Origin of the sequence: Exiguobacterium undae DSM 14481 (assembly GCF_000620805.1) — a bacterium.
Taxonomy (GTDB): domain Bacteria; phylum Bacillota; class Bacilli; order Exiguobacteriales; family Exiguobacteriaceae; genus Exiguobacterium_A; species Exiguobacterium_A undae.
In genome coordinates, this window is record NZ_KK211187.1 from 1,149,736 (window position 1) to 1,207,406 (window position 57,671).

61 protein-coding genes and 1 other annotated feature (1 of these 62 running past the window's edge) are annotated in these 57,671 nt (G+C 47.1%); of the genes, 53 read left to right on the forward strand and 8 right to left on the reverse strand.

Going from position 1 to position 57,671, the window contains the following annotated elements:
- The first annotated feature begins 94 nt into the window (after window positions 1-94).
- From pdhA to P397_RS0106465, 5 genes are all read left to right on the forward strand, one after another.
- Window positions 95-1,177, forward strand: a complete 1,083-nt coding sequence (gene pdhA, locus P397_RS0106445) for a pyruvate dehydrogenase (acetyl-transferring) E1 component subunit alpha (protein ID WP_012370881.1) — start codon at window positions 95-97, stop codon at window positions 1,175-1,177.
- Window positions 1,178-1,180: 3 nt separating this feature from the next.
- Window positions 1,181-2,158 carry an alpha-ketoacid dehydrogenase subunit beta gene (locus P397_RS0106450; RefSeq protein ID WP_028105964.1) on the forward strand — a complete coding sequence of 326 codons (978 nt, stop codon included), beginning with the start codon at window positions 1,181-1,183 and terminating at the stop codon, window positions 2,156-2,158.
- Window positions 2,159-2,279: 121 nt separating this feature from the next.
- On the forward strand, window positions 2,280-3,584 hold the full coding sequence (locus P397_RS0106455) for a dihydrolipoamide acetyltransferase family protein (protein ID WP_026832512.1): 1,305 nt from the start codon (window positions 2,280-2,282) through the stop codon (window positions 3,582-3,584).
- 3 nt (window positions 3,585-3,587) lie between these two features.
- Window positions 3,588-5,000 (forward strand): dihydrolipoyl dehydrogenase, encoded by a 1,413-nt coding sequence (gene lpdA / locus P397_RS0106460; protein WP_026832513.1) that lies wholly within the window; start codon window positions 3,588-3,590, stop codon window positions 4,998-5,000.
- Window positions 5,001-5,108: 108 nt separating this feature from the next.
- On the forward strand, window positions 5,109-5,417 hold the full coding sequence (locus tag P397_RS0106465) for an SAV0927 family protein (RefSeq protein ID WP_028105965.1): 309 nt from the start codon (window positions 5,109-5,111) through the stop codon (window positions 5,415-5,417).
- A 52-nt stretch (window positions 5,418-5,469) separates the two neighbouring features.
- Here the strand turns inward: P397_RS0106465 and P397_RS0106470 are convergent, their stop codons facing one another.
- Window positions 5,470-6,957 carry an aminotransferase class I/II-fold pyridoxal phosphate-dependent enzyme gene (locus tag P397_RS0106470; protein WP_028105966.1) on the reverse strand — a complete coding sequence of 496 codons (1,488 nt, stop codon included), beginning with the start codon at window positions 6,955-6,957 and terminating at the stop codon, window positions 5,470-5,472.
- A gap of 132 nt (window positions 6,958-7,089) precedes the next feature.
- On the opposite strand from P397_RS0106470, the gene P397_RS0106475 reads away from it, so the two are divergent.
- The 3 genes from P397_RS0106475 to P397_RS0106485 all read left to right on the forward strand — a co-directional run bounded on the left by P397_RS0106475 (window position 7,090) and on the right by P397_RS0106485 (window position 8,747).
- A complete protein-coding gene (locus P397_RS0106475; RefSeq protein ID WP_028105967.1) occupies window positions 7,090-7,362 on the forward strand; it encodes a UPF0223 family protein in 273 nt (90 codons plus the stop codon).
- 277 nt (window positions 7,363-7,639) lie between these two features.
- Complete coding sequence (locus tag P397_RS0106480) at window positions 7,640-7,828, forward strand: hypothetical protein (protein ID WP_026832517.1); 189 nt, start codon at window positions 7,640-7,642, stop codon at window positions 7,826-7,828.
- Between the two features lie 139 nt (window positions 7,829-7,967).
- Window positions 7,968-8,747, forward strand: coding sequence for an inositol monophosphatase family protein (locus P397_RS0106485; protein WP_028105968.1), 780 nt, complete (start codon window positions 7,968-7,970; stop codon window positions 8,745-8,747).
- An 18-nt stretch (window positions 8,748-8,765) separates the two neighbouring features.
- Here the strand turns inward: P397_RS0106485 and P397_RS17920 are convergent, their stop codons facing one another.
- Window positions 8,766-8,936 (reverse strand): DUF5325 family protein, encoded by a 171-nt coding sequence (locus P397_RS17920; RefSeq protein ID WP_160168498.1) that lies wholly within the window; start codon window positions 8,934-8,936, stop codon window positions 8,766-8,768.
- 187 nt (window positions 8,937-9,123) lie between these two features.
- Between P397_RS17920 and typA the strand changes: the two genes are divergently transcribed.
- The 3 genes from typA to P397_RS0106505 all read left to right on the forward strand — a co-directional run bounded on the left by typA (window position 9,124) and on the right by P397_RS0106505 (window position 12,550).
- Complete coding sequence (gene typA, locus P397_RS0106495) at window positions 9,124-10,971, forward strand: translational GTPase TypA (protein WP_026832519.1); 1,848 nt, start codon at window positions 9,124-9,126, stop codon at window positions 10,969-10,971.
- A gap of 27 nt (window positions 10,972-10,998) precedes the next feature.
- Window positions 10,999-11,352 carry a YlaH-like family protein gene (locus tag P397_RS0106500; RefSeq protein WP_026832520.1) on the forward strand — a complete coding sequence of 118 codons (354 nt, stop codon included), beginning with the start codon at window positions 10,999-11,001 and terminating at the stop codon, window positions 11,350-11,352.
- Between the two features lie 136 nt (window positions 11,353-11,488).
- Window positions 11,489-12,550, forward strand: coding sequence for a PQQ-dependent sugar dehydrogenase (locus P397_RS0106505; protein ID WP_028105969.1), 1,062 nt, complete (start codon window positions 11,489-11,491; stop codon window positions 12,548-12,550).
- A gap of 27 nt (window positions 12,551-12,577) precedes the next feature.
- Here P397_RS0106505 and P397_RS0106510 read toward each other — a convergent pair whose 3' ends face one another.
- Window positions 12,578-12,781, reverse strand: coding sequence for a YlaI family protein (locus P397_RS0106510; RefSeq protein WP_026832522.1), 204 nt, complete (start codon window positions 12,779-12,781; stop codon window positions 12,578-12,580).
- A 116-nt stretch (window positions 12,782-12,897) separates the two neighbouring features.
- Between P397_RS0106510 and P397_RS0106515 the strand changes: the two genes are divergently transcribed.
- Together P397_RS0106515 and P397_RS0106520 are read left to right on the forward strand one after the other, a co-directional pair.
- Complete coding sequence (locus P397_RS0106515; RefSeq protein WP_028105970.1) at window positions 12,898-13,350, forward strand: PNPOx family protein; 453 nt, start codon at window positions 12,898-12,900, stop codon at window positions 13,348-13,350.
- A 39-nt stretch (window positions 13,351-13,389) separates the two neighbouring features.
- Complete coding sequence (locus tag P397_RS0106520; RefSeq protein ID WP_026832524.1) at window positions 13,390-14,706, forward strand: PhoH family protein; 1,317 nt, start codon at window positions 13,390-13,392, stop codon at window positions 14,704-14,706.
- Between the two features lie 72 nt (window positions 14,707-14,778).
- Here P397_RS0106520 and P397_RS0106525 read toward each other — a convergent pair whose 3' ends face one another.
- A complete protein-coding gene (locus P397_RS0106525; protein ID WP_028105971.1) occupies window positions 14,779-15,240 on the reverse strand; it encodes a hypothetical protein in 462 nt (153 codons plus the stop codon).
- Window positions 15,241-15,362: 122 nt separating this feature from the next.
- On the opposite strand from P397_RS0106525, the gene P397_RS0106530 reads away from it, so the two are divergent.
- The 4 genes from P397_RS0106530 (at window position 15,363) to P397_RS0106545 (ending at window position 21,872) form a co-directional block, all read left to right on the forward strand.
- Complete coding sequence (locus P397_RS0106530; RefSeq protein ID WP_014970798.1) at window positions 15,363-15,641, forward strand: YlaN family protein; 279 nt, start codon at window positions 15,363-15,365, stop codon at window positions 15,639-15,641.
- Between the two features lie 70 nt (window positions 15,642-15,711).
- Window positions 15,712-16,983, forward strand: coding sequence for an FtsW/RodA/SpoVE family cell cycle protein (locus tag P397_RS0106535; protein WP_026832527.1), 1,272 nt, complete (start codon window positions 15,712-15,714; stop codon window positions 16,981-16,983).
- Window positions 16,976-20,410, forward strand: coding sequence for a pyruvate carboxylase (locus P397_RS0106540; RefSeq protein ID WP_028105972.1), 3,435 nt, complete (start codon window positions 16,976-16,978; stop codon window positions 20,408-20,410). Before P397_RS0106535 ends, P397_RS0106540 begins: the two co-directional genes overlap by 8 nt.
- Window positions 20,411-20,513: 103 nt before the next feature.
- Complete coding sequence (locus P397_RS0106545) at window positions 20,514-21,872, forward strand: cryptochrome/photolyase family protein (RefSeq protein ID WP_028105973.1); 1,359 nt, start codon at window positions 20,514-20,516, stop codon at window positions 21,870-21,872.
- Window positions 21,873-21,975: 103 nt separating this feature from the next.
- Here P397_RS0106545 and P397_RS0106550 read toward each other — a convergent pair whose 3' ends face one another.
- Window positions 21,976-22,869 carry a COX15/CtaA family protein gene (locus tag P397_RS0106550; RefSeq protein WP_026832530.1) on the reverse strand — a complete coding sequence of 298 codons (894 nt, stop codon included), beginning with the start codon at window positions 22,867-22,869 and terminating at the stop codon, window positions 21,976-21,978.
- A gap of 324 nt (window positions 22,870-23,193) precedes the next feature.
- On the opposite strand from P397_RS0106550, the gene cyoE reads away from it, so the two are divergent.
- The 9 genes from cyoE (at window position 23,194) to P397_RS0106595 (ending at window position 30,484) form a co-directional block, all read left to right on the forward strand.
- Entirely contained in the window at window positions 23,194-24,126 is a 933-nt protein-coding gene (gene cyoE / locus P397_RS0106555) for a heme o synthase (RefSeq protein ID WP_026832531.1), read from the forward strand.
- A gap of 63 nt (window positions 24,127-24,189) precedes the next feature.
- Window positions 24,190-25,221, forward strand: coding sequence for a cytochrome c oxidase subunit II (coxB, locus tag P397_RS0106560; RefSeq protein WP_051524081.1), 1,032 nt, complete (start codon window positions 24,190-24,192; stop codon window positions 25,219-25,221).
- 34 nt (window positions 25,222-25,255) lie between these two features.
- Window positions 25,256-27,124 carry a cytochrome c oxidase subunit I gene (gene ctaD / locus P397_RS0106565; RefSeq protein WP_026832533.1) on the forward strand — a complete coding sequence of 623 codons (1,869 nt, stop codon included), beginning with the start codon at window positions 25,256-25,258 and terminating at the stop codon, window positions 27,122-27,124.
- Window position 27,125: 1 nt separating this feature from the next.
- Window positions 27,126-27,755 carry a cytochrome (ubi)quinol oxidase subunit III gene (locus P397_RS0106570; protein ID WP_035387592.1) on the forward strand — a complete coding sequence of 210 codons (630 nt, stop codon included), beginning with the start codon at window positions 27,126-27,128 and terminating at the stop codon, window positions 27,753-27,755.
- Between the two features lies 1 nt (window position 27,756).
- Complete coding sequence (locus tag P397_RS0106575; RefSeq protein ID WP_026832535.1) at window positions 27,757-28,086, forward strand: cytochrome C oxidase subunit IV family protein; 330 nt, start codon at window positions 27,757-27,759, stop codon at window positions 28,084-28,086.
- Between the two features lie 122 nt (window positions 28,087-28,208).
- Window positions 28,209-29,123, forward strand: coding sequence for a cytochrome c oxidase assembly factor CtaG (ctaG, locus tag P397_RS0106580; RefSeq protein WP_026832536.1), 915 nt, complete (start codon window positions 28,209-28,211; stop codon window positions 29,121-29,123).
- An 18-nt stretch (window positions 29,124-29,141) separates the two neighbouring features.
- Window positions 29,142-29,603, forward strand: coding sequence for a DUF420 domain-containing protein (locus tag P397_RS0106585; protein ID WP_026832537.1), 462 nt, complete (start codon window positions 29,142-29,144; stop codon window positions 29,601-29,603).
- A gap of 12 nt (window positions 29,604-29,615) precedes the next feature.
- Complete coding sequence (locus P397_RS0106590) at window positions 29,616-30,221, forward strand: SCO family protein (RefSeq protein WP_026832538.1); 606 nt, start codon at window positions 29,616-29,618, stop codon at window positions 30,219-30,221.
- 5 nt (window positions 30,222-30,226) lie between these two features.
- Window positions 30,227-30,484, forward strand: coding sequence for a hypothetical protein (locus P397_RS0106595; protein ID WP_026832539.1), 258 nt, complete (start codon window positions 30,227-30,229; stop codon window positions 30,482-30,484).
- Between the two features lie 144 nt (window positions 30,485-30,628).
- Here the strand turns inward: P397_RS0106595 and P397_RS0106600 are convergent, their stop codons facing one another.
- Both P397_RS0106600 and P397_RS0106605 read right to left on the reverse strand, forming a co-directional pair.
- Entirely contained in the window at window positions 30,629-30,979 is a 351-nt protein-coding gene (locus P397_RS0106600; RefSeq protein WP_026832540.1) for a YugN family protein, read from the reverse strand.
- A 110-nt stretch (window positions 30,980-31,089) separates the two neighbouring features.
- The gene (locus P397_RS0106605) at window positions 31,090-31,857 is read right to left on the reverse strand and encodes an ATP-grasp domain-containing protein (protein ID WP_235183949.1); all 768 of its coding nucleotides are present in this window, start codon (window positions 31,855-31,857) and stop codon (window positions 31,090-31,092) included.
- A 101-nt stretch (window positions 31,858-31,958) separates the two neighbouring features.
- On the opposite strand from P397_RS0106605, the gene P397_RS0106610 reads away from it, so the two are divergent.
- The 5 genes from P397_RS0106610 to P397_RS0106630 are packed head-to-tail and all read left to right on the forward strand — an operon-like array spanning window position 31,959 to window position 34,793.
- Complete coding sequence (locus P397_RS0106610) at window positions 31,959-32,399, forward strand: YlbF family regulator (RefSeq protein WP_026832542.1); 441 nt, start codon at window positions 31,959-31,961, stop codon at window positions 32,397-32,399.
- Window positions 32,400-32,425: 26 nt separating this feature from the next.
- A complete protein-coding gene (locus P397_RS0106615) occupies window positions 32,426-32,683 on the forward strand; it encodes a YlbG family protein (protein ID WP_026832543.1) in 258 nt (85 codons plus the stop codon).
- Window positions 32,684-32,719: 36 nt separating this feature from the next.
- Entirely contained in the window at window positions 32,720-33,307 is a 588-nt protein-coding gene (gene rsmD / locus P397_RS0106620) for a 16S rRNA (guanine(966)-N(2))-methyltransferase RsmD (protein WP_255415515.1), read from the forward strand.
- A complete protein-coding gene (gene coaD / locus P397_RS0106625; RefSeq protein ID WP_026832545.1) occupies window positions 33,304-33,798 on the forward strand; it encodes a pantetheine-phosphate adenylyltransferase in 495 nt (164 codons plus the stop codon). The genes rsmD and coaD overlap by 4 nt, the downstream gene beginning before the upstream one ends.
- Window positions 33,795-34,793 (forward strand): SepM family pheromone-processing serine protease, encoded by a 999-nt coding sequence (locus P397_RS0106630; protein ID WP_026832546.1) that lies wholly within the window; start codon window positions 33,795-33,797, stop codon window positions 34,791-34,793. The genes coaD and P397_RS0106630 overlap by 4 nt, the downstream gene beginning before the upstream one ends.
- Here P397_RS0106630 and P397_RS0106635 read toward each other — a convergent pair.
- Window positions 34,766-35,917, reverse strand: a complete 1,152-nt coding sequence (locus P397_RS0106635) for a tRNA(Met) cytidine acetate ligase (protein ID WP_026832547.1) — start codon at window positions 35,915-35,917, stop codon at window positions 34,766-34,768. The genes P397_RS0106630 and P397_RS0106635 overlap by 28 nt on opposite strands.
- Window positions 35,918-36,072: 155 nt before the next feature.
- On the opposite strand from P397_RS0106635, the gene P397_RS0106640 reads away from it, so the two are divergent.
- From P397_RS0106640 to ileS, 22 genes are all read left to right on the forward strand, one after another.
- Window positions 36,073-36,597: a YceD family protein gene (locus P397_RS0106640; RefSeq protein WP_026832548.1), complete on the forward strand. Its 525-nt coding sequence runs from the start codon at window positions 36,073-36,075 to the stop codon at window positions 36,595-36,597.
- Between the two features lie 45 nt (window positions 36,598-36,642).
- Window positions 36,643-36,816 carry a 50S ribosomal protein L32 gene (rpmF, locus tag P397_RS17755; protein ID WP_012370841.1) on the forward strand — a complete coding sequence of 58 codons (174 nt, stop codon included), beginning with the start codon at window positions 36,643-36,645 and terminating at the stop codon, window positions 36,814-36,816.
- 87 nt (window positions 36,817-36,903) lie between these two features.
- A complete protein-coding gene (locus P397_RS0106645) occupies window positions 36,904-37,725 on the forward strand; it encodes a ketopantoate reductase family protein (protein ID WP_028105974.1) in 822 nt (273 codons plus the stop codon).
- On the forward strand, window positions 37,722-38,078 hold the full coding sequence (locus tag P397_RS0106650) for a DUF3397 family protein (protein ID WP_026832550.1): 357 nt from the start codon (window positions 37,722-37,724) through the stop codon (window positions 38,076-38,078). The genes P397_RS0106645 and P397_RS0106650 overlap by 4 nt, the downstream gene beginning before the upstream one ends.
- Before the next feature lie 70 nt (window positions 38,079-38,148).
- Entirely contained in the window at window positions 38,149-39,663 is a 1,515-nt protein-coding gene (gene bshC, locus P397_RS0106655) for a bacillithiol biosynthesis cysteine-adding enzyme BshC (protein WP_235183950.1), read from the forward strand.
- Between the two features lie 159 nt (window positions 39,664-39,822).
- A complete protein-coding gene (rsmH, locus tag P397_RS0106660) occupies window positions 39,823-40,761 on the forward strand; it encodes a 16S rRNA (cytosine(1402)-N(4))-methyltransferase RsmH (protein WP_026832552.1) in 939 nt (312 codons plus the stop codon).
- A 13-nt stretch (window positions 40,762-40,774) separates the two neighbouring features.
- Window positions 40,775-41,161 (forward strand): cell division protein FtsL, encoded by a 387-nt coding sequence (ftsL, locus tag P397_RS0106665; protein WP_026832553.1) that lies wholly within the window; start codon window positions 40,775-40,777, stop codon window positions 41,159-41,161.
- Window positions 41,158-43,296 (forward strand): penicillin-binding protein, encoded by a 2,139-nt coding sequence (locus P397_RS0106670; protein ID WP_026832554.1) that lies wholly within the window; start codon window positions 41,158-41,160, stop codon window positions 43,294-43,296. Before ftsL ends, P397_RS0106670 begins: the two co-directional genes overlap by 4 nt.
- A gap of 103 nt (window positions 43,297-43,399) precedes the next feature.
- Entirely contained in the window at window positions 43,400-44,719 is a 1,320-nt protein-coding gene (locus P397_RS0106675) for a UDP-N-acetylmuramoyl-tripeptide--D-alanyl-D-alanine ligase (protein ID WP_051523904.1), read from the forward strand.
- Between the two features lie 22 nt (window positions 44,720-44,741).
- The gene (gene mraY, locus P397_RS0106680) at window positions 44,742-45,704 is read left to right on the forward strand and encodes a phospho-N-acetylmuramoyl-pentapeptide-transferase (RefSeq protein WP_026832556.1); all 963 of its coding nucleotides are present in this window, start codon (window positions 44,742-44,744) and stop codon (window positions 45,702-45,704) included.
- A 36-nt stretch (window positions 45,705-45,740) separates the two neighbouring features.
- Entirely contained in the window at window positions 45,741-47,087 is a 1,347-nt protein-coding gene (gene murD, locus P397_RS0106685; protein ID WP_026832557.1) for a UDP-N-acetylmuramoyl-L-alanine--D-glutamate ligase, read from the forward strand.
- Complete coding sequence (murG, locus tag P397_RS0106690; RefSeq protein WP_028105977.1) at window positions 47,084-48,178, forward strand: undecaprenyldiphospho-muramoylpentapeptide beta-N-acetylglucosaminyltransferase; 1,095 nt, start codon at window positions 47,084-47,086, stop codon at window positions 48,176-48,178. Before murD ends, murG begins: the two co-directional genes overlap by 4 nt.
- Before the next feature lie 61 nt (window positions 48,179-48,239).
- Window positions 48,240-49,019, forward strand: coding sequence for a cell division protein FtsQ/DivIB (locus P397_RS0106695; RefSeq protein WP_026832559.1), 780 nt, complete (start codon window positions 48,240-48,242; stop codon window positions 49,017-49,019).
- Between the two features lie 230 nt (window positions 49,020-49,249).
- Window positions 49,250-50,554: a cell division protein FtsA gene (gene ftsA, locus P397_RS0106700; protein WP_028105978.1), complete on the forward strand. Its 1,305-nt coding sequence runs from the start codon at window positions 49,250-49,252 to the stop codon at window positions 50,552-50,554.
- A 39-nt stretch (window positions 50,555-50,593) separates the two neighbouring features.
- Window positions 50,594-51,751 carry a cell division protein FtsZ gene (gene ftsZ, locus P397_RS0106705; protein ID WP_028105979.1) on the forward strand — a complete coding sequence of 386 codons (1,158 nt, stop codon included), beginning with the start codon at window positions 50,594-50,596 and terminating at the stop codon, window positions 51,749-51,751.
- 82 nt (window positions 51,752-51,833) lie between these two features.
- Window positions 51,834-52,610 (forward strand): peptidoglycan editing factor PgeF, encoded by a 777-nt coding sequence (gene pgeF, locus P397_RS0106710; RefSeq protein WP_028105980.1) that lies wholly within the window; start codon window positions 51,834-51,836, stop codon window positions 52,608-52,610.
- Window positions 52,597-53,268: a YggS family pyridoxal phosphate-dependent enzyme gene (locus P397_RS0106715; RefSeq protein WP_026832563.1), complete on the forward strand. Its 672-nt coding sequence runs from the start codon at window positions 52,597-52,599 to the stop codon at window positions 53,266-53,268. The genes pgeF and P397_RS0106715 overlap by 14 nt, the downstream gene beginning before the upstream one ends.
- Before the next feature lie 201 nt (window positions 53,269-53,469).
- A complete protein-coding gene (locus P397_RS0106720; RefSeq protein ID WP_233550664.1) occupies window positions 53,470-53,793 on the forward strand; it encodes a cell division protein SepF in 324 nt (107 codons plus the stop codon).
- Window positions 53,794-53,795: 2 nt separating this feature from the next.
- On the forward strand, window positions 53,796-54,068 hold the full coding sequence (locus tag P397_RS0106725) for a YggT family protein (RefSeq protein ID WP_028105981.1): 273 nt from the start codon (window positions 53,796-53,798) through the stop codon (window positions 54,066-54,068).
- Window positions 54,068-54,841, forward strand: a complete 774-nt coding sequence (locus P397_RS0106730) for a YlmH family RNA-binding protein (RefSeq protein WP_026832566.1) — start codon at window positions 54,068-54,070, stop codon at window positions 54,839-54,841. Before P397_RS0106725 ends, P397_RS0106730 begins: the two co-directional genes overlap by 1 nt.
- A gap of 24 nt (window positions 54,842-54,865) precedes the next feature.
- On the forward strand, window positions 54,866-55,387 hold the full coding sequence (locus P397_RS0106735; protein ID WP_026827944.1) for a DivIVA domain-containing protein: 522 nt from the start codon (window positions 54,866-54,868) through the stop codon (window positions 55,385-55,387).
- Window positions 55,388-55,616, forward strand: a binding site (T-box leader).
- A gap of 59 nt (window positions 55,617-55,675) precedes the next feature.
- A protein-coding gene (ileS, locus tag P397_RS0106740; protein ID WP_028105982.1) for an isoleucine--tRNA ligase crosses the window boundary here: on the forward strand, window positions 55,676-57,671 show its 5' portion. It continues 740 nt past the right edge of the window; only the first 1,996 of its 2,736 coding nucleotides appear in the window; its start codon is at window positions 55,676-55,678; the stop codon falls past the right edge of the window.

Below are 57,671 nucleotides of genomic sequence, written 5' to 3' on the forward strand. Positions count from 1 at the left end.
CATACGGGACTTCATTTTTTGAACACTATTCGTATGTGAGCAAATCAGTCAGAGGAATATTTCGCTGAGCACAGTGAAAGGATGAGGTGAAAAGATGAACTTAAACATGTTTAAAAACGTGGAAGAAAACTTTGAAACATTCCGCATTCTGGATGAGAAAGGTGAAGTCGTCAACAAAGACGCTATGCCGGATCTCTCAGATGAAGAGCTTACGGAATTAATGCGTCGTCTCGTCTACACACGTATTTGGGACCAACGCGCAATCTCACTCAACCGTCAAGGACGTCTTGGTTTCTATGCGCCAGTCGCAGGACAAGAAGCGTCAATGATCGGTTCACAATTCGCTTTAGATAAAGATGACTGGATCCTTCCAGGTTACCGTGATATCCCCCAAATGGTCTTCCACGGTTTCCCGCTTTATAAAGCATTCTTGTTCTCACGTGGACACATCACAGGCGGTAAGATTCCTGAAGGTGTAAACGTCTTAATGCCACAGATCATCATCGGTGCACAAATCGTGCAAGCTGCCGGTGTCGCACTCGGTCTTAAGAAAAGTGGAAAAGAACAAGTCGCAATCACTTACACAGGTGATGGCGGATCATCACAAGGTGACTTCTACGAAGGTATGAACTTTGCCGGAGCATTCAAAGCACCTGCGATCTTCGTTGTCCAAAACAACCGTTTTGCGATTTCAACACCGGTTGAAAAACAATCGATGGCGAAAACAATCGCGCAAAAAGCTGTTGCAGCGGGTATCAACGGAATTCAAGTTGACGGAATGGATGTTCTTGCCGTCTACGCAGCAACAAAACAAGCTCGTGTTGAAGCACTGAACGGTGTACCGACATTGATCGAAACACTCACATATCGTTACGGACCACATACACTTGCTGGAGATGACCCAACACGTTACCGTACAAAAGATATGGACGATGAGTACCAAGCACAAGATCCACTCGTTCGTTTCCGTGCGTTCATGGAAACAAAAGGTCTTTGGAACGAAGACAAAGAGAACGAAGTGATTGAACAAGCAAAAGCGGATGTTAAAGAAGCACTCGCTCAAGCAGATAAAGAACCAAAACAAAAAGTAACAGACTTCATCAACGTGATGGCTGAAAAGTTACCACAAAACCTGCAAGAGCAGCTTGATGAGTATACAGCAAAGGAGTCGAAATAACCCATGGCACAAATGACGATGATCCAAGCGATCACTGACGCAATGCGCGTCGAGATGAAACGCGACGAGCAAGTTCTCTTGTTCGGTGAAGACGTCGGTAAAAACGGTGGGGTATTCCGTGCGACAGAAGGTCTTCAAGATGAATTAGGCGAAGACCGTGTCTTCGATACACCACTTGCCGAGTCTGGTATCGGTGGTCTTGCAGTCGGATTCAGCTTGACTGGTTTCCGTCCAATCATGGAAATCCAATTCTTCGGATTCGTATTCGAAGTATTTGATTCTGTAGCGGCACAACTCGCACGTTTACGTTACCGTTCAGGCGGCACGTACAGTGCACCTGTCACAATCCGTTCACCATTCGGTGGCGGTGTTAAAACACCTGAGCTTCATGCAGATAACTTGGAAGGATTAATGGCTCAGTCACCAGGACTTAAAGTCGTCATCCCTTCAACTCCGTATGATGCAAAAGGTCTTTTGATCGCATCAATCCGCGACAACGATCCAGTTGTGTTCCTTGAGCACATGAAACTGTACCGTTCATTCCGCGGTGAAGTGCCAGAGGGCGATTACACGATCGAACTCGGAAAAGCAGACATCAAACGTGAAGGTACTGACGTGACGATCGTAACGTACGGTGCAATGGTTCACGCATCACTTAAAGCAGCTGAAGAGCTCGAAAAAGAAAACATCAGCGTTGAAATCATCGACTTGATGACAATCAGCCCGATTGACATCGACACAATCGTTGCATCAGTTAAGAAAACGAACCGTGTTGTCGTCGTTCAAGAAGCTCAGAAACAAGCAGGTGTGGCTGCAATGGTCGCAACTGAAATTCAAGAGCGCGCGATTCTTGATCTTGAAGCACCGATTCTTCGTGTAGCGGCTCCTGATACAATCTTCCCATTCGCACAAGGTGAAGATTCATGGCTCCCGGACCACAAAGATATCGTTGAAAAAGTGAAAACAGTTTACAATTTCTAAGCGTGAACCGGAAAAAAGGAGAGAGGCAATTCTCTCCTTGCTTCCGTTTTAAAGATAACAATCGACTTTTTTAAAGATAACAATCGACTTTGAAGAGTGAAATAAAAGGAGGCTAATTCAAATGGGTTTATTTGAATTCAAATTACCGGATATCGGTGAGGGTATTCACGAAGGTGAAATCGTAAAGTGGTTCGTTAAAGCAGGCGACACGGTCAAAGAAGATGACATTCTTCTTGAAGTCCAAAACGATAAAGCAGTCGTTGAAATCCCGTCACCAGTTGATGGCACAGTTAAAGAAGTAACAGTAGACGAAGGTGTCGTAGCCGTCGTTGGCGACGTATTGATTACATTCGACGTTGAGGGTGAAGGTTCAGCTCCTTCTGAAGAAGAAGCTCCAGAACAACCTAAAGCAGCAGATAACGCAAAAGATGTCCAAGACACAGACAGCAAAGTCGAAGACAAACCAACTGAAGTTCAAATCCATAAATCAGAACGTGTCATCGCGATGCCTTCAGTACGTAAGTATGCGCGTGAAAAAGGCGTAGACATCCGTGAAGTTCAAGGTTCTGGTGACAACGGTCGTGTTGTTAAAGAAGATATCGATGCATTCGCAAACGGTGGACAATCTTCTGCTTCAGCTACACCAGCAACAGAAGAAAAAGCACCAGCGGCACAAGCTTCAGCACCTAAATCTGAAGTGAAGCCTTACGTTGCGGCTCAGCCTGAGCTTGAAACACGCGAGAAGATCAAAGGAATCCGTAAAGCGATTTCGAAAGCAATGGTCAACTCGAAACACACGGCTCCACACGTAACGTTGATGGACGAAGTCGATGTAACGAATCTTGTTGCTCTTCGCAAAAACTTCAAAGAAGTTGCAGCGGCACAAGGTACGAAATTGACATACCTTCCATTCGTCGTGAAAGCATTGACAGCAGCGGCTAAGAAATACCCTGCCATCAACGCATCAATCGACGATGTCAACGAAGAAGTCGTTTACAAAAACTACTTCAACATCGGTATCGCAGCAGACACAGACAACGGTCTTGTTGTTCCTGTCGTCAAAGATGCAGACCGTAAATCAATCTTCGCATTAGCAGACAACATCAACGATCTTGCTGGTAAAGCACGCGAAGGTAAACTTTCTGGTGAGGAAATGAAAGGCGGATCGATCACGATTACAAACATCGGTTCTGCTGGCGGACAATGGTTCACACCGGTCATCAACCACCCAGAAGTTGCAATTCTCGGAATCGGCCGTATTGCTGAAAAAGCAGTCGTCAAAAACGGTGAAATCGTTGCGGCACCAGTACTCGCTCTTTCATTCAGCTTTGACCACCGTCTCATCGATGGTGCAACTGCACAAAACGCGCTTAACTTGGTTAAACGCTTGTTGAACGACCCACAACTTCTCATTATGGAGGGATAAGCAATGGTAGTAGGTGAATTCGCACAAGAAACAGATTTACTCGTAATCGGGGCTGGCCCTGGTGGTTACGTCGCTGCAATCCGCGGTGCGCAACTCGGACTTAAAGTAACAATCGTCGAACGTGAAAACGTCGGTGGTGTTTGTTTGAACGTCGGATGTATCCCGTCAAAAGCCTTGATCACAGCTGGACATAACTTCCAACATGCAAAAGGTTCTGACTCAATGGGAATCACGTCTGAAAACGTTGCAGTCGATTTCTCAAAAGTTCAATCTTGGAAACAGTCTGTCGTCAACAAATTGACTGGCGGTGTTGGTGGCCTTCTTAAAGGTAACAACGTCGAGACAGTTGTTGGGGAAGCGTACTTCCAATCTGAAGATACAGTTCGTATCATCAACGAAGATTCTTCTACACCTTACAAATTCAAAAAATGTATCATCGCAACAGGTTCGACTCCAATCGAACTTCCAGCATTCAAATGGTCAAAACGTGTCCTTTCTTCAACAGGCGCTTTGAACCTTCCTGAACTTCCGAAAAAACTCATCGTCATCGGTGGAGGATACATCGGAATGGAGCTTGGAACAGCGTATGCAAACTTTGATACTGAAGTTGTCATCTTAGAAGGAACAAAAGATATCCTTTCTGGGTTCGAGCCGGCAATGACGCAAGTCGTCAAGAAAAAGCTCAAACAAAAAGGAAACATCACGATTCACAACGAAGCACTTGCACAAAGTGTTGAAGAGACAGAAGAAGGCGTGAAAGTTACGTTTGAAGTCAAAGGTGAAACACAAACTGTCGAAGCGGACTATGTCCTCGTCACAGTTGGTCGTCGCCCGAACACATCTGATCTCGGTCTTGAAATGGCAGAAGTCAAAGTCAGCGAACGCGGACTTGTTGAAATCGACGATCAATGCCGTACGTCGAACGAAAACATCTACGCAATCGGTGACATCGTTCCTGGACCACCACTTGCACACAAAGCTTCATTCGAAGCGAAAATTGCTGCTGAAGCGGCTGCTGGACACCCGGCATACCTCGACTACAGTGCGATTCCTGCGGTTGTCTTCACAGACCCAGAACTCGCAACAGTCGGTTATACAGAAGCGCAAGCAAAAGAAGAAGGTCTTGATTACCTCGCTTCTAAATTCCCTTACGCTGCAAACGGACGTGCTCTTGCACTCAACGAGCCGGACGGCTTCTTGAAAATGATCACACGTAAATCAGACGGTCTCTTGATCGGTGCTCAAATCGCTGGTACAGGCGCATCTGACATGATCGCAGAGATGGGACTCGCAATCGAGTCTGGCATGACTGCTGAAGATATCGCACTCACAATCCATGCACACCCTTCACTTGGTGAAATCGCAATGGAAACAGCTGAAGTAGCAATCGGAAGCCCGATCCACATCATCAAATAAGTAATGAAGACCTTGAAACGGGGAGCCGACCGTTTCAAGGTCTTTTTTTTGTTCGTTTAACTCTGCTTAAAAATAGGAAAAGAATAAAAAAAGAGAGGGTGAGTTGCAGTGGAACCTCAATTGTCTCCGATCGAAGAACTGTATCATGTCTCAGAAGTGGATAAGGTCCGATTCATTGGTGTCACAACTGATCATGCCCGGTATGATTTTGGTGTGATCTTTACAGGTCAATTTTTCGGGAAGATGTTGGTCGTCAGCCTCAGCAGCGGACGCGCGGCTTTGTTGGATCATGAAGATGTCCTCGACGCAGATGTCCTGCACCGGATACTTGATGTGGATCCGATTGATGCTGGGGCGGTCGGAGACTTTTTAGGAACCCTGTTACCTTACGTCCCCCGTTATGAACAGGCGGACTAAAAAAATCCTGCAGGTGCTTTACGCACCTGCAGGATTTTTGGAATAAAACCCGTTACCGGATGGCATTGGATTGTTGAATGACTTTGATGGTTTCGAGTGTGTGATCTTCGAGACCTTGAACCGGCAGACCGGCTTCGATGTTTTCTTTGATGTACGCCAAGTTGTCGGTCGTAATCATTTCCCCCGGAATGAAGATCGGGATACCAGGCGGATAGACCATCATGAATTCTGCCGAAATACGGCCGACCGCATCTGCGAGCGGAATAGTCTCCGTCTCTTCGTAGAAGGCGTCCCGCGGACTGAGTGCAAGCGCAGGGATATCGGGTAAGACGATCGAGTGGGAAGCGGTTTTTGAACCCGTATCCCGGTGTCGTTCAACCAGTTCAGCCATTCCTTTGAGCAAGGCGTCAATCGTCTCTTCTGAATCACCGGACGTGATGATCAACAAAATGTTGTTTAAGTCAGAAAGCTCGACTTCAATCCGATGTTCTTCGCGTAAAAATTCTTCGACGAGATGACCGGAAATCCCGAGTCCTTTGACAGAAATCAAAACTTTTGTCGGATCGAAGGCAAAGGTTGCACTCGAGTGCAGATCGGCTTCTCCGAAGACAGCGAGATAAGGAAGCTTGGCGAGCCCCATCCGCATCCGCGTCGCGAGTTCGAGTGCGCGACGGTTCATCGCCTCACCATTGATGGCAAGGTGACGACGGGCACAGTCGAGTGACGCAAGCAACAAATAAGAGGTTGAAGTCGTCGTCAGCATCGAGAGGACGGCTTGTACCTTATCAGGTGACACAAGACCACGACGGACGTTTAAGACAGAACTCCCTGTCAAAGAGCCACCAAGTTTATGCACGCTCGTCGCAGCAAGGTCAGCGCCTGCCTGCATTGCGGATAATGGCATATCATCGTGAAACGCGATATGGACGCCGTGTGCTTCATCGACAAGGACGGGAATCCCTTTACTATGTGCCAGCGTAACGATGCTCTCCAGGTCGCCAGCAACGCCGAAATACGTCGGATTGATCACGAGGACGGCTTTTGTATCCGGGTGCAGGCTGAGTGCACGTTCGACGGCACTTGGCGTAATCCCGTGTGCGATGCCGAACATTTCATCAAATTCAGGATGAATGAAAATCGGATGCGCTCCAGAAAGAACGATAGCCGACATCACCGATTTATGGACATTTCGCGGAACAAGAATTTTATCGTCCGGACCGACGACACTCATGATCATTGCCATGATGGCGGTTGAAGTTCCCTGAACCGAGAAAAATGTTTCGTCAGCATGGAAGGCTTGCGCCGCAAGTCGGTGGGCATCTTTGATAATGCCTTTTGGATGATGAAGATCATCAAGCGGAGCGATATTGATTAAATCAATATCGAGCGCATTTTGACCGATAAATGATCGAAAAGCAGGATCCATCCCTTGGCCATTTTTATGACCGGGAATATGAAATTGAATTGGTTGACGTTTCGCATGCGCCAGCAGCGCATCGAATAAAGGTGTATCGAGCTGTGTTAAGCTTTTTGTTTGCACCAGATTTCCCCCCTTAAAACCGAATAAAAAAACAATCAAACAAGCTAACTATAACAAGTTTTCATGAGGTTGCAACTGTTTTATACGCGATTTCGTTGTAAAATAGAAAGCGTCAAGAAAGGAAGTGTCACAATGGCAGTCAATTATCCGATTAATCCGGACTGGTCTACGGACGAAATCGTTACCGTCATCCATTTTTTTAACGTCGTCGAAGAAGCCTATGAAAAAGGAGTTGATCGTAGTGCCTTCTTAAATGCTTACCAAGCGTTTAAGGCAATCGTCAACTCAAAATCAGAAGAAAAACAATTGGATCAATTTTATTTTGAAGAGACCGGATGTTCTAGTTACCGCGCCGTCCAACAAGCAAGAAAACAAGAACAACCACTCTTGCGATTGAAGAAATAAGACAGGTCTATCCACAAAAGCGTCTAACATGCGAACATGTCCTAGTGTAAGCGGCTTTCACTCCTTCATATAGAAGGGGGAAAGCCGTTTGTTTGTTTAGAAAAAACAAAAACTGGTTATATACTACATACAAGACGATATCGTGTAACTGTAATTTTTAAAAATAGATACTTTACATCTAAGTTGATTCGTACTATTATGGATTCAATCCACTAATTAGTCGCAATTGTCTGATAACTAAGTAAATTTGTTTATCCCGCGAAGGAGTGTGGTTACTGTGAAACAAGTGATAGAAGCATACAAAAGAAAAGATGCAGAAAAACGCATTCCTGTATTGCGCCTCGAAATCGATTATGAACTTGCAACGTTGCATGATGCGATCGTAGCAAGTGATACGGAAGCGGTAGGTGCGAGTAAGGAACGCCTTGAAAAATACCGTCAAGAGATGGTACGCCTCGAAGCGTAAGACATGCGTTCCATTTAACAATAAAATAACTCAAAATAAAATAATGCCAGAATCAACCAGCGAATCTTTTCGTTGGTTGTTTTTTTTTGTTACTATTATAAAGTAGTATGATGTTCGACAGACTGAAGGGGTGAGACAGATGCAGGGGCTGGAGTTGCATGCGATTGATCTGATGAAACGGGCAGGAAAGTACATCCGTCAAAAAATGGATCAGGCGTATCATATAGAAGAAAAAACGAACAAAAGTGATCTCGTCACCGAAATTGATCAACATGTAGAAGACTTGTTGATCAAGGGCATCTTGGAGAAATATCCGGACCATCTGATTTATGGAGAAGAGGGACGAATTGAGCGACCGGATACATTGGACGGCACCATCTGGTTTGTCGACCCGATTGATGGGACGATGAATTTCATTCGTCAGAAACGATTGTTCGCGGTGTCTATTGCCATCATGATTGATGGCGAATTACGTTACGGTTTTGTATATGACGTAATGGCAGATGAAATGTTCCATGCCATCAAAGGACAAGGGGCGTATGAGAATGGGATTCGTCTGGATCCAATCGAAGATCGTCCGGTCAAAGAAGCCATCATCTGCATGAATGCGACGTGGGTGACGGCGAATCGCCGGATTGATCCGAACCTGCTCGCTCCACTCGTCCGTGATGCGGTCGGAACACGTGCGGTCGGAGCAGCATCCCTTGAACTTGCTTGGGTCGCCGCCGGTCGCGTAGACGGTTACATCACGATGCGCAACATGCCTTGGGATTATGCGGCGGGGCAACTGTTGATTGAAGAGTTGGGTGGACGTGTCGGCACGATTGAAGGAGCGGACATGAGCTTTTTGGAACAGACGAGTGTTCTTGCCGGGAGTCAACGGTTTGTTTCAGACGTATTGACGTATGTGCAAAAATAAAACGCCCTGTCTGGGCGTTTAAGCTCGCTTGCGCAGCCGGGCTTTAAGAACAAAGCCGACAGCCATCGAGACAATCATCAGTAAGATGGAGACAAACATCATCACGATGTTTTGCTCTGCGATAAAAATACCGATCGAAGCCATCGACCCAACTGCCAAGATGGCTAATAATAGAAAAATAATTCGCATCTGTAGTTTCCCCCTCACGATACATGAACTCGTCTCTAGTTTAGCGTGAATCGGGGACAATGAAAAGGCTTTCGCCATCATCTTCAATCGAAGTGATTGCCAACTACCAGTCAACCTGTGCTATACTCTTAAAGTTGACCGAAAGTATTTATGGATTATTTAAATGAACAGAAAGAGGTACACACCTATGACAACAGTAGTAAGAAATGATTTACGCAACGTCGCGATCATCGCCCACGTTGACCATGGTAAAACGACACTCGTCGATGAGCTTTTAAAACAATCTGGAACATTCCGTGCGAATGAACTAGTTGAAGAACGCGCAATGGACTCAAATGATATCGAGCGTGAGCGCGGAATCACGATCCTTGCGAAAAACACAGCAATCGATTACAAAAATACACGCATCAACATCGTTGATACACCAGGTCACGCCGATTTCGGTGGTGAGGTTGAACGTATCATGCGTATGGTTGACGGCGTTATCCTCGTTGTTGACGCACGTGAAGGCTGTATGCCACAAACACGTTTCGTATTGAAAAAAGCACTTGAGCAAGGTCTCCAGCCAATCGTCGTCGTCAATAAAATTGACAAGCCGATGGTTCGTCCGCTCGAAGTTGTTGACGAAGTCGTCGACCTCTTGATTGACCTTGGAGCAGATGAAGATCAGCTCGAATTCCCAGTCGTTTATGCATCGGCAGTCAACGGCTCAAGTTCATTTGACCCTGAACTTGAAAATCAAGAAGATACAATTACAAACGTTCTTGACTTGATTCTTGAACACACACCGGCTCCTGTTGATAACAGCATGGATCCATTACAATTCCAAGTTACGATGCTTGATTACGATAACTACCTTGGTCGTATCGGAGTAGGACGCGTCTTCCGTGGAGAAATCAAAGTTGGAGACAGCGTGTCGCTTTCTAAACTTGATGGATCAATCAAAAACTTCCGTGTAACGAAATTATTCGGTTACTTCGGTCTGAAGCGCGTCGAAATCGAAGCAGCGAAAGCTGGAGATTTGATCGCAATCGCAGGAATGGAAGACATCAACGTTGGGGAAACGGTTTGCCCGACTTCACACGTCGATCCACTCCCATTACTTCGTATCGATGAGCCGACTCTTCAAATGACGTTCATCGTCAACAACTCGCCATTCGCTGGTCGTGAAGGTGACCTCGTCACTTCGCGTAAAATCGAAGAGCGTCTTGAAAAAGAGCTTGAAACAGACGTTTCACTCCGCATCGAAAACACAGATTCGCCGGACCGCTGGATCGTATCTGGCCGTGGTGAGCTTCACCTCGGTATCTTGATCGAAAACATGCGTCGTGAAGGATACGAAATTCAAGTATCTAAACCGCAGGTAATCATCAAGGTTGAAGACGGCGTAAAAGTTGAGCCGTTTGAGCGCGTTGTCATTGATACACCGGAAGAATACACTGGTGGCGTCATGGAATCGATTGGTCTCCGTAAAGGTGAACTGACGAACATGCAAACAATGGATAACGGACAAACAAAAATGGAGTTCATCGTTCCTTCACGTGGATTGATCGGATACCGGAATGAATTCTTATCTGCAACACGCGGATACGGAATCATGAACCACACATTCGAAGAATACCGTCCGTTCATCAATGCAGACATCGGTGGACGCCGCAGTGGTGTTATGGTTTCAATCGAAACTGGTAAAGCAACTGCTTACGCTATCTCTGCACTCGAAGACCGCGGAACGATCTTCATCGAGCCAGGCCTTGAAGTATACGAAGGAATGATCATCGGGGAATGTAACCGTGACGTCGATCTCGCTGTTAACGTCGTTAAAGCGAAACAATTAACGAACATGCGTGCATCTGCGAAGGATACGACAAACGTTCTTAAACGTCCACGTGTCTTCTCGCTTGAAGAATCGTTGACATTCTTGAATGAAGATGAGTACTGTGAAATCACACCAGAATCAGTTCGTCTTCGTAAACAAGTATTGAACAAAAACGAACGTGAAAAACAAGACAAGCGTCGTCGTCTTGGTAAAGACTAAGCTCTTAACACGTAAGGGGGACTGGCAATGACTGCACAACCTGCCGTTGCTTCTGATTTCTCGAAATATGATATTCCTGCCGTCGCCAAGTTAGTCGGCGTAGGAAGTGATCCAAATAATCTAAGCGCTGGTTTTAACGCGCTGATGATTACCGTCGTCATCTTGACGTTGATTGTGTTTAAATTAGGTTTTGCAAAAGAGTTGGCCTGGTGGAAATCACTGATTGTCTATCTGATGTTGGCTGTTTTCTCAGCTGCGTTAACACTCGTCTTCTGGACGTGGCCGATTCCTGAAGTCTTGCTCGTGATGGTCGTCATTCTTGGAATCTACCGGTTCCGGATGTGGATGGTCAAACGTGAGCGGGAACGGACTGCTACGTAAGTCGATATACGCTTGGACCCGTCTTCTACTCAGAAGACGGGTTTTTTTGTGTAAAACGATGGGAAAATGGCGGTATGTTCGAATTGAGGAGTAATCAGGACAGTTTGGGGAAAAAAACGGTAAGGGGTGATAAAGCATGTGGAAGCATACATGGAGTATTCCAGTTAGCCTTGCAATTGTCTTAGCAGGCTGTTCACAATCTGAAGAACGTGATTCATCAACAGATCAATCAACGTCCGTACCGAAAACAGCGAAAACCGTCGAAAGTAATGTTGTATTAAAAGAGTTACGGACGCCGTGGAATATTGAAAAAAATGAGGAAACGTTTTATATCACGGAACGGGAAGGAACGATTCTGAAAGGATCGAGCAAAGAACAGGTCCGGATGGAGCTTGATCTGTCGGAGAATGTCGTGGCTGAAGGGGAGGGGGGTCTGCTGGGGATGGCACTTGATCCCGACTTCTCGGATAATCAGACAGCTTACGTCTATCACACGTACGAAAAAAATGGAACGTTATACAACCGTGTCATTGAAATCGTTGAACAAGACGATACGTGGAAAGAAACACGTGTTTTACTCGACGAGATTCCGGGTGCGTCCATTCATAACGGCGGACGCATCGAAATCGGACCGGACGACTTTCTATATGTGACGGCAGGTGACGCAGCGGTACCAGAAAATGCCCAAAAGTTGTCTTCCTTAGCAGGTAAGATTTTGCGGATGAAGTTAGACGGGAGTCCGGCTGACGGGAACTTAAGGGAATATGTCTACAGTTATGGTCACCGAAATCCACAAGGATTGGTGTTTGTCGATCAAACGCTTTATGCAACGGAGCATGGACAGAGTGGTCATGATGAAATCAATCGAATCGAATCGAAGAATTACGGGTGGCCGTTGATCGAAGGAACGGAAAAACAGCAAGGACTGGTGACACCTTGGTATGAAGTCGGAGAACAATCCGTCGCACCGAGCGGTGTCGCAGCACTCGACGGGAAATTATATTTTGGAACACTTGTCGGTCAAAGTCTGCGATCAATCGAGACTTCAACGTCAAAAGTGGAACAGGTCGTATCGGATCGAGGTCGGATTCGTGACGTGATGGTCGACGGGGAGGATCTTTATTATATTACAAACAATACAGACGGCAGAGGGAACCCCGGTGACGAGGATGATGTACTCGTCCGTTTAATGCCATAAAAAAACTACTTTGATAGTCAAAGTAGTTCACCATCTTTTTTTAGTTGTCGCCCACGTCGGATACAGGTGGAACTGTCCCGTTTCCTGACGCGCCAACGTTCGCTGGGTAACCCGTTCATGGCATTCGTCACATATGTAGACACGGACTGGTTTGTTCCGCAGCCGTTTCGCTGTGAAGGACCAATCATCGATGGTTTCTCTTTTATCACAAATGGTGCATTTTACACGCATGGGAGGTCCTCCTCTTTTTTTCTTAGTATATCATATTTAAGAATTGTTCAAATCGAAAAAGGAATGCGAAGATCCGATATCGAATGTATCCAATAAGCAGAAGAGGGGGTGGTACCATGGCAAATAAAGTGGAACATCGTCTGAGTGACAAGCAGATGGAAGCATTAACGGATTTACCACTTGTTTTCTTAATCACGCATGACCAATCAACAAGCTGGCCGATCACGCATGCCATCAGTTGGGTGCATGCGAAAGATGAGACGACGATTCGCTTTGCGATTGAAGCCGACTCGCTGATTGTGAAAACATTAACCGATCATCCAATCTTCACACTGATTTTCTTTGCGGATCAGTCGACGTACAGTTTGACCTGTACGGATGTAAAGCCGTTTGAAACAACCGAATCGTTACCTTTAAAGGTAGCGTTGTATGAAGGAGAACTAAAAGAAGTACGCGATATTTTGTTTTATGGGGCTGCCGTATCCGAACGACCGCGTGTGCATAAAACGTACGATGAGGCGGCGGCGGTGCGGTTAGATCATCAGATTCATACGATTTTAAAATCTTAACATTCATCAAAACTCGACTCTAAAGGGGCGACCGATGGAATGAAAAAAATATATGTGCTCGATACCAATGTCATGCTACACGATCCGTTATCCTTGTTTCAATTTCAAGAACACGATGTCGTCATTCCGGCCATCGTCCTAGAAGAACTGGACGGAAAAAAACGTAACATGGATGAGGTCGGACGAAACGCCCGCGAAACGGCACGGATTTTGGACCAACTGCGGGAAACAGGACACTTGCATGCAGGGGTTCCCTTAGGAAACGGCGGAATTCTGCGTGTCGACATCGGCGATACGATCAGTGATGCGTCACCGTTCACCCATGAATCGAACGATAATAAGATTTTGGAGTTGGCCTGGTCGATTCACCGGGAGCAAAAAGAACAGCAAAGCGGTCGCGATGTCATTTTGGTTTCAAAAGATATCTTAGTCCGTGTAAAGGCGGATGCATACGGTTTAGTGGCAGAAGATTACCTGACGGATCATATCGCAGATTTAACGGGACTCTATACGGGATTTGTGGAATTGACCGTGGATCAAGAGTATATCGATGCGTTTTATCAAGATAAACGGTTGTCGGTAGATCTGTTGCCCGAAAAAGTCCATCCCAATCAGTTCGTCATTTTAAAAAGCAACATGTCGAAAGCTTCGGCAATTGCTGTCGTCGATCAAGAAATGCCGATCATTCGAGCGTTGTCACTCGATGTCGATCAAGTCTGGGGGGTCATTCCCCGGAACGTTCAACAACGGATGGCGTTCGAATTACTGCTTCGTGACGATGTGCCGCTCGTGACTCTCGTCGGGAAGGCGGGGACAGGGAAGACGTTGCTCGCGCTCGCAGCAGGTTTATTACAAGTGGAAGATGAGCATCGTTACAAAAAGCTGGTCGTCGCTCGACCGGTTGTTCCGATGGGGAATGACATCGGGTATTTGCCGGGGGAGATGGAAGAAAAATTACGTCCGTGGATGCAACCGATTTATGACAATTTGGAGCATTTGTTTAATACAAGTTCCGGCGACGAGTTAGGGAATATTCTGGCCGGTATGAAGTCGATCCAACTGGAAGCGTTGACGTATATCCGGGGTCGAAGCATGCCGGGACAATTCATCATCATCGATGAAGCGCAGAATTTAACGAAACACGAAGTAAAGACGATTTTAACACGGGTCGGCGAAAATTCTAAAATTGTTCTTGTGGGTGATCCACAACAGATTGACCATCCGTATCTCGATGAATATTCCAACGGACTGTCTTACGCCGTCGAGCGTTTAAAAGGTGAAAAAATGACCGGGCACGTCAAGTTGGTCAAAGGAGAACGGTCGAACTTGGCACGTCTTGCAGCAGATCTTCTCTAAGGAAAAAATATAATCACAAAAAACCCGCTCTGGCTCTCCCTGTTTCTGAGGAGAGCAGAGCGGGTTGTCGTTTTACAAGACCGTAATGCGTTCGACGGAACGTACGATTTGATCCTGGTATAAAAGGTGGACAGGACCATCTGTCAAAACTTTCCCGTCTTTTGAGAACTGAAGATACAGTTCCGGCAAACAATGTAACGCCAGTTCAACTGTCTCGGTTCCTTCAAACCGAAGCATCGTTGCCTCGTCCAAGACTTCAGCATTTTGGATGAATGGGGCTAACGGCATCGCAAACGTTCCCCGCAAGGCTGCATCTTTTTCTTCACGAGTCATCGGCTTATTGTGATCGGTCCGACTGCCTTCGGTGATCCCTTTATCCCAAGCAGCCCCCATCTTGGCGTAATACGCTTCTTGCGCGTTATCGTCGGTCGCTTTCCCAATTTGATCGACTTCAATCTTCCGCTCATCAAAGATCCAAACGGTTGGATCGATGGTAAGTGAATAACGTACCTTGCCTGTGATCGGAAAAATCATCATTATTCCCCCTAAATGTATGAGTCGTGCAAATCCATTATACCGAAACGTTGAATTGTTGGCGAAAGTAAGGTAAAGTTTATCTATAACAGGAACGCGTCATTTGATGAGGAGGGATTGGATTGTCAACTGAAATCGGGACAGTTCATCGCCAGCGCGCTCTTGAGCTACTAGAAGCGGATGCCCATAAAATCCGCCGGTTGATCGAGGTCCAGCTTGCGAATTTAACGATGCCACAATGTCCTCTTTATGAGGAAGTATTGGATACACAAATGTTCGGATTGTCGCGTCAAATTGATTTTGCCGTTCGTCTCGAACTGATTGATGCGAGTGAAGGGAAACAACTACTCGACTCATTGGAACAGCAATTATCTGATTTACATGATGCGGAGACGTGCTGATTTTCTACTCAAACGTGAAATGCGGCGTTTGGGTATTTTTTTTTAGAACTAGAAAAAGGACGTGTACATAATGCAATCGAAGTTTAAAGAAAAGCGTGCGTTTTTTGATTACCGCCTGTTCTTTACGATGTTGGTTCTGATGGCCATCAGTACGGTGATGGTCTATAGTGCCAGCGTGTGGAACGGTGGCGACTATGCCAACACTTCATTTTTTGAAAAACAATTGATGTTTGATGCGATGGCCATCGTCCTGTTTTTATTTGCAGCCCACGTCAATCATGAAGTGTTTCGGGGACCGATTTTCCGTCTGATGCTGTATGTGGTTACATGGGGGATGTTGATGGCGACGTTGTTTTCTGAACCGTTGAACGGGGCGCGTGCTTGGTTGAATTTCGGGATCTTTTTAATCCAACCGATCGAGCTGTGTAAGTTTGTCTTGGTCATTGGGCTCGCCAATTATTTTGATCAAAAACATAAAGGACAGATGAACGGTGTCATCGGGATTGTTCACCATTTCATCCACAGCCAAATGGCGCCGTCTTCGTCCTGGAGACGAATTTTACTCAGTTTTGCGGACTGGCTGTTGATTCCGATGCTCGTCTTATTGGCGCCGTATGCGATCATCATTCGGATGCAACCGGATGACGGAGGATTGTTTATCTTATTGCTGATCACAGCGATGATCTGGTTTGCCGTCGGTTTACCGAGAGGCTATATCGCATTGGCTGCTATCGCTGTACCATTAATCGGCGTGTATGCACTGAATAATTTTTCGGCGAACCAGATGGAGCGGATTCGTGTCATCTTCAATCCATTTCTCGATCCGGAGGATAAGGGATATCAACTGATCAACTCTGTCATCTCGATTGCCCACGGCGGCATATTTGGTGTCGGATTAGGGAACAGTTTTCAGAAGTACGGATATCTGCCGGAGCCGGAAACCGACTATATCATGTCGATCATTTCGGAAGAACTTGGATTTGTAGGCGTGTTCGTTGTTCTCGGATTATTGTTCTTCTTAATGTTCCAAGGCGCACGAATCGCCTATCAGTCGGCATCGATTTATTCCAGTATGGTCGCATTAGGAATTTCATCGATTATTTTCATTCAGACGTGTATCAACATCAGCGCCATGTCCGGTCTGTTTCCGGGTACCGGAGTGACCCTGCCGTTCATCAGTTATGGCGGCTCGTCACTGTTGGTCATGAGTACGATGCTTGGTGTCGTGGCAAATATTTCGATGCAAAACAAGCACCGGATAGCGTATCATAAGGAAGTACAGGAAGCACGCAACATGAGTGCTACGAGTTCATTACCTAAAGGGGGAGCATCAGTTGACTAAAATCAAAAAAATTCTTGTCGCGAACCGCGGAGAAATCGCGATTCGAGTATTTCGTGCGGCAACCGAACTTGGGATTCGGACAGTCGCAATTTATTCACGAGAAGATATGGGATCGCTTCACCGATATAAAGCAGACGAGGCGTATCGGATCGGCGAAGGAAAAAAGCCGATCGAAGCCTACCTCGACATCGAAGGGATTATCGCCACGGCGAAAGAAGCAGGATGTGACGCGATCCATCCCGGATATGGTTTTTTATCAGAAAATATTGAACTCGCAACACGTTGTCGGGAAGAAGGAATCATCTTCATCGGACCGCGAGAAGAACATCTATACAGTTTCGGGGATAAGGTCCGTGCCCGGACGACAGCCATCGAAGCGGGTCTCCCCGTCATACCGGGAACGGATGGTCCGATCACATCGATTGATGAAGCCTATGCCTTTGCTGAAAAAGCCGGTTATCCGTTAATGGTCAAAGCCTCTCTTGGTGGTGGCGGCCGAGGAATGCGTGTTGTCCGGACAGAAGAAGAACTGCCGGAAATGATTGAACGGGCCAAGTCAGAAGCCTTAAAAGCGTTTGGTTCCGATGAAATTTATGTAGAGAAATTGATTGAACGTCCTAAACACATCGAAGTTCAAATCATTGGGGATGCGCACGGAAACATCGTCCATCTGTTTGAGCGGGATTGTTCCGTCCAACGTCGTCATCAAAAAGTTGTCGAGGTGGCACCTTGTGTCACGTTGTCTGATGCAGGACGACAGAAGATTTGTGATGCTGCCGTGACATTGATGAAACATGTCGGCTATGAGAATGCGGGAACGGTCGAATTTTTGGTGACACAAGACGAATCGTTCTATTTTATTGAAGTCAACCCACGTGTTCAAGTAGAGCACACGATTACAGAGATGATTACAGGAATTGATATCGTCCAGACACAGATTCGGGTAGCTGAAGGTGAGTCGCTACATAGTGAATTGGTAGGCATTCCTGCTCAAGAAGACATTCAAATGCTTGGTTTTGCCATCCAAAGTCGGATTACATCGGAAGATCCAGAAAACGGCTTCTTGCCGGATACAGGAAAAATCAAGGCGTACCGTTCACCGGGTGGTTTTGGCGTCCGTCTAGACGGTGGAAACGCATATGTTGGAGCAGAAATTTCACCATATTATGATTCGTTGCTCGTTAAGATTTCGACACACGGTTTGACATACGATCAAGCCGTCGCGAAGATGAGCCGGAACTTAAGTGAATTCCGAATCCGCGGTATTAAAACGAACATTCCGTTCTTGAGCAATGTCTTGAAGCACCATGCGTTTATCAGTGGGGACTACAACACGTCCTTTATTGACGATACGAAGGAATTATTTATCTTCCCGAAACGTCAAGACCGTGGAACGAAGTTATTGACGTACATCGGAGAAGTTTCTGTTAACGGATTCCCAGGCATCGGGAAGATTGACAAACCGATTGCCCGGGATGTACGGATTCCGAAGGAGTTGCCGGCAGACTATCAAGCCGGAGCCAAAGCCATCCTGGAAGCAGAAGGTCCGCTTGGTGTCATCAACTGGCTAAAAGCACAAGATCGCGTTCAATTGACGGATACGACATTCCGTGATGCCCACCAGTCGTTACTGGCGACCCGGATGCGGACGAAGGACTTGGTTGCGATTGCGGAAGCGGAAGCCAAACTGCTGCCGGAACTGTTCTCGGTCGAAGCATGGGGCGGGGCAACGTTTGATGTCGCCTACCGTTTCTTGTCTGAAGATCCATGGGTCCGTTTGATGAAGTTACGTGAGAAGATGCCTAACGTCTTGATTCAAATGTTGTTGCGGGGAGCAAATGGCGTCGGCTATAAAAACTATCCGGACAATGTCATTCATGCATTCGTCAAAGAATCAGCACAAGCAGGCGTCGATGTTTTCCGAATCTTTGACAGTTTAAATAATCCGGAATCGATTCAACTCGCCATCGATGCGGTCTTACCAACGGGTAAAATCGCGGAAGCTGCCGTGTGTTATACAGGTGATCTGTTTGATGCGAACCGTCCGAAATATCACTTGCCGTACTACGTGAAACTGGCCAAACAGTTGGAAGCAAGCGGAGCACATATCATTGCCATCAAGGATATGGCAGGATTGCTTAAACCGGAAGCGGCTTACGCCCTCGTATCTGCCTTAAAAGACGCAGTCGATCTGCCGATCCATCTGCATACGCATGATGCGAGCGGAAACGGGATTTATACGTACGCCCGTGCGGTTGACGCCGGTGTCGATATCGTCGATGTGGCGGCTTCAAGTATGGCAGGATTGACGAGTCAGCCGGCCGGTGGAAGTCTGATTCATGCCTTGAGTGGTCACAAACGCCAACCACTCGTATCGGCACAGAAATTTGAGCAGGTCTCTGATTACTGGCAGGACGTCAGACACCTCTATCAAGCATTTGAGCTTGATATGCTAGCGCCAAACCCGACGGTCTATGATCATGAAATGCCGGGGGGACAATATTCGAACTTGCAACAACAGGCAAAAGCCGTCGGACTCGCGGATCGCTGGTCGGAAGTCAAGACGATGTACGCCCGGGTCAACATGTTGTTTGGTGATATCGTGAAAGTTACCCCGTCTTCTAAAGTCGTCGGAGACATGGCGCTGTTCATGGTCCAACATCACTTGACGGAAGACGATGTACTCGAACGCGCAAGCAATCTGGACTTCCCGGATTCGGTCGTCGAATTGATGAAGGGAGAACTCGGTACACCACCAGACGGGTTCCCGAAACAAGTTCAGGCGGCTATCTTAAAAGGCGTCGAACCGTTGACGGAACGTCCGGGTAAAATGATGGAACCGCTCAACTTTGATGCCATCAAACATGAACTGTTCGAAAAGCTGGAACGTCCGGTGACGGAGTTTGATGCGTTGGCTTACGCCCTGTATCCAAAAGTCTTCCTTGATTACAGTTCATATGTCGAGCGATACGGTGATATCTCGGTTCTCGATACGAGTACATTCTTCCACGGCATGCGTTTAGGTGAGACGATCGAAGTCGAGATCGAGCGCGGGAAAACCTTATACCTCAAACTGATTCAAGTCGGTCAGCCAAACGATCATGGTGTCCGTGTCATCTATTACGAGATGAACGGTGTACCACGTGAAGTCGAAGTGAAGGATATCAGCATCAAGGAAAGCTCATCCAGCCGTCCGAAAGCGGATCGTTCGAATCCGAAACAGATTGGCGCTTCGATGCCGGGCAGCGTCTTGAAAGTCCTCGTTGAACCGGGAACGCGCGTCCGTAAAGGCGAACAGTTACTCGTCACGGAAGCGATGAAGATGGAGACGACGATTCAAGCGCCGGAAGACGGTGAAATCAAAGCCGTCCACGTAAAAGAAGGCGAAGCGATTGCAGGTCAAGATTTATTGATTGAATTCATCTGACACGCAACGCCAAAAAGGAAGAACTCATAATACGTTAAACAGGCGAAACGCATGGCGGATTGCCTGTTTTTCGTTCATTTTCAACTTTCAGGGAGGAACGACTATGAACATCATTTGTTGGATTCGGAGCGATTTCCGAATCGAGGACAATCACATGTTGGCGCAAGCCACGCACTATCTCGAAGAGAACGAGCAGGCAAACGTCGAGTTCGTGTTTTGGATCAATCCGGAGTACATCGGGGAGTACGATGCCCGTCAACAATATTTTTTCCAAGCACTTGAACAGTTTGCGAAGGTGTGTAAGACAAACGGCATGCCGATTCGGTTTATTGAAGGAACGGAAACAGACTTTTTAAAGGCGACGGAGATGGCTGACGTTCTGCTGTTTAATGCGGAATACGTGGAACCGTTCAAGACACGGGATGACGCAATCATCAAAAAACGCGGCGAGAAGAAGACGGAACGACTGCTCGATCGGCATTTGCTTCACCCTCATGCCGTAAAGAAAAACGATGGCTCGTATTATAAAGTCTTCACCCCGTACAAAAATACCTTTCTCAAAAAAGAGTTGCCAAAACCGTATCCGGTCGACCTCAAGCGTCTGCAGGAACGTTATCAAAAGCGTCGGCAAAACAATGCGTTCATGCTGGAATATTTTAAACAGGCGGAATCGGACATCGATTTTAAACCCGGTGAAGAACAGGCGAAGAAGCGGTTGAAGCAGTTCCTGAAGGCTAGCCTGGCATCGTATGAAGAGCAGCGGGATCTTCCGGCTGTTGATGGCACGAGTTTAATGTCACGTTATCTGCGGACCGGAGAGATTGGGATTCGGACGATTTTTGAGGCGGTCAGCCAGGAGAAGGATTCGAAAGGGAAACAAACCTATATCACGGAGCTGATTTGGCGCGAATTTTACTATACGATTCTGTTGCATTATCCGGAAGCTAAGCGTCTTCCGGTCAATGAGCAGTATACGCAAATCAAGTGGGAAGAGGATGAAGAAGGGTTTAAAGCCTGGTCGGAAGGCAAAACCGGTTATCCGATCGTCGATGCCGCCATGCGGCAACTGAATACGACTGGATGGATGCATAATCGTCTCCGGATGATCGTCGCCTCCTTTTTGACCAAGGACCTGCTGATTGACTGGCAAAAAGGAGAACGGTACTTTCAGCAAAAGCTGGTCGACTATGAGGCTGCCTCGAATATTGGAGGCTGGCAATGGGCGGCATCGGTCGGGACGGATGCCGTTCCATACTTCCGAGTTTTTAATCCGACGACCCAATCGAAGAAGTTTGATAAGGATGGAACGTTCATCCGCAACTATTTGCCGGAAATCAAGGATTTACCGAAAACGTCGATTCATGAACCGACGGAACAACAACGAAAAGATTACGATTATCCCATGCCCATCGTCGATCATGACATGGCACGGAAGCGGGCGATTGCCCGTTTTAAAGAATAAAAGAAATCAATAGATGGCAACAGGGGGTGGATTTTAAAATCCACCCCCTGTTGCGTATACCGACCGACGGTTCAGCCGCGATTTTTAGAGACCTGAAAAACAATCAGTGTAATCGGGAATCTGTTTTGCGTGTCCGGAAAGCATGGTATGCGAGATACGAAATGACACCGAAGTAACACGTGATCAAGAAGGCGTGCAACAACGGAACGTAAGTGGCGTGACCACCTAAGACGATCCAGGCACCAGTCGCGACCTGACAAGAGATGAAGAAGGTCGCAAACCACATGGCAGTCCGTGTCGTCCGATGTTTCAGACGGATCGCCATGAAGTGGACGAACAACGTATAGAAAAACAAGAGTCCGGCGAGTATCCGGTGAATCATTTGGACCCAGGCTTCAAACGTCATGGTCGGTTGTTCACAAACCGGCCAGCCGACACAGGCATATGTAGCACCGACGTGGCGGACAAACGCGCCGGTATACACGACGATTAGTGTATAAACCAATAAGCCGTAAAGAAGTTTACGTAAGAATGCTGGGACGGATTCCCTGAATTCTCGACCGGGACGTTCCATGATCAATATCGTTAAGATGAGCAAGGAAGCGAAGGAAATCAGTGAGATTCCGAAATGCAACGCCATGACCAGATCGGACTGTTGCCAGACGACGGCTCCTGCACCAACGATGGATTGAATCAACATGAAAATAAAGGCTAGGAAAGCGAAGATTTTTATATCTAGACGCTCCTTGAATGCGACGAGTGTCCATAGGCAAAGCGCGATGATCAATAATCCGACGACACCTGTCACGGCACGGTGACTATATTCAATCATCGTTTCGACACTAGGGTTGGTTGGAATCAATTCACCGTGACAGAGCGGCCAGTCCGTTCCGCACCCGTTACCTGAATCGGTTTTTGTGACAGTCCCCCCCATGAGGAGAACAATCATCATCGTGAATGTCACGAATGCTGAAAAGATCGAAAGTTTTCGATTCAAGACGCAGACACCACCTTTCTGGAAAAATACAAGATACTTGAAATACCTAGCAATAGTATCGCATAAAAAATATCGAAACGCTTGCAATCTTTTAGAAGAACGCTATTCTAATATTAGGTAAATATGGTGAACTGTGAGGTAAATCACATAGATTTCACATTTTGTTCATTATGTCGAAAGTATTTTCATACGTCACGACCTTGAATATGTGGTATCTTTTATAGAGAAAAGGACGTTTCGTGGCGTGTCTGTGTTATTTCTGTGAAGAAAATGCGTGTACCATGCGTACAGAGAGAACACAGGCGGTTAGAAGGAGGAAACAACATGGCGAAAGTAAATGGGGAGACCCTGGACATCATGATCGAGCAATCGGATCAACCGACGTTCAAGGACTATGTCACCCTAGCAAAGATGGGAATCGTCCGTGCGAATCTCATCACCGTCTTCGCAGGTTATGTCGTGGCAGCATCGTACTTAACGGATGATGTTCTACTCTATTTGTGGCAGACGAAGTTGACGTTATTGTGGACACTTCTTGGAAGTGGACTGGTCATTGCCGGTAGTTGTTACCTCAATAACTACATCGATCGTGACATTGATTATAAGATGGAACGGACGATGGGGAGACCGAGTGTGACCGGTAAGATGGACGGGCAACGGATATTGGCATTAGGACTTGGTATACTGGCTACCGGTACCATCCTTTTGTTAATCGTTAACCATGTCGCAGCAGTTTTCGGATTGATTGGATCGTTTGTCTACGTCGTCATCTACACGATGTGGCTGAAGCGGACGCATACGATCAATACGGTCGTAGGTGGTATATCTGGAGCAGTGCCACCGATCATTGGATTTGCGGCAGTCACTCCGACACTTCATATCGATGCATGGATTTTATTTCTCATCATGTTCGTATGGCAACCGCCTCACTTCCTTGCGCTCGCCATGAGACGGACGGAAGAGTACCGGGCTGCCGGTATTCCAATGTTACCTGTCGTCAATGGTTTTGCGATCACGAAACGACAAATTGTATGGTGGATCGCAGTTTTAGTTCCATCATCACTCCTCCTTGCGCACTACGGCATCATTTATATGCTTGTCATGGCAGTGCTTGGCGGATACTGGCTCTACATGGGATTGAAAGGTCTCAAAATCAAGGAAGAACAAGCTGAGATTAAGTGGGCTTCGAAGATGTTTTTCTTCTCGCTCTTCTACTTCACGGCTTGGATCGTGACTGTCGTACTCGTTTCTCTCTAAAACGATTTGACATATTCACGAACATCAGCAAGAAAGAAAAAAATTGGGGAAAAGAAAGTGGGGATGGTTGTGAAAAAATCAGGAAAAATGCTCTTCCGGCTTCTTCCGATCGGTTTGATGGCATTGTTGTTATCAGGTTGTGGAATCCCGGAATTGTCCGCACTACAGCCTCGCGGGGAAGGCGCACAAATGCAACTTGAGATCATTAAGCTCAGCTTATGGGTCATGTTGTTTGTCCTTGCGATTGTAGCAGTCATCTATATTTACGTACTTATGAAATTCCGTCGTAAAGCTGGAGACAACACAGTTCCAAAACAAGTTGAAGGGAATCATACGCTCGAGATCATCTGGACGGTCATTCCAATCCTCTTGTTAGTCGTCCTTGCTGTACCGACGATCAAAACGACAGTCGAATTAGCAGATGCAAAAGAAGCGAAGAAAAATGAAATCATCAACGTTACGGCAAACCTTTACTGGTGGGAATTTGAATATCCGGATAAAGGCGTTTCGACAGGACAAGAACTTGTCATCCCAGTCGGCAAACGAGTTGCTGTCAACTTGACATCAAAAGACGTCATTCACTCATTCTGGGTACCTGCACTTTCAGGTAAAACAGATACAAACCCAGGTCTTGAGAATGAAATGTGGTTACAAGCACAAGAAGCCGGTACATACTACGGTAAATGTGCGGAGTTATGTGGACCATCACACGCATTGATGGACTTTAAAGTCATCGCACTTGAGCAAGATGAGTACGATGCATGGCTTAAAGACATGAAAACAGCAAAAGAAGCAGAAACAAAACAGCTTGATGCGAAAAACGAAAAGAACTGGACAACAGGCGAGCAAGTCTACGCACAAAACTGTCTCAGTTGTCACGGCGGCGGGAAAGTCGCGCCGAGCTTAACAAACTTTGGTGATCGTGAGCGTATCGCAGGATACCTTGATCATGACAAAGAAAATCTCGAAAAATGGATTCGCGATCCACAAAAAGAAAAACAAGGAACGAAAATGCCTGGTTTCTCTGAGGATCAGATCAGCGATGACGAGTTAAGCGAATTGGCAGACTATCTATTGGACAAGAAGCTCCAATAATATTTAAGGGGGAATCATAGTGGGGACACATACTATGGGTATGCCGAAGAAAAAAAGCGGCATCATGGACTGGCTAACGACAGTCGACCATAAAAAAATCGGGGTTCTCTACATCATGTCCGGATTGTTTTTCCTTCTGGTCGGTGGCGTAGAAGCCTTAATGATTCGTTTTCAGCTGATTAAACCGATGAACGATTTCGTCAGCGGTGAGTTATTTAACCAGTTGATCACGATGCACGGTACGACGATGATCTTCCTGGCAGCGATGCCGATGTTGATCGGGTACATGAACGCAGCTGTACCATTACAAATCGGGGCGCGCGACGTTGCCTTCCCGTTTTTGAATGCACTTGGTTTTTGGTTGTTCTTCTTCGGGGGAGTGCTCTTGAACCTATCATGGTTCTTCGGCGCAGCACCAAACGCAGGATGGACTGCGTATGCACCACTTTCAACAGTTCCAGAATCACTTGGTGTTGACTTCTATGCACTTGGATTACAGATTTCTGGTTTCGGTACATTAATGGGGGGGATCAACTTCCTCGTTACGATTTTAAACATGCGTGCACCAGGTATGAAACTGATGCGGATGCCGTTGTTCACTTGGACAGCATTCGTTGCTTCTGCCTTGATCGTTTTCGCTTTCCCGCCACTTACGGTCGGATTATTCCTCTTGACGTTTGAACGGTTGTTCGGAGCTCATTTCTTTGATCCGGCAGCGGGTGGTAACATCGTCATCTGGGAACACCTTTTCTGGATTTTCGGTCACCCGGAAGTTTATATCTTGATTTTACCGGCCTTCGGTATTTTCTCAGAAATCATTCCTACTTTTGCCCGTAAACGTCTCTTCGGTTATACGACGATGGTCTTTGCGACAATGTTGATCGGTTTCTTAGGATTCATGGTTTGGGTTCACCACATGTTCACAGTCGGTCTCGGTCCTGTTGCGAACGCAATCTTCGCGGTTGCGACAATGGCGATTGCCGTTCCGACCGGGGTTAAGATATTCAACTGGCTCTTTACGCTGTGGGGCGGTAAACTGACGTTCCCTGTTGCGATGTTGTATTCGGTTGCCTTCATTCCATCGTTCCTCGTTGGTGGTATGACGGGTGTCATGCTTTCTGTTGCACCAGCCGATTATCAGTACCATGACAGTTATTTCGTAGTTGCCCACTTCCACTACGTTATCGTCGGTGGGGTTGTCTTTGGTCTCTTCGCCGGTCTTTACTACTGGTTCCCGCTCATGTTCGGGAAACAGTTGAACGAATTCTGGGGTAAAATTCAATTCTGGTTGTTCTTCATCGGCTTCCACTTGACGTTCTTCCCGCAACACATTCTCGGTCTGACAGGAATGCCACGTCGTGTCTTCACGTACTTGCCAAACCAAGGCTGGGAAACAATGAACTTGCTGTCGTCAATCGGGGCAGGCTTCATGGGTGTCTCGACAATCGTATTGGTTGTTTCGATTGCAGCGGCATTGATGTCAAAAGAATACGTCAAACGTGATGTTTGGGGAGATGGACGGACACTTGAGTGGACGCTTCCTGTCCCAACACCAGAATATAATTTTGCACAAACACCACTTGTCAAAGGACTTGACACATACTGGCTCGAAAAAATGGCAGGAAACAAAACCGTTTCCGTTTCGGAAGAAGTTGGCGATATCCACATGCCGAACAACACGATTCTGCCGTTCGTCATGTCAGTCGGTCTATTCCTCGCAGGTCTCGGATTTATTCTTCGCCTGGACTACGGAACAGTCGGTCTCGTCGTTGCGTTGATCGGTCTCGCTACGACACTCGTTGCGATGTTCCTCCGTTCATGGATTGACGATGAAGGATACTACATTCCAAAATCCGTCATCGAAGAAGATCTACGCCTTGAAGCTGAAAAGGAGGCGAAGTAAGATGGGACATCATTCAGTTCCAAATAACCCGATCACGGGTATTCCGGATCATGTTGAAAAAGCAACACTTGAGGGTAAGAATAAATATGTAGCCTTCTGGTTCTTCCTTGGTGGAGAGACAACATTGTTTGCCTCGCTATTCGGGACGTACATCGGGTTGCATAATTCGGGTGCGAAAGAAGGATTACGCAGTTACGATATTTTTGAAATGGGTCTTGTCTTCATCATGACAATGCTCCTTCTCACAAGTTCACTGACAAGTGTCCTTGCGATGATGGCGATGAAACGTAATGATGTGAAGAAGATGAAAATGTGGTTGATCATCACACTTGTTCTTGGATTAGCGTTCTTAGCGGGTGAGATTTATGAGTTTAATCATTACTACCACATCGGTCATACGTTTACGTCAAGTGCCTTTGGATCAGCATTCTATACGCTTGTCGGATTCCACGGCGCACACGTCTTGTTTGGTCTTCTCTGGATCACGACATTACTCGTCCGTAACTGGAATCGCGGTATCACAGTCGTGAACGCACCGAAATATTATGTTTCAAGTCTTTACTGGCACTTCATTGACGTCGTCTGGGTCTTTATCTTCTCAGTCGTCTACCTCATGGGGATGGTGAAATAAGATGGAAAAACACGAACCGCAACTGACACGTAATCAAATGGAGCTCGAGATGAAAGCAGACCGCAGCCGCGAGATGCAACTTCAACTCACAAGCTTTGCCTTGATGATCTTCCTGACGTTGATCGCCTTTGGTGCGGTCATGGCAGAACTCATGCCTCACTGGGCAGCCGGTGGATTCTTGATCATCATGGCGATCGTGCAAGTCTATCTTCAACTTTATATGTTCATGCACATGAACAATAAAGGGAACACATGGATTAAAGTCATGATGGCACTTGGGATCTTCGTCGCCTTGACGATTGTCGCGACACTCCGTCTTTTAATCTGGTAATAAATTGTGACCATTCTGCTAACGTTTAGCAGGATGGTCTTTTATTTTAGAATCGTTTTATGAGAAACCTTTACAATGAAATAGGGGAACGGTAATCTTAATCTGTAGGAAAAAGGAACGGGGTGAGAAATGTGTTAGGCAACTTAAGGGGATCTTTATCACAATTTGACTGGACGGTTTTGTGGAGTCCATATTATGCTTTACTGTTGATTGGAATCTATATTTTTTATGCAGTCGTGACGGAAAAAATTCGTCGACCGGATGAGGCGGAGACAACGCTTGGTCAGAAATTTTCCATGTTGGCTGCTTTGGTAGTATATTACATTGGTTTTGGTAGTCCGCTCGATGTAATGGCGCATATTACGTTCTCAGCGCATATGTTGCAGATGGTATTCGTCTATATGGTGGCACCGCCACTGTTGATGCTGGCGATTCCTGGATGGGTATTCAAACGCTTGTTTGAAGTCCCTTATCTTGGACGAGTATTACGGTTCTTTATCTTGCCATTGATTGCATTGGTCGTATTTAATTCACTGTTTACGTTTTATCATATGCCTTTCATTTTTGATTATGTCCTGACGAATTACACGGTGCACCGGATTTTCCACGGGGCATTGATTTTCCTCAGCATGACGATGTGGTATCCGATCATCGCACCGGTGAACGAGGAAGACAGTTTATCGGATTTGAAGAAGATGGTTTACATCGTCGCCAATGGCGTCTTGTTGACACCAGCCTGTGCCTTCATGATCTTTAGTCAAAGTTTTCAATATGAAGCCTATCAAGATCCGGCGACGTTCGCAAAAGTTCTTGCGTACTGTATGCCAAACAATGATGTAAGTGGACTTGATATGGAGCGTTTGTTCGGAACAACAAAAGATCTGCTGGAAGACCAACGTTTTGGTGGCGTATTGATGAAGCTTGGTCAAGAGCTGGTATACGGATTGTTCTTTGGACTTACGTTCTTCACATGGGTGAGACGTTCTAAAAGTACTGCTGTCGATGAAGGTATGTCCTTCTCGCCAAAAGCGGATTAAATTGGGGGAAGTTGGAACATGAGTTATTTGCCGTTGATTTGTGTCACGTTGATCGTCCTCAGCGCGATTTTCGTAGCGATTGGATGGTTCTTGATCGCTCAGACGCGTCGGAACATGAAAGCACACCAATTCGTCATGACGATTGCTGCTGCTTTAGCACTGTTATTTTTCATCATGTATGCGTTACGGACAATCTTGTTAGGTAATACCGCCTTTGGCGGACCGGACACGATTAAACCGTATTACACAGGATTTTTAATCTTCCACATCATTTTAGCGACGTCGGGTGGCGTGCTTGGATTGATGGCTCTCTTTTATGCGTACAAGAAAAACTTTACGCGTCATCGTAAAATCGGTCCCAAAGCTTCTGTCATCTGGTTCTTGACCGCGATTACAGGAGTCATCGTCTACTGCCTCCTCTATGTGGTGTATGAGCCGGGAGAGACGACAAACGTGTTTCGGGCAATCTGGAACCACTAAGGAGGTCATGACTTGAAGAAAAACAGTTATTTGACGGTTGCAGCAGCTGTCTTGATTCTCATTGCGGCAGCCGGTGGCTACTATTACTTTTTCATGAAAGAAAAATTACCTGTCATCGCAGAGCCGACTCCATTTGAATTGACGAATGCGGTGGACGGGAAACAGTTTGATTCCGAAGACGGAAAGGTGAAGGTCTTGACCTTCTTCTATTCCAACTGTCCGGACATCTGTCCCTTGACATTAAATGACTACCGGAAGTTAGAGAAACAGTTACGGGCGGAAGAGTTGTACGGCTCGGATGTCGAACTTGTCGCCGTGACGGTTGACCCGAAAGTCGACACACCAAAAGTCTTAAAAAAATATGCGTCCAACTTTGAAGCCAATGCGGAAGGGTGGAAGGTGTTGACAGGAGATGGCGTCGTCATTGACCGTCTGACCCGTCAATTGAATTTTTATTACTCTAAAGCGGAAAGCGGCTTAGTGACGCACGGAACACAAATGTTCATTCTTGATCGAGACAACAAAGTCCGGGCGATTTCATCGATGGCGAAGACGCCGGATGAACCGGTCGACTTAGAGGAAGTTATGACATCGGTCAAACAACTTGCGAAGGAGTGAATACGATGGGTGAACACTATGACGTACAAGGTGAGGTAACGGTGGCGGTTCAAGCGATTGAAGAGTTGTTATTATGTACGGTCGTGGATTTTGGAGGATCCGTCATCCGGATCAAACGATTGTCGCAAGATACCATCTCATTCAGCATGAAGGTCAGCGTCGCACCGGCACAGCTTCCTGCGTTATACCATCATTTACGGGAACAGGTAAACTTACAGCTCGGCGAAGATGTATTGGATTATCTCCAGTTGATTGCGAAATGAAGAGGAACAAGGAATTGACTCAACAGTCATTCTCTATACAGGACGAGGGAGATGGATACTAAATCCGTCCCCCTCGTCCCTTTTTCGTAGAAATGTCTATAAAAAAACCAAAGTCCACTGGGAGGCGGACTTTGGCGAGGCAACTTATTTTTCGAGTGTTTCGAGTAATGCCGTCAAACGACGTTCGCAGTCTTTGACGATTTCCGGAGGGAACTCCTCATCATACTCGACACCGTGCGGGTAATAATGTTTTCCGAGAAGAGGCGTCAGCATCCGAACGACAGCGTGACGGTCTTCAAGTTCACCTTGAATCGCGTAAACGGGGACGCGAAGATAAAAGACTTCTCCCGTAGATTGTTTTTCGTATTTCATGTCATACATGGCACGTTCATAATCCCATTGTCCTTCCCGAACAAAACGATGATGATCCATGATCGTTTCGAGTAACCCGAACTTAATTTCCTTGCCTTCGATTCCGAACTTTTCAAACTTCATGTGTGAATCCCCCTATACCCCAGTTTGCTAGTGTACACTAGTCTTTCCAAGCTATCATACCATAATGAATGAACGGATAAAGAAAAAGTTGTGAAGTCAATTTGAAGAATTCATGAACTTCCATATTTCCGTTCGACATATTCGAGAATCGTATCGGGCGCATGAATTCCGAGATGATTTAAACCTTCTCCGCCAAAAAACACATTAAATTCGAGGACATAGATGTGATCGTCCCGGAAGATCAGGTCAAATCCGGCGTGGTCGATGTCGAGTCGTTTCGCCAATGCCAAAACGAAATCAAGTGCCTCCTGTGGAATGTTCTCGAAATCAAGGACACCGCCTTGGGCGACATTGTTCAAAAATTGGGCGCCTCCGACACGCCAGTAAGCAGCAAGAACCTTGTCGCCGATGACGACGACGCGGAGATCCTTCTCATTCGGGATGTATTCTTGAATATAAAACGTCTCATGCGACGCGACATACTTATCCCAATCGGCTTGATCCTTAATCAGATGGACACCTTGTCCCATCGAACTGCGGACCGTCTTCGCGACGAAGGGGAACGAAAACTCCTCCAGCACCCGTGTGACCGTAAATTCGTTTTTTCCATAGATGCCGGTTCGCGGAATATTCTCGGGAATGACGGTCTGGAAGATACGGGTCATTTCAATCTTATCGTGCCCAAGATGGAACGTGGCCGCAGAAGGGAAGATTGGTTTCTTCATCCCGTAGATGATGGAATGGATCTGCCAATATTCCGGGAACAAAATCACGTCAGCTTGGGCGATTTTGCCGAGTGAATCAAAATGATAATCGGACTTCGCATGTTCGGTTTTAATCCCGATCGTGCGGAACATGTTAAATGATAAAAATTGCATACAATTCATTCCTTCCTTCTGAACAAATTATACACAATTCAGCGTGCTAGGAGCGAGATAAATGTTATGATATGATGGTTAAGTCAAGGAGGAGATTCGTTGTGATATATTCAGATAAAACGATAGACCTCATCAACGCAGCGGAAGACCTTGCACACTCTCTCTCGCAAAGCGAAACAGGTCAAGCATATAGATTAGCGAAACAAGCGCGTGCGAACTCAAGGCAGGCGCAGGACGTGATTCGTGACTTTAACCGGATCAAAGAAGAATATGAATTGGTCCAACGGTTTGGCCGGTATCATCCGGACTACCAAACGATCACGAAAAAGGTGCACGAAATCAAACGCGCGCTTGATCTGCAAGAAGAGGTCGCCGTGTTCAAAAAAGCAGAGAAGCAACTCGAAACCTTACTCGGACAAGTGAGCCTCGTCCTCGCCGGGCAAGTCTCGCCTCAAATCAAAGTTCCGACAGGCAATCCATTCTTCGATCAAGGATGTGCGGGCGGATGTTCGACAGGTGGAAGTTGCAGCTGTAGCGGCTAATCGCTGAAAAAGGGAGGAACGGTGTTGTGATCAAGGATCGGATTGGACTTATCGTCTATGTCAATGCGTTGAAGGCGTCGCGTCAGTTACGCCGTTTCGGGAATGTCTATTTTACTTCAAAACGTGAACGGTACGTGTTCTTATATGTTGATCTTGATCAACATGAACAAGTAATCGAACGGATTACGGCCTTGCCGTTCGTCGAGAGCGTGTTGCGTTCGGAGCGACCGTTCATCATCGAGACATACGCCAATAAAAAAGGTAAGATGCAGGAAGAAGTTTAACTGGTGGAGCGATGAGGACATCCTCGTCGCTCCTTTTTGAAAGGAAGGAACAGGATGCGAGTCATATCAGGGGAACGAAAAGGCATGCGAATCAAAGCTGTACCAGGAGATCAGACAAGACCAACGACGGATAAGGTCAAGGAATCCTTATTTAATGTCATCGGTCCTTATTTCAACGGGGGAAAAGCACTCGATTTATTTGCCGGTAGCGGCGGACTCGGGATTGAAGCGTTATCACGGGGATGTGAGGAAGCGGTTTTCGTCGATCAACAGTTCAAGGCGATTCAGACCATCAAGGAGAATCTTGCGACGACCCGCCTGACGGACCGCAGCCGTGTCTTGAAAAAGGATGTTACGGTCGCTTTGGCGGAATTGGCGTCAGAAGAGCCGTTCAAGCTGATTTTTCTTGATCCGCCGTATGCCAAAGAACAATTGGCGGACCAAGTCGCCTACATAGAGCAACATGACATGCTGACGGATAACGGGGTCATCATCTGCGAACATGGTTCGGAGACCGAACTGCCGGACCAAATTGGTCGTTTGAGTGTCATCAAACGGCTCCGCTACTCGACGGTCATCTCCATTACATTATATGAATTTACAGAGCTGGAGGAAAACGCATGAAACGAATTGCCATCTGTCCCGGTAGTTTTGATCCGATTACGAACGGACATCTCGATATCATTGAACGTGCCGCACCAATTTTTGACGAAATCATCGTCGCCGTCCTCAACAACTCCTCAAAGCAACCGTTGTTTTCGGTCAAGGAACGGATGGAGCTGATCTCTGAGGTGACAGAACACCTGCCACACATCAAGGTTGACTCCTTTGACGGGTTGCTCGTGGATTATGCTGCTGAAGTCGGAGCCAATGCCATCGTGCGGGGGTTACGGGCCGTATCCGATTTTGAGTACGAAATGCAGGTTGCTTCAATCAATAAAAAAATGAATGATCAGATTGAGACGTTGTTCATGATGACGAACAATCAGTACTCTTTTTTGAGTTCATCGATTGTCAAGGAAGCCGCGAAATACGGGGCATCGGTGGCAGGGCTTGTTCCGCCGGTCGTCGAGGAGGCGTTACGTCATAAATACAGCAAAGGGGAATTGAAATGAAGGCATGGAAACCGGCTTTAGCGGCGATCCTCGCTGCCATGATCGCTTTTTTCGTCCCGCTACCTTATTTTATTTCATATCCGGGAGATGCGACGTCGACCGAACAATTAATTGATGTCGAGGGTGCAACAAAAGAACCGGGTGATTTGATGATGTTGACGATTGCCCAGCGTCGGGCGACTCCTTATTTCCTCGTCGAAAGCCTGTTCCTGCCGTTTGCTGAACGTTCAAGTGTCAGCGACTACCTCTACGATGGTGAGTCGGACAACCAGTACGAGAAGCGTCAGAAACTCTACATGGAAGAAGCCCAGCATAATGCGACAATCGAAGGGTATGAATTAGCCGGAGAAAAAGTAGCCGTCGATTTTAAAGGGATTTACGTATCCGGTGTCATTCCGGGAGGACCGGCGGAAGGAAAATTAAAAGCCGGGGATCAATTGGTTTCGGTGGACGGGAAGTCCATCACGTCGTTAAATGACTTCATGAAGACCATCAGTGCCAAAAAAGCCGGAACACAAGTTGATTTGACGTTGCTGCGAAACAAGAAGGAGCAAAAGACGACAGTTGCGGTCAACCGGTTGACAAAAGAGTCGGAACGGGTCGGGCTCGGGATTTATGAACCACTCCCGATGTCGGCAGTCCAAACGAATCCGGACATCGATTTTAATGTTGAAGATGTCGGGGGACCATCCGCCGGCATGATGTTCACGCTTGAAATTTACGATCAATTGACAGACGGGGATTTGGCGAAAGGGTATAAAATCGCCGGAACCGGAACGATTGAAGAAGGTGGAAAAGTTGGACCAATCGGCGGTGCGTGGCAGAAAGTCGTGGCTGCGGATGAAGCCGACGCGGAAATCATGTTCGTTCCAGCCGGCGCCAACTATAAAGAAGCTAAACCATCCATTAAAAAAATCGAGACGAAGATGAAACTCGTCCCGATTAAAACGGTGGAAGAAGCGATTGATTATTTGGAAGCCTTACCGGAAAAATAAGCAAAGCGGCGATGTTCTTCCAAGTCACTGTAACGAGCCAAGGGCACAGCGTACGCTGCTGTGACTTGGCTCTCTTTGATGAGCCAAGGATGTTTCGAAAACGTTGAGACGACCGGAATACGTGTTTTGATGTCGCGTAAAGCGGCACGACCCCGATCGTTAAATGCAAGGGGACGGACATACTCCACTTGATCAAACGCCAGATCTTCCATTTCACGAGTTGTGGTCGACGTCAGCAAGTAGATCAGGGCACGTTGCAGGCTCGTCCGGGTATATCGCCGTGTTTTGACGTAAGCAAGGAACGCTTTAAAAGTAGCGGCCTGCCGGGCGCCTTCGATCAGACGCGGGGCGAGTGAAGCATCAATACCGTTGAATTGCATTAAATCAACGAGACTGGTTGTCAGAAGACGATGGCGGAGGAAAGGATAGTAGGCATCAAAAGAGGCGAAGACGGCATTCTGGAGCACGTCAGCAGTTGCGTCTGGTAAACCGATCAACGACTGGTGCTTCATGTAATAAGCACGAATCGCCGTTGCACTCATGATGTCTCCGACTGACAGATCATGATAGCCGCTGCCGATGCGTTTTGTCGTATGAAGCGTGATGCTTGATGCTGCCCGGGCGTAATAATAACCAAGCGTATTGTTCGGCGTCGTCAAATCAAGCGTCGTCGTCATGGCCGCAAAAGCCTGACTCGCCGCCGTTGCGGAAGACAAACCATTGGCCAGTCCTTGTTGAACCAACGCTTGGTACTGTGGAGTTGCTTCATGATCTTCAGTAGCCGCTTGGATAAAAGGAGCGATGTCACCGCACTCGCTACCGAAAGACAACGTCTGTGCCCCAATCGTCTCGGCAATCGTCACCCCGCCGCGTGCAAAGCGGTCAGCACGTTGGACGGCAAAGTAGAAAGGGAGTTCCAGAACAAGGTCGATTTCGCCGCTTGCGACTGCCGCTTGAGCCCGGGACCACTTGTCCGTGAAGGCGGGCTCCCCGCGTTGCATAAACGTTCCGCTCATGATGGCGACGATCAAATCAGCACCGGTTTCCTGTCGGGCGATTTTCGCTTGATAAAGGTGTCCATTGTGAAACGGATTGTACTCAGAAATAATTGCTGTCATTCTCATGAAACTTTCTCCTTTGCAAACCGAATTAAGTGCGGTAATATGGATGAAGACGTCCAAAAGTGTTCGTTCTCTAGCGATTTCAGTGTAAAGAAAAAACATTGACAAAACAAGATGTCCTCTCTATAATTCATATTGTTGCAATTGAGGTGATTCGGATGAAATGGTCCCTGATGCAATTGAATAAATTGCGCAATCTGGGTCAACTTCAGGTTAACGAGACGATTGAGCTTCCTGAGCTCATCGCCCTCCATCCGGATATCCGGGCGGTGCAACCTGTGCACGTTCGTGCAAATGCATCGTTTACATCGAATCAATTAATATTCAATCTCCGGATTACAGGCGAAATGACGCTTCCGGATGCCCGGACGCTGAATGACGTCGCGTACCCGTTCGAGATTGAATCGATCGAGTCATTCCTGCTCGAAGTTGATGCTGTTCCGGTTGATTCGGACGACATCAATTTACCGAACGGGAATACGGTTGATCTTCAACCACTCGTGCAAGAATTGATTTTACTTCATGTGCCAGTGCAAGTGCATGGGGATGATGAAGAAAATCAGTTGGTTCAAGGGGAAGGCTGGACGGTTCTCTCAGAAGAAGCACCAGAAGAAGCTGAACCAAAAATTGATCCGCGACTTGCGGGTCTCGCTCAGTTCTTTAAAAAGGATCAGGATTCCTAATCTTTTCATAAAGGCGAGTGTATTTTTTCAAGGAGGTGGACAACGATGGCAGTACCATTCCGCAGAACGTCGAAAACACGCAAACGTCTTCGCCGTACTCATTTCAAACTCCGTGTACCAGGTATGGTCGAGTGCCCAAACTGTGGTGAAATGAAACTTTCACACCGCGTTTGTAAAGCATGTGGCTCGTACAAAGGTAAAGAAATCGTCAGCAAGTAAGCTGAATGATCGGTATAAAAGCGACCCAAGAATCGAGCAATCGGTTTGGCAGGTCGCTTTTTTTGATGACAAAAGGAGCGTGGGCGCATGAGTACAATCGGAATCATCGGAGCGGGATCCATCGGGTTATTAATCGCTTCCTACTTATCAGAACAGCATGAGGTAACCGTTTATACGCGGCAGACGGAAGATCGGGATGTCCGCATCATCAGGGACGGAACAGCCAGCCAACCGGTGGAGGTTCGACTACTCGATCAATTCGAGTCGCAAGACTTGGTATTCGTGACGACAAAGTCGTATGATATAAAAAGTGTGATTCCATATTTAATGACCGAGACGGCACCGGTCCTGTTTTTACAGAACGGAATGGGGCATGTGACGCAAGTCGAACAGGTGCCGCATGCTTTGTTCGGCATCGTGGAGCACGGTGCCATGAGAACCGGGAAATATGAAGTCCGGCATACCGGAGTTGGACGCATTCGCTATGGACAGGCGTTTTTGCCGATGCTCGAGGATGGTCCCCTGCAGTTTGAACATGTAGAGGACATCCAGTCGGTCATGTTGACGAAATTGTTCATGAACGCTGTCATCAATCCACTCACGGCCTACCACCGGATTACAAACGGACAATTACTCGAGGAACCGTACGCGTCTAAAGCGCATGCTTTATTTGAAGAATTGCGCCATGTTTTTCCGCAACACGACATATCGTATGCGGAAATTGAACAGGTCATGCAGCGTACCGGACTGAACCGGTCATCGATGCTGCAGGATATCGAACAGGGGAGAAGGACAGAGATTGATCCGATTGTCGGATATGTTCTGGAACGAGCCGTGACACCGACGCCCTTATTGACGTTTTATTTTGAACAGATTACATCTCAGGAAAAAAGAGGGGATTCCATGTGACATTGTTTATAATCTTCCCAATCTTTAGTTTGGTTGTTTTCTATATGATTTTTTTCATGGTGTTTCGAACACACCAAAAAGCACTTCGACTTGCACTGGATGTCGGCACATTTGTCGTCCTCTACGGGATTCATGTCGCACTGATTGCCTTGACCGGTCAAAACTACTTAGGATGGCTGTTGATCGCCATTCTCCTCATCTTTGCAGTGAATGCCTTATGGCAACGGATCCAACAAGTGGATGTTGATTACTTACAGATGATTCGACATAGTTGGCGCATCACGATTTTGATTGCCTTGCCTGTCCAGCTGATGCTGTTTGGGATTGGAATCCGTCAACTGTTCATTCATTGATCTTGTCAGAAAGAAGGGATTTTGTTTGAAGGTACAACCATTTCATGCTCTGTATGCAGAAGATTCATTGATGCATCGAGCATCACAACCGGAATTTTCGAAATACGTGGATCATCTTGGAGAAGAAGGGATGTTCGCGCGTAGCCAACACCTCAAGCACCGGGAATACCCGCATCTCAGTTTGCTGGTGGACGAGCTGAATCGACAAAATCCTCAGTTGAGTGAGAGGCTGAAAGGACAACTCGAACGTCTGCGCACCGGAGAGGCGCAGGTCGTGATTACCGGTCAACAGACCGGCATTCTCGGCGGTCCACTGTATGCTGTTTATAAGCTGTTAACCTGTCTAAAGGTTGCACGCGAAACGGAGGAACTGCTCGACATTCCGGTCCTGCCCGTTTTCTGGCTTGCAACCGAAGACCATGATTTTGATGAAATCAATCATCTCATCGTTCCGACACATGACTTTCGGACACGGAAGCTGACCGTTTCGCCGCCGGATTCCATCCAACGTTCAGTCAGTCGAATTCCGTTTGACCAACATGCGGTCAGGGAAGTTGTCCGTCAGGCGTTATGTACAGAAGGTGAGACACCCTATACAAAAGAGCTGTTGGCCTTAACGGATCGATTGATTGAAACGAACACGACGTACGGTGGTTTCTTTGCCGCCTTCTTAGGTGAATTGGTGAATCATGACATCATCTTTTTTGATGCCGATGCGAAAGCCGTCCGGCAAATCGAAATCCCGTTTTTTGAACGGTTGATTCAAGATAACCCGGAAATCCGACAAGCCTTGTCGAAAGGGATCGCGCAAACGTCGGATTTACCGGATACCTTCTTGAATGAAGAAGCAGCGCATCTGTTTGTTGAAGACATCGGACGTGAGTTGTTGTATCCGGGTCAAGATTTTGTGACGAAACAAGGAAAGACCTATACCGAACTTGAACTGTTGGCATTGCTTTACGCGAGTCCGGAGCGTTTTTCAAACAGTGTCGTCACACGTCCGTTGATGCAGGACTATTTATTCCCGACGCTTGCGTACATCGGTGGTCCTGGTGAGATTGCGTACTGGACGCGACTCCGTCCGCTGTTTCATCATTTCGATTGGACGATGCCGTTGTTGATTCCGCGAATGGGCGCTATCTTGTTACAAGCTCGAGACGAGAAGCGGTTGCGCAGACATCAGCTCACAATCGATCAAGCCTTGCGTGACGGCATACCACTTACTCCGTTTGACGCCGGTGACGTCAAACAACACTTGCATGCCTCTTCCTTACTCAGTGAGGTCTTGATGGAGGAAATCAAGCAGGTTGAACAGAAGCGGTTAAAAACATCGGTCATCACGACGAAGTTAACAAAACAGCTGCAACAGACCTTCGAAACTATCGTTGAGCAAGAGCGGCGTCTGCACGAACAGGCGAATCGTTCCGATCGTGCCCTTCAGTATCAACTAGCACCGGATCACGCACCACAAGAGCGGATTCATTCGGTCTTACCGTGGCTGAACCGTTACGGTTTGGATTTGCTTCAAACGCTCCGTGTCCAGTATGAGCAAACGGAAGCGGAACAATTAAAAATATTGGTCTAAACCTGCTGATGAGGCAGGTTTTTTTGTTTTTTTAACGAAAGATACACAAAAGTTCAAAAAATCAAGGAAACTGTCTCATTTTCGTAACGTTTTTAAGAAAGAATATGATACATTGAAAAAGAGTAACGTCCAGTTGGACAGTGAAAGGTGAGGCAGCACATGTTTGAGCATGAAACAGTATTAAAATGGGAGTCCATTAAAGGACTAAACATCAAGCCTGACGGCGTGTATGTAGATTGCACGTTAGGTGGAGCAGGACACAGTGAAGAAATCGTCAAACAACTGACGACAGGACATCTGTATGCGTTTGATCAAGATGATGTCGCACTGGCACATGCAGCAGAACGTCTCGCGGCGTATGAAGGTCGCTTTACATTAATAAAAAGTAATTTCGTACATCTGCAAGAAGAATTAGAAGCACGTGGTGTGAGAAAAGTGGATGGGATTTTGTTTGATTTAGGCGTGTCTTCCCCTCAGTTGGATGAAGGAGAACGTGGATTCAGCTACAACTTTGATGCGCGTTTGGATATGCGGATGGATCAATCCTCTTCACTATCCGCCTACGAAGTCGTCAATGAGTGGCCGTACAACGATCTTGTCCGAATCTTGTTTACATACGGGGAAGAAAAGTTCTCCAAACAGATTGCCCGCAAGATTGAAAAAGCACGTGAACTCGGACCGATCGAAACAACGTTTGAACTTGTCGAACTGATCAAGGACGCCATTCCAGCTCCAGCAAGACGAAAGGGCGGACATCCTGCAAAACGGACGTTCCAAGCGATTCGGATTGCCGTGAATGATGAATTGAATGTATTTGACCGCGCTGTTTATCAAGCGATTGATCTATTAGCCATCGGCGGTCGGTTATGTGTCATTACATTCCATTCGCTTGAAGATCGCATGTGTAAACAAGCGTTCAAGGAAAAATCATCACTTCCAGAACTTCCACCAGGATTACCGATGATTCCGAAAGAGTTTGAACCGGAATTACGTTTGGTCACACGAAAACCGATTACAGCAGGAGACGACGAACTCGATGACAATCGCCGGTCACGCTCCGCGAAGTTACGGATTGTTGAAAAAATGAAAGAAAGTTGAGAGGAGCATTCACATGGCAGAACCACTTCGTAAACCGATTCAAACAATGGAACCCGTTCGACAGCAACCGATGCAAGAACCGCGTAAAACGGAAGATATCGCCCGTCGCGTCGCGGTTCGCCCAAAATATCGTTTGTATCCATTCGAAAAATTCCTCTACAGTGCAATGATTGGTGGAATCGTTCTTTTTGGCAGCATGACGATTGGGGCACATAATGATGCCTACAATATCAGTCGGGATCTGGCGAAGGAAAATCAAGTGACGCAAACGATGAAAAAAGAAAATGAACGGCTTCAACTTGAAGTGACAAACTTAAGCTCTCCAGAACGAATTTACAAGATTGCGAAAGAACAAGGTCTTGATATGCGAAAAGGGAACATTAAGGTGATTCCTAAATGAATCCACTATCTAAATCCCGACGGAGAGTACGCATTATCTTAGTGATATTTGCTGCTCTCTTTTTGGTGTTCATCAGCCGCTTTTTGTATTTATCAACGACCAAACAATTTCATGGTGAAGATATGATCGTCTATGCCGAAAAAAAACGGTGGGAAGCCCAGTCGACGTTATCGGCGGAACGGGGAGAAATTTTTGATCGGTTGGGTTCGCCGATTGCGATCAACATCCCGTCCTATCATCTCGTTGCGGTCTATCGTTTAGGCGGTGAAAAGGATCCGGACGAGACGGTCGTTGATTTCAAGAAAACAGCGACAGGTCTGGCACCGATTCTCGGCATGTCCGTCAAGGAACTGGAAACTTACTTGATTGAGAACAAGGAACGGTCGCAAATCGAGTTCGGGAAAAAAGGAAATGATTTGACCGTCGATCAAAAAGAACAGATTGACCGGTTGAAACTACCGGGTATTCGTTTGATCGAGGAACCGAAACGGTATTATCCAAACGGCATTTTCTTGTCGGATACGCTCGGATTTGTCCAAAAGATTACGGAAAATAACGGACGTGTCGTCTTAAAAGGGCAGATGGGGATCGAAAAGCAGTACGATGAGGCATTACGGGAAACGTTTGGCTCCCGTGTGTTCGAGAAAGACCGGAGCGGCGGTGAGCTCGTTCAAGGGACATCCAAAATCTCGAATGAACCGAAAGACGGATCAAATCTCTACTTAACGATTGATCACCGGATCCAACAGTCGCTCGAAAAACAGATGCAAAAAATGTACGACGAATACAAACCGAAAAATGCAACCGGTATCGTCATGGATGCAAAAACAGGTGAAATTCTGGCGATGGCCGATCGACCGTCGTTTAACCCTAACTTACGGGACATGACGGACTTTACGAACTTTGCCGTGTCGTCCCGCTTCGAACCGGGATCAACGATGAAAATCTTTACATTGGCAGCAGCGATCGATGCCGGTGTCTTCCGTCCGAAGGAACCTTACAAATCCGGAAGCTACAACTACAAAGGCACCGTCATCAAAGATTACAATGACGTCGGGTGGGGAACGATTCCGATGATTGAAGGGGTCTACCATTCGTCGAACGTCATGTTCTCGATCTTAACGGCGGAAAAGTTGGGCATCGAACGGTACAAAGACTATTTCAAGAAGTTTCATTTTGATCAAAAAACGGGTATAGACATCTCGGGCGAAGTCAACAGCCAGTCGGATTTATCTAAACCGTTAAATACGCTGATCACGTCTTGGGGACAATCAACGGCGGTCACGCCGATGCAAATCCTGCAAGGGGCGACAGCGATCGCCGGTGACGGCGAGATGGTAAAACCACACATCATCCAAAAAGCCGACCATACCGATAAGGCTCCGTACAAAGCCAAAACCGAAGTGGTGGGCAAACCGATTTCAGCTGAAGCGGCAAAAGCGACACGAGAAGCACTCGACGGTGTCGTCAACAGTAAAATCGGAACAGGACAGATGTATAAGTTAAAAGATTACCGTGTCATCGGAAAAACCGGAACCGCACAGATTTCGGAGAACGGCAAATACATTCAAGGACAGTTCATCCACTCCTTCATCGGAATGGCTCCAAAGGATGATCCTGAACTGATCATGTATATTGCCGTCGACCGACCTTCTAAAAACGAATCGTCGGTTTCCGGTCCAAGCATCATGAGTCCGGTCTTCAAAAGCGTCATGAATACGGCGTTGCAATATCGGAGCATCAAACCGGCCACACAAAAAGAGTCCGTGGATGTCAAAGCAAAAATCATTCCGAGTTACATCGGAAAAAGCATGAACCAGGCAGAGTCATTAGCAAAAGAACAAGGGGCGGTTCCCGTCATTCTTGGGGACGGTGCCGAGGTCGTGTCGCAAATCCCGACACGAGGACAAGAGTTCGTCAGCGGAGAGCGTGTCCTGTTGAAAACAGCGAACACGTTCAAAATTCCAGATTTGACCGGGTGGTCGCAGCGTGACGTTAAAAAATTAGTCAGTCTGTACAACTTGAAGTTAGATGTGATTGGTAAAGGTTTTGTAACCAAACAATCGGCACGAACTGGTACACTAGTAAAGGAAAATGGAAAGCTGACGGTGGAACTCGCTGAACCAAAAGAGTAAGGAACGGCGGTTTCCTGATTTCTGCAGTGAAACGAGGACGGACCGGAGTCATTCGTTGACTTCTGTTCGTCCTCGTTTGCTGTAAATGAGTGGAGGAAAAGATATGGTGACCATTGCACAATTAGCAGATTGGTTGGGAATCGACCAATCGGATGCACGACCGTTGCGAAACTTTGCGACAGACTCAAGAAGCACACTGACGGATGGGCTCTATATTCCCATTCAGGGAGCACGCGTCGACGGACATTCGTTCATCGAGGGAGCCGTGCAACACGGGGCAATCGCGACGTTATGGAAAAAAGGAGTTCCTCTTCCGGAGACCGATATCGTCGTCCTTGAGGTCGAGGAACCGTTAGCAGCGCTTCAACTCGTTGCCCGGAAATACTTACAACTCGTTTCCCCGAAAGTCGTCGCCATTACAGGGTCAAACGGTAAGACATCGACGAAGGATATGATCGAAAGTGTCTTAAAGCGGACGTACCGGACACATAAAACAGCAGGAAACTTTAATTCGGACATCGGGATGCCGTTGACGATCATGATGATGCCACTCGACACGGAAGTCGCCGTGCTCGAAATGGGCATGAACGGATTCGGTGATATCGAACTGTTGTCGAATCTGGCAGAACCGGATATCGCGCTCGTGACCAACATCGGCGAATCACATGCCGAACAGGTCGGCGGACGGACGGGAATCGCACGGGCGAAGCTGGAAATTCAATCAGGTTTGAAGCCGGATGGTCACCTGTTCATCGACGGAGATGAACCGTTACTGGCAGAAGCGACTGCTGAACGAATCGGATATCGCCACTCGAACACCTTCGTCATCGAACAAGCGGAAGCGACGTTCATCGGAACAACGTTTAAATTCGACGGGACAGAGTTTACGATTCCGGTCCTCGGCAAACACCAAGTCCGCAATGCCGCTTATGCCATTGCGACAGCAAAAGCGCTTGGATTGTCGAATGATGTCATCCAAGACGGATTAAATGCGGTGCAATTGACACCGATGCGAATGGAACGTCTGATGTATGGACAAACGGCGATCATCAATGATGCTTACAATGCCAGTCCGACTTCGATGAATGCCGCAATCGAGACGATTGTGGAGTTGGACGGCTTTACGAACAAGGTCGTCGTCCTCGGAGACATGTATGAACTGGGGCAACAGGAAAAGTCGTTACATGCCTCTGTCGGGAAGAAGATTGCACTTCCTGTGTCACATGCTATCCTTGTAGGGGAGAAGGGGCGCCATATTGCAGACGGAATCGTCGATCCAACCGTCCAAGTCCAATTTGCGGAGACGGTCGAAGAGGCCGCTCGTCTGCTGGAACCCTTGTTAGGAGAACAAACGGTTGTCTTATTGAAAGCGTCACGTGGGCTTGCCCTCGAACAAATCTTCACATATCTAAACAAAATTTAATCCTTAAAAGTAGGTGTTTGCAATGATCACGTTATTCATCAGTTTAATTGTTGCGTTTTTGGTTGTCGTACTCGTGATGCCAAAAGCCATTCCGTTTTTGCACAGTCTGAAATTTGGTCAAGAAATCCGCGAAGAAGGTCCGGACTGGCACCAAGTGAAATCTGGAACGCCGACGATGGGCGGTATCGTGATTTTACTGGCGATGATCGGAAGTCTCATCGTCACGTTGTTTACGAATGGCTTTGAAGCAAGTCATTTGTCGTTACTCTTTTTGACGCTTGCCTATGGAGCAATCGGGTTCATCGATGATTACATCAAGGTCGTCAAAAAACGGAACCTCGGTTTGAATTCCAAACAAAAACTAATCGGTCAAATTGTGGTTGGACTGCTCTTCGTCTGGTTGAGTGGTGGATTTACAAGCGAAGCCACTTATCTCTCGATTCCGTTTACATCGCTGTCGCTTGATTTTGGTCTTCTGTATCCGTTCGTCGCCTTGTTTTGGCTGGTCGGTTTTTCGAATGCCGTTAACTTGACGGACGGACTGGATGGGCTGGTCTCCTTTACAGCGATCCCAACTTTCTTGTTCTTTGGATTATACGGTTGGTTGATTGCAGATGAGCCGGGTGTCGCCTTGTTTGCTTTTTCAGCAGTCGGTGCCTTGATCGGTTTCTTAGTCTTTAACGTCTATCCGGCTAAAATCTTCATGGGGGATACCGGATCACTTGCATTAGGGGCGGCGCTAGCCGGCTTGTCGATTTTACTGAAACTAGAACTGTTGCTCGTCTTGATTGGTATCGTGTTTGTCGTCGAGACGCTGTCCGTCATTTTACAGGTCATCTCCTTTAAGACGACAGGAAAACGGATCTTTAAGATGAGTCCGATCCATCACCATTTTGAAATGGTCGGATGGAGTGAATGGCGGATTGTCGGAACGTTTGCTTCGATCAGCTTTATCATGGCGTTCATCGCCTACCTGTTTGTATAACCGAAATTTGTGGTCAAGAAAGTGAGCGATTTAAAGATGAAGATCTCTGAACTGGATAAAAAAAAGGTACTGGTTCTCGGAACGGCCAAGAGTGGTATTGCAGCAACTCACTACTTAGTCCAAGCAGGGGCCGACGTCACCGTCAATGATGGTGGAACACCCAGCGTAGAAGATGTCGAGACATTACAAACATTAAAGGTCGAGACGATTTTTGGCAGTCATCCTCTATCCTTACTTGAAGGAGTCGAGCTGATCGTTAAAAATCCAGGAATTCCGTATCAGATTCCGTTGTTGCAAGCAGCCTTGGCGCAAGGAATCCCGATTTGGACGGAAGTGGAATTGGCTTATCGGGCGACCGGTGCGAGCTGGGTGGCGATTACCGGATCCAATGGAAAAACGACGACGACGACACTGGTGCACGAGCTGTTGCGCCGTGGTCAAGCACGTGTCCATCTGGCTGGTAACATCGGATTTCCGGCAGTTGAAATCGCGCAACAGGCACAAGCAGGAGATGTGATCGTGATTGAGCTGTCGAGCTTCCAACTGATGGGGATTGATGCTTTTCAACCAGTCAGTGCAGCTTTTTTGAATCTCTCGCCGGCACATCTCGATTATCACGGGGATGTCGCATCGTATGCTGAAGCGAAAGCACGGATCTTTGAGAATATGGAGGCATCCGGACGTCTCGTCGTCAATGCAGATGATCGTCATGTCATGCAGTTGAGCGAACAGACGGCAGCGCAACGTCTGACGTTCTCACGTAAACAATCGGCGTATGCCCGGGTGGAAGACGGGATGATCATCATCGGTGAGACGCCGGTACTGCCGGTCAATGAGTTGGCATTAGGCGGTGGGCACAATCTGGAAAACGTCTTGGCAGCCCTGACGTTGATCGAACCCTTCGCCATCGCCATGACAGACATTCAGGATGTGTTGCGGACATTTGGTGGCGTCGCCCACCGGACAGAATACATCGGAGAGTTCAAGGGACGCAAAGTCTACAATGACTCAAAAGCAACGAATAATGTCGCGACAGAAGCCGCTTTATCCGGCTTCACAGCGCCGATTGTTTGGTTGTGCGGGGGTCTTGAACGTGGGGCAGACTTGAGTCCGCTCCGTCATGCGATGACCCATGTCAAGCATGTCATCGGGTTAGGTGAGACCGGTCAACGCTTCGCTGAGTTGGCAGAGCAACAACAGGTGGCAGCAACAGTTACACAAGCGATGGAAGAAGCGGTGAAAGCGGCATTTGACGTTTCTGAACCGGGCGACATCATTTTACTGTCACCGGCTTCTGCCAGCTGGGATCAATATAAAACGTACGAAGAGCGCGGCGAACACTTCATTCGCTCCGTCCAAGAACAGGGAGGCGCGGCGAAATGAGAATTGTAGTTTCTGGAGGAGGCACAGGTGGTCATATCTATCCGGCTTTAGCAATGATTCGGGAAATCGAACGCCGCATGCCATGCGAAGTTCTCTATATCGGGACGGAAAATGGATTGGAAGCAGACATCGTCCGACGCGCGGGAATTCCGTTTGAATCCATCGAGATTTCAGGAATCCGCCGGTCGCTTTCATTTGAAAACGTCAAGACCGGCATTCGATTTTTGAAAAGTGTTGTACGTGTCCGGAAGTTGTTGCGCGATTTCGAACCGGACATCGTAGTCGGGACAGGCGGTTTCGTCTGTGGTCCCGTGCTGTATACGGCAGCGAAGATGGGATATAAGACATTAGTTCATGAGCAAAACAGTTTACCTGGAATTACAAATAAATTTTTAGCCCGCTATGTGGATCGTGTCGCGCTGTCCTTTAAAGGCTCCGGTCATCACTTCGGGAAAAACGAAGCAAAAACGATTTTAATTGGTAATCCGCGTGCTTCCGAAGTTGCTTTGTTGGAAATCAATCCGGTGGAAGAACGGCGGAAATACGGGTTTGAAGAAGGACGTCCCTTGATCGTCGTCTATGGTGGAAGCCGGGGTGCACCGGCCATCAATCAGGCCGTCGTCGAGATGATTCCACGACTGGAAAACACCGACTGGTCACTGTTGTTCGTTACGGGACAGGTCCATTACGAAACAATCAAGGCACAACTTGGAACGTTACCGGAACGCATTCAACTGCGACCGTTCATCTATGACTTGCCTTTGATTTTAAAAGCCAGTCAACTGGTCATCTCAAGATCAGGGGCAAGTACGTTGGCGGAATTGACGACGCTTGGTTTACCGAGCATTTTGATTCCGAGCCCTTACGTGACGGAAAATCATCAAGAAGTGAATGCCTCGTCACTTGTCGAAACGGGAGCCAGTCTGCTCGTGCGCGAAAAGGAATTGACGGGCGACCGTCTGTTCGAAGCCTGTACGACGGCGATTGCCGAGCAGGAAGCGATGTCAAAAGCCTCTTTGGCACTCGGTATGCCAGACGCAGCAAGTGACTTAGTCGACGAGCTGTTGCGGTTGATCCAACAAAAAAATTAAATCAAAGCAGGAATAGACCGATAAGGAACTGAAATGAATGAGTATGGAGGGAGAGGCTTACGTGAGGGAACAACGACCGAAAAGACAGCCGCAGACGGATACGACTGTCCGTAGCTTAGAAGATAAAATTCCATATGTCCGTGAGCAGCGTCGGAAGAAAGCAAACCGTCGTCTAATCTATGTCCTCATCCTGATCGGTCTATTGATTGGTGTCGTCTTTTACCTTCAATCCAGTTATTCACGTGTCGCGACATTTGATGTCGACGGCACGATTAACGTCAAGAAGGAAGACATCATTCAAGCATCGCGTATTAAGGTCAAGGAGACACATGCTTTCAATGTGTCGGAAGAAGCCGTACTGGAACGAATCGAAGATGTACCGGGTATTCGAGAAGCGACGATGAAAAAACGATTTCTTCACCACTATGAAGTAGAAGTCGTCGAAGAAAAAGAGATTGCGTACGCGAAAGATAAACCCGGTGCCCGGATTGTATTGGCAGATGGTACGATCCTTCCTGGTAAGTCAAAGGAAGAGCTGTTCGATGCACCGATTCTAACCGGATTCACCGATCCATCCCTGCAACGTCTGACGAAAGAACTCGTGAAGATTGAACCGAAAGTCCGGAGTCGGATTTCGGAAATCGTCGCCAACGATCAGACTGATAAAGGGGGATTGAAGTTATTCATGACAGACGGGAATACCGTCTTATTGAGTACGTCGGCTTTTTCTAATTCGTTGAATGAATATGTCAAAGTGATTTCCGCCTTGCCAAAAGGAAAAACAGGGACGATTACGATTGATGGTGGAATCTATTTCAAACCATATACAGGGAAAAAATAGAAAAACACAGGGCGAGATAGAACGGTTTAACAAACGTTTGTTTTCATTAGGAAGAAACCGGGCGTATCGTCATCAAATCGTAATCTATTAGATGGGTATGTTAGGCAATAACTTCTTTTCGTGAGGTTTTTTATAGTGTAGACTTAAACGAGAAGAAGCTTCTCTTGATTCCTGTGAATATAAACAGGAACGAATTGGATTAGTATTATGAAAGTGGAGGTGTCACTCCCATGGAAACGAAAGGTACGATTGCCGCACTAGACATTGGGACATCGGAAGTGAAACTCATCGTTGGTGAACTTCTTGGTGGAACGCTGAATGTGTTAGCGGAAGGATCTGCTCCGTCTGCTGGCGTCAAGCGAGGTGTCATCGTCGATATCGATCAAACAGTGAATGCCATTAAACAAGCGGTCACAGAAGTGGAACGAACACTTGGTGAACCGATTGGTGAAGTATACGTAGCGATTTCTGGTGAGCATATTCAAGTGAAGGATTGCCAAGGCATGACATCCATCAAGGGTGAGGACAATGAAATCACGGACGATGACGTGAAGGATGTCCTTCATTCGGCCATGGTCATGCGCATTCCGAATGAGCTGAGTGTCGTAGATGTTCTTCCGAAAACCTTTACGGTCGACCAGCAAACGGAGATTACGGATCCTCGCGGAATGATTGGTTATCGCTTAGAAGTGACCGGGAAACTGATCATTGGAGCGAAGACGATTCTACATAGCATCAAACGTTCCATCGAACGAGCGGGCTTGGAACTTGCGGGATATGTGCTAGAAAGCTTAGCCGTCTCAAGAATTGCTGCTTCCATCGATGAATTGGAACTTGGTGTCGGGATTGTCGATATCGGACACGAAACAACGACGCTTTCGATTTACGAAAAAAATGACTTAGTGTATTCCACGACATTAGCGTATGGTGGCGATCACCTGACACGCGATTTGACGTATAAAATGAATTGTAAATACCAAGATGCAAAGCTTGCAAAAGAAGAGTACGGGGTTGCGCTTGAAGCACTAGGCGATCCGGAAGAAAAAGTTTCGTACGTCACAATCAACGGGGAACACCGTTTCGAACCGCAAACGGAAATTGGTTTCGTACTCGAAGCACGCCTTGAAGAAATTTTTGAAATGATTCAGAAGCGGATGACGCAAGCCGGTTATTCGCAAATGAACAGCGGTATCATTCTCTGCGGTGGAAGTTCGTCGCTTCCTGGAATCGATCAGCTCGGGAAGCGGATCTTCAAACAGAACGTCAACGTCTATCAGCCGGCGAGCCTCGGTATCCGTCATCCAAAGTATGCAGTGGCTGCTGGGATGTTACGTTACGTCCTGTCACGAAGTACAGTTTCGAAGTCCGGGTTTGACCGTGCGGATGAAAAGGGTATTATCGCACAAGGGCGTGAACAAGAAGAACTGTTGGCGAGTCAGCCTCAAGCACCCGCACGCGAAGATCGAAAGCCGCAAGAACAGCCTCCAAAAGAACGCAAGTCATTCAGTAGTTTCTTTGAGAAATTTTTCGGTTAATAAAAAATAATCAGTATAAAAAAATAGGGGGCCCCTTTTATGTTGCATTTTGATGAAATGATGGACCAAGTAGCTAAAATCAAAGTCATCGGAGTAGGTGGCGGTGGATCAAACGCTGTCAACCGAATGATTGAACATGGTGTCCAAGGCGTAGAATTCATCGCTGTCAACACGGATGCGCAAGCGTTAAATATGTCTCAAGCGGACGTCAAACTTCAATTGGGCGCAAAATTGACACGCGGTCTTGGAGCGGGAGCAAATCCGGAAATCGGAAAAAAAGCCGCTGAAGAGAGTCGCGAGCAGTTAACGGAAATTCTTTCGGGTGCGGACATGGTTTTCGTCACGGCTGGAATGGGCGGAGGTACAGGAACAGGAGCTGCTCCTGTCATCGCGGAGATTTCAAAAGAAATTGGTGCATTGACAGTTGGTGTCGTCACGAAACCATTTATGTTTGAAGGACGTAAGCGGATGCAACATGCTGTATCTGGTGTCCAAAACTTCAAAGAAAAAGTAGATACACTCATCGTCATTCCAAACGATAAGTTGCTTGAGATCGTTGACCGTAATACGCCGATGCTTGAAGCATTCAAAGAGGCAGACAACGTTCTTCGTCAAGGGGTTCAAGGGATCACGGATCTGATTGCCGTTCCTGGTCTGATCAACTTAGACTTTGCCGATGTAAAAACAATCATGACAGAAAAAGGTTCAGCGTTAATGGGTGTCGGTGTCGCAACAGGTGAACACCGTGCGACGGAAGCTGCGAAAAAAGCAATTTCTAGTCCATTGCTCGAAACATCGATCGAAGGTGCAAAAGGTGTCTTGATGAACATTACCGGAAGTGCGAACTTGAGCCTGTATGAAGTGACGGAAGCCGCTCAAATCGTTCAAAGTGCCGCGGATGAAGAAGTGAACTTGATCTTCGGTTCGGTCATTAACGATAACCTCGAAGATGAAATCATCGTCACGGTCATCGCAACAGAATTTGAAAACGAACCACTCGATTTCGAAATTCCGTCAGCACAAGAAATGATGAAAAACTTGTTGAAGAAAAAACAAGCGACACCATCACCAGTTGCTGAAGAGCCGAAACCACAAGTCGAAGAGACACCTAGTAGCTCGAACCAAGAACCAGCAAAAGGGTCAGATGTCGAAGAGACGATGGATATTCCTTCTTTCCTTCGCCGGAATAATCGCTAAACCGATATTCCAAAGACACGATTGCTAGATCAAGAGGTGTCGCGTAAGCGACACCTCTTTTTTTAAAAAAGGATGGGATGAGATGTTTGGTCAATGGATAAAATGGGATACCCCGACGGGAACCGTTCGGGCAGCGTTCACCACAAAGTTTGCAGCGCCACATGGAAATGGAAATCTTGGATTACATGTCAAGGATGATGCAAACGGCGTCGTCGAAAACCGTCAAGTCATCGTCCGACAATTGGAATTAGCACTTGAAAATTCCGTTTGGGCGGAACAAATTCACGGCAATCATGTCGAACAGGTGACGACACTCGATTCAGGGCGCGGCGCATCCGATTATGAGACGGCCATTAAGGGTACAGACGGATTGGTGACGACCGACTCCAATGTCTTGTTGATGATGTTGTTCGCTGACTGTGTACCGTTGATCTTCTGTGATCCGCGAACAGGCATCATCGCAAATGTCCACGCCGGATGGCGGGGAACCGTAGCGAACATCGTCGAAGAGACATTGACGAAGATGGAACAAGCAGGAGCAGAGCGCTCTTCCGTCCAGATGGTAATCGGACCGTCGATTCGGGAATGTTGTTATGAAGTGGATGGTCCTGTGCTCGAAGCCATCGATCAACTCGGACTAGAAGAATCGCCGTACGTCCGGAAGGAAAACGGCAAAGCGATGTTATCGCTCCAAAAAACGAATGCTCTCTTAGCAGAACGAAGTGGAGTCGGTGATGTGCTTGATACAGGCATCTGTACGAATTGCCAAGCGGAAGATTATTTCTCCTACCGACATGGTGACCACGGTGGACGATTTGCTAGTTTGATTGTAAAGGAGCCTCTTGATGTCAATCTCTGAAAATGTACGACACGTACACCAAAAAATGAAACAGGCATATGAAAAGACTGAGCAAAACAAGCAGGTACAATTGATTGGCGTGACGAAATCAGTGTCAAGCGAAGTAGCGGCGGAGTTGCTGGAAGCAGGAGTGACCGCACTGGGTGAAAACCGTCCGGAAGGATTGGCGGACAAACAGGCAGCACTGGGTCGCACGGCATGCGAATGGCACTTCATCGGGACACTGCAAACACGAAAGGTGCGTCAGGTCATCGATCGGATTGATGTGTTGCATTCTCTTGACCGGTTGCACCTCGCCGAGGAAATCAACAAGCGGGCGAAACAGCCTGTCGATTGTTTTGTACAGGTCAACGTATCCGGTGAAGAGTCCAAACAAGGAATCCATCCAACCGATATCCACTCCTTTTTACACGAGGTCGGTCAATATCCGATGATTCGGGTCATCGGCTTGATGACGATGGCACCCTTGACAGAAGACGAGCAGACGATCCGCTCCGTGTTCCGATCGCTTCGTCACTTGCGGGATGAAGTTGCAGCACGTCACCTTCCCCATGCACCGTGTACGGAGTTATCAATGGGCATGTCTTCCGACTATGAGATTGCCATTGAAGAGGGTGCGACATACGTTCGAGTGGGTACTGTTTTAGTCCAACGATAAATTGTCTAGATAAGCGAAAGGAGAATCGATATGGGATTCAAATCGAAAATGCAAAATCTATTTCTCGGAAACACAGACGATTTAGATGAACTCGAATACGAAAATGATGCTACAATAAATAAAGGTAGAGGTGCTTCACAGCAAGAATATGACGAGTACTACGAGGAATCTACCCCGAGTGTTACTCAAAAGGAGGACCCTGTGAGACAATCGAACATCGTACCGATTCATACTAAAAAGGCAAAGTCACAAGTGATTTTGAGTGAACCACGTGTGTTCAACGAAGCGCAAGAGATTGGCGAACACCTTCGTCAAAATCGTGCCGTCATCGTGAACATGCAACGGATGTCTAAAGATCAGTCACGCCAGATGATCAATTTCCTATCCGGTGTCGTGTTTGCTCTGGACGGGACGATTACGACGATCAGTCAAAATACACTCCTCTGTGTTCCGAACAACGTCGAGCTAGCAGGAAGTATTTCCAATCTGCTCGGCGAAGATGATATCAACCATAAGGGGTGGTAAACATGGATTCACAAGTCATGTATGCAATCGGGCGTACACTTGGCACATTACTTCAATATTACAGCTACGTTATGATCGTCTACATTTTACTTTCTTGGTTCCCGAATGCACGGGAATCCAGATTCGGTCAGGTCTTAGCGATGTTAGTCGAACCGTTTCTTGCACCGTTCCGACGGATTATCCCGCCCATCGGAGGTATGCTTGACATTTCACCAATCGTTGCCTTTCTTGTGCTTAACTTGGCGCAGGCAGGAATCCGGGCTATCTTCCTGTAATGAGTGTTTATGATCATTATCGCGGACATGAGCGGGAGTTTGTCGATCTTGTCTTAAACTGGATCGACCATGTCGAAGCGACCTACACGTTTAAGTTAACTGATTTTCTGGATCCACGTGAACAGCAAATCACACGGGAACTCGTCGGTACGAAATGCGCCCTCTTTTTTGAGGGCGGTTTCGAAGGCGCAGAACGACAGCGTGCATTGATTGCACCTGATTATTATGATCTCGATGCAGACGACTTTGATATTGCCATTTATCGTATTCATTATCCTACAAAATTCGTTGAACTGTCGCATCGACAGGTGACCGGCACGTTGTTGAATGTTGGGCTGAAACGCGGAAAATTCGGCGATGTGGTGATTCAGGACCAGACAGTGCAATTTGCTGTCGCGAAAGAAGTTGCCTCGTATATCGAAGCGAATGTCGATCGGGCAGGCAAGACGAAAATCCGTTTGTCCGTCGTGGATTCGGAAGAACAATTGAAAATCAAAGAGCAGGAATGGCAAGAAGAGTTAGGTTTTGTCAGTTCCCTGCGGTTCGATACCGTAGTCAGCGAGATTCTTGGTTTTTCGAGACAAAAAGCGCAAAGTTTGATTAAGCAAGGTGAAAGTAAAGTCAATTACAAAATCGTGGAAGATCCAAGTTTTCTGTTAGACGAAGGGGATTTACTGTCCCTTCGCGGAACAGGTCGTGTCAAGTTGATTGCCGTACTCGGTTCAACAAAACGGGATCGGATCAAACTGCAATACGGTCTGTTAAAAGGTTAACAAACAAACTGAGGAGGATTCATTATGCCATTGACGCCACTTGATATTCACAATAAGGAATTCACACGGAAGTTTCGCGGGTATGACGAAGATGAGGTCAATGAATTTCTTGATCAAGTCATCAAGGATTTTGAATTGTTGCTTCGGGAAAACCGTCAACAACAAGAAGTCATTCAAAACATGCAGTCTCGTGTCGATTACTTCAGTTCGATGGAAGAAACATTAAACAAATCGATCATCGTCGCTCAAGAAGCGGCAGAAGAAGTGAAGGCCAACGCGACGAAAGAAGCGAGCCTGATCGTCAAACAAGCGGAACGGGAAGCGGAGCAGTTACAAGATGCAGCGCAACGCCGCGCCCAACGGACGGACTTTGAAGTCGAACAGATGCGTAAAAAAATCGAGTTGTACCGAAACCGGTTCAAAGTGTTGATTGATGCCCAGATGGAATTATTGACGAGTCACGATTGGGATGCGTTTGATAGTTCGACGCGAGGTGCGCTTGACGAGATTCCGGCAGTTGCGTATAATGACGACGATGTCATATAAAGTAAAGCAGTGAGAAGGACACGTTTTTTATCAGGATACTGTCAGCGAATCGGGAAACGGTGTGAGCCCGACCAGTGAATGAAAAAAAATATCCCCTTTGAGTACGGGACTGAACAAATGCAGTAAGTTCCGTCGTTTCGCCCTCGTTATCGGGCTCTTAAGTGGTAATCCGTTCGTAAGGATTGCTAGTAGGGTGGTACCGCGAGTTCAAGTCAAACTCGTCCCTATCAGGGGATGAGCTTGGCTTTTTTTTGTACTTAAAAATACAGACAAGTGAGGGAATGCCAGATGGAATACAAAGATACATTATTGATGATGAAAACGGAATTTCTGATGCGAGGAAACTTACCAAAACGTGAGCCGGACATGCAGGCACGCTGGAACGAGATGAATCTCTATGAAGCAGTCCAAGAAAAAAATGCGGAGAAACCGACGTTTATCTTACATGACGGTCCTCCCTATGCGAACGGTGACATCCACATGGGGCACGGCTTAAATAAAGTCCTAAAAGATATCGTCGTCCGTTACAAATCGATGAACGGATTCCGTTCACCGTACGTACCGGGTTGGGACACGCACGGTCTGCCGATTGAAACGGCTTTACAAAAAGCAGGTGTCGACCGCAAGTCGATGTCGGTTGCTGAATTCCGGAAGCTCTGTGCGAAATATGCGCTTGAGCAAGTCGATCATCAGCGAGAGCAGTTTAAACGACTTGGTGTGTTAGGTGATTATGACAATCCGTATATCACGTTGCAACCGGAGTTCGAGGCGGCACAAATCCGTCTGTTTGGTGACATGGCGAACAAAGGATACATCTACAAAGGGAAAAAACCGGTTTACTGGTCACCTTCTTCAGAGTCGGCTCTCGCGGAAGCGGAAATTGAGTATCAAGACAAACGATCGGCTGCCATTTACGTCGCGTTCCAAGTCATGGACGGGAAAAACATCTTGGAGCCGACGGATCATTTCGTCATCTGGACGACGACACCATGGACGATTCCAGCGAACCTCGGGATTTCTGTCAGCGGTGAGTTGACATATGCACGCATCGAATACCAAGGCAAAGGCTATATCGTTGCCGAGACACTCGTACCGGAAGTCATCGAAGCATTAGGTTGGGAAGAAGCGACGGTAGGTCGTGTCTTCAACGGCGCGGACTTTGAATACATCAAAGCGAAACATCCACTGTATGACCGCGAATCACTCGTCATGCTTGGGGATCACGTCACAGCGGAAGCAACAGGTGTCGTCCATACGGCTCCAGGACACGGGGAAGACGACTTTAGAATCGGTCAAGCCTACGGACTCGATATCCTTTGCCCTGTCGATGATAAAGGTGTCATGACGGCAGAAGCACCCGGTTTTGAAGGCATGTTCTATGAAGATGCAAACAAAGAAATCGGAATTGCTTTAGAAGAAGCCGGCGCCTTGTTGAAATTGTCGTTCATCAAACACTCGTATCCACACGATTGGCGTACGAAAAAACCGGTCATCTTCCGGGCAACACCACAGTGGTTTGCTTCGATCAAAGATTTCCGTACCGAAATCCTGGATGAGATCAAAGGTGTCCAGTGGGTACCGGAGTGGGGCGAAACCCGCCTGCACAACATGTTTAAAGACCGTGGAGACTGGGTCATTTCCCGTCAACGGGCGTGGGGTGTACCACTGCCGATTTTCTATGCGGAAGATGGTACGGAAATCGTCACACCGGAAACGATTGACCATATCGCGAATCTGTTCGCTGAACACGGATCAAACGTCTGGTACGAGCGCGAAGCGGTTGATCTGCTTCCGGAAGGCTTCACGCATCCGGCAAGCCCGAATGGTGTCTTCAAAAAAGAAACGGACATCATGGATGTCTGGTTTGACTCCGGTTCCTCGCATGCGGGTGTGTTAGAAGCACGTCCGGAGCTCGAGCGTCCAGCGGATCTTTATCTGGAAGGATCGGATCAATACCGTGGTTGGTTCAACTCATCCCTTTCGACAGCCGTCGCAACGACGGGGAAAGCACCATATAAAGCGGTCGTCAGTCACGGATTTGTTCTGGACGGACAAGGACGGAAGATGTCGAAATCAATCGGAAATACGATTGCACCAATCCAGATCATGCAACAGTTCGGAGCTGAAATTCTCCGTCTGTGGGTCGCTTCCGTTGATTATCAGTCAGATGTTCGCGCTTCGATGGACAACTTCAAGCAAGTATCGGAATCGTACCGGAAAATCCGGAATACGGTCCGCTTCTTACTCGGAAACCTCGATCAATTTGATCACACGACACACCGTG

Excerpts from the sequence above, each read along its gene's own strand:
- pdhA (WP_012370881.1), top strand. The coding sequence starts at position 95 with ATGAACTTAAACATGTTTAAAAACGTGGAAGAAAACTTTGAAACATTC.
- P397_RS0106450 (WP_028105964.1), top strand. The coding sequence starts at position 1,181 with ATGGCACAAATGACGATGATCCAAGCGATCACTGACGCAATGCGCGTC.
- P397_RS0106455 (WP_026832512.1), top strand. The coding sequence starts at position 2,280 with ATGGGTTTATTTGAATTCAAATTACCGGATATCGGTGAGGGTATTCAC.
- lpdA (WP_026832513.1), top strand. The coding sequence starts at position 3,588 with ATGGTAGTAGGTGAATTCGCACAAGAAACAGATTTACTCGTAATCGGG.
- P397_RS0106475 (WP_028105967.1), top strand. The coding sequence starts at position 7,090 with ATGGCAGTCAATTATCCGATTAATCCGGACTGGTCTACGGACGAAATC.
- P397_RS0106485 (WP_028105968.1), top strand. The coding sequence starts at position 7,968 with ATGCAGGGGCTGGAGTTGCATGCGATTGATCTGATGAAACGGGCAGGA.
- P397_RS17920 (WP_160168498.1), bottom strand. The coding sequence starts at position 8,936 with ATGCGAATTATTTTTCTATTATTAGCCATCTTGGCAGTTGGGTCGATG.
- typA (WP_026832519.1), top strand. The coding sequence starts at position 9,124 with ATGACAACAGTAGTAAGAAATGATTTACGCAACGTCGCGATCATCGCC.
- P397_RS0106500 (WP_026832520.1), top strand. The coding sequence starts at position 10,999 with ATGACTGCACAACCTGCCGTTGCTTCTGATTTCTCGAAATATGATATT.
- P397_RS0106505 (WP_028105969.1), top strand. The coding sequence starts at position 11,489 with ATGTGGAAGCATACATGGAGTATTCCAGTTAGCCTTGCAATTGTCTTA.
- P397_RS0106510 (WP_026832522.1), bottom strand. The coding sequence starts at position 12,781 with ATGCGTGTAAAATGCACCATTTGTGATAAAAGAGAAACCATCGATGAT.
- P397_RS0106515 (WP_028105970.1), top strand. The coding sequence starts at position 12,898 with ATGGCAAATAAAGTGGAACATCGTCTGAGTGACAAGCAGATGGAAGCA.
- P397_RS0106520 (WP_026832524.1), top strand. The coding sequence starts at position 13,390 with ATGAAAAAAATATATGTGCTCGATACCAATGTCATGCTACACGATCCG.
- P397_RS0106525 (WP_028105971.1), bottom strand. The coding sequence starts at position 15,240 with ATGATTTTTCCGATCACAGGCAAGGTACGTTATTCACTTACCATCGAT.
- P397_RS0106535 (WP_026832527.1), top strand. The coding sequence starts at position 15,712 with ATGCAATCGAAGTTTAAAGAAAAGCGTGCGTTTTTTGATTACCGCCTG.
- P397_RS0106545 (WP_028105973.1), top strand. The coding sequence starts at position 20,514 with ATGAACATCATTTGTTGGATTCGGAGCGATTTCCGAATCGAGGACAAT.
- cyoE (WP_026832531.1), top strand. The coding sequence starts at position 23,194 with ATGGCGAAAGTAAATGGGGAGACCCTGGACATCATGATCGAGCAATCG.
- coxB (WP_051524081.1), top strand. The coding sequence starts at position 24,190 with ATGGTTGTGAAAAAATCAGGAAAAATGCTCTTCCGGCTTCTTCCGATC.
- ctaD (WP_026832533.1), top strand. The coding sequence starts at position 25,256 with ATGGGTATGCCGAAGAAAAAAAGCGGCATCATGGACTGGCTAACGACA.
- P397_RS0106570 (WP_035387592.1), top strand. The coding sequence starts at position 27,126 with ATGGGACATCATTCAGTTCCAAATAACCCGATCACGGGTATTCCGGAT.
- P397_RS0106575 (WP_026832535.1), top strand. The coding sequence starts at position 27,757 with ATGGAAAAACACGAACCGCAACTGACACGTAATCAAATGGAGCTCGAG.
- P397_RS0106585 (WP_026832537.1), top strand. The coding sequence starts at position 29,142 with ATGAGTTATTTGCCGTTGATTTGTGTCACGTTGATCGTCCTCAGCGCG.
- P397_RS0106595 (WP_026832539.1), top strand. The coding sequence starts at position 30,227 with ATGGGTGAACACTATGACGTACAAGGTGAGGTAACGGTGGCGGTTCAA.
- P397_RS0106600 (WP_026832540.1), bottom strand. The coding sequence starts at position 30,979 with ATGAAGTTTGAAAAGTTCGGAATCGAAGGCAAGGAAATTAAGTTCGGG.
- P397_RS0106605 (WP_235183949.1), bottom strand. The coding sequence starts at position 31,857 with ATGCAATTTTTATCATTTAACATGTTCCGCACGATCGGGATTAAAACC.
- coaD (WP_026832545.1), top strand. The coding sequence starts at position 33,304 with ATGAAACGAATTGCCATCTGTCCCGGTAGTTTTGATCCGATTACGAAC.
- P397_RS0106630 (WP_026832546.1), top strand. The coding sequence starts at position 33,795 with ATGAAGGCATGGAAACCGGCTTTAGCGGCGATCCTCGCTGCCATGATC.
- P397_RS0106635 (WP_026832547.1), bottom strand. The coding sequence starts at position 35,917 with ATGAGAATGACAGCAATTATTTCTGAGTACAATCCGTTTCACAATGGA.
- P397_RS0106640 (WP_026832548.1), top strand. The coding sequence starts at position 36,073 with ATGAAATGGTCCCTGATGCAATTGAATAAATTGCGCAATCTGGGTCAA.
- rpmF (WP_012370841.1), top strand. The coding sequence starts at position 36,643 with ATGGCAGTACCATTCCGCAGAACGTCGAAAACACGCAAACGTCTTCGC.
- P397_RS0106645 (WP_028105974.1), top strand. The coding sequence starts at position 36,904 with ATGAGTACAATCGGAATCATCGGAGCGGGATCCATCGGGTTATTAATC.
- bshC (WP_235183950.1), top strand. The coding sequence starts at position 38,149 with ATGCATCGAGCATCACAACCGGAATTTTCGAAATACGTGGATCATCTT.
- rsmH (WP_026832552.1), top strand. The coding sequence starts at position 39,823 with ATGTTTGAGCATGAAACAGTATTAAAATGGGAGTCCATTAAAGGACTA.
- ftsL (WP_026832553.1), top strand. The coding sequence starts at position 40,775 with ATGGCAGAACCACTTCGTAAACCGATTCAAACAATGGAACCCGTTCGA.
- P397_RS0106670 (WP_026832554.1), top strand. The coding sequence starts at position 41,158 with ATGAATCCACTATCTAAATCCCGACGGAGAGTACGCATTATCTTAGTG.
- P397_RS0106675 (WP_051523904.1), top strand. The coding sequence starts at position 43,400 with ATGGTGACCATTGCACAATTAGCAGATTGGTTGGGAATCGACCAATCG.
- mraY (WP_026832556.1), top strand. The coding sequence starts at position 44,742 with ATGATCACGTTATTCATCAGTTTAATTGTTGCGTTTTTGGTTGTCGTA.
- murD (WP_026832557.1), top strand. The coding sequence starts at position 45,741 with ATGAAGATCTCTGAACTGGATAAAAAAAAGGTACTGGTTCTCGGAACG.
- murG (WP_028105977.1), top strand. The coding sequence starts at position 47,084 with ATGAGAATTGTAGTTTCTGGAGGAGGCACAGGTGGTCATATCTATCCG.
- ftsA (WP_028105978.1), top strand. The coding sequence starts at position 49,250 with ATGGAAACGAAAGGTACGATTGCCGCACTAGACATTGGGACATCGGAA.
- ftsZ (WP_028105979.1), top strand. The coding sequence starts at position 50,594 with ATGTTGCATTTTGATGAAATGATGGACCAAGTAGCTAAAATCAAAGTC.
- pgeF (WP_028105980.1), top strand. The coding sequence starts at position 51,834 with ATGTTTGGTCAATGGATAAAATGGGATACCCCGACGGGAACCGTTCGG.
- P397_RS0106715 (WP_026832563.1), top strand. The coding sequence starts at position 52,597 with ATGTCAATCTCTGAAAATGTACGACACGTACACCAAAAAATGAAACAG.
- P397_RS0106725 (WP_028105981.1), top strand. The coding sequence starts at position 53,796 with ATGGATTCACAAGTCATGTATGCAATCGGGCGTACACTTGGCACATTA.
- P397_RS0106730 (WP_026832566.1), top strand. The coding sequence starts at position 54,068 with ATGAGTGTTTATGATCATTATCGCGGACATGAGCGGGAGTTTGTCGAT.
- P397_RS0106735 (WP_026827944.1), top strand. The coding sequence starts at position 54,866 with ATGCCATTGACGCCACTTGATATTCACAATAAGGAATTCACACGGAAG.